The organism is Gemmatimonadota bacterium (assembly GCA_009692115.1).
In the GTDB taxonomy this organism is placed as follows: Bacteria; Gemmatimonadota; Gemmatimonadetes; order Gemmatimonadales; family GWC2-71-9; genus SHZU01.
Genome location: SHZU01000004.1, coordinates 57,672 through 115,342, shown reverse-complemented (window position 1 = coordinate 115,342; position 57,671 = coordinate 57,672). Strand labels below are relative to the sequence as shown.

At 65.2% G+C, this 57,671-nt stretch carries 55 protein-coding genes and 1 tRNA gene (2 of these 56 cut by a window edge); 19 read left to right on the top strand and 37 right to left on the bottom strand.

What is annotated here, in order from left to right:
* The 7 genes from EXR94_06390 to EXR94_06360 all read right to left on the bottom strand — a co-directional run.
* A protein-coding gene (locus tag EXR94_06390; GenBank protein ID MSR02353.1) for a hypothetical protein crosses the window boundary here: on the bottom strand, nt 1-734 show its 5' portion. Its footprint begins 127 nt before the window's first position; the window shows 734 of its 861 coding nt (coding positions 1-734); its start codon is at nt 732-734; its stop codon lies off the left edge, out of view.
* On the bottom strand, nt 686-1,402 hold the full coding sequence (locus tag EXR94_06385; GenBank protein MSR02352.1) for a hypothetical protein: 717 nt from the start codon (nt 1,400-1,402) through the stop codon (nt 686-688). The genes EXR94_06390 and EXR94_06385 overlap by 49 nt, the downstream gene beginning before the upstream one ends.
* A gap of 69 nt (nt 1,403-1,471) precedes the next feature.
* A tRNA-Cys gene (locus EXR94_06380) sits at nt 1,472-1,544 on the bottom strand.
* A gap of 123 nt (nt 1,545-1,667) precedes the next feature.
* Complete coding sequence (locus EXR94_06375; GenBank protein MSR02351.1) at nt 1,668-1,868, bottom strand: hypothetical protein; 201 nt, start codon at nt 1,866-1,868, stop codon at nt 1,668-1,670.
* Between the two features lie 5 nt (nt 1,869-1,873).
* Entirely contained in the window at nt 1,874-2,191 is a 318-nt protein-coding gene (locus EXR94_06370) for a hypothetical protein (GenBank protein MSR02350.1), read from the bottom strand.
* A gap of 117 nt (nt 2,192-2,308) precedes the next feature.
* Nucleotides 2,309-3,913, bottom strand: coding sequence for a hypothetical protein (locus EXR94_06365; protein ID MSR02349.1), 1,605 nt, complete (start codon nt 3,911-3,913; stop codon nt 2,309-2,311).
* A gap of 26 nt (nt 3,914-3,939) precedes the next feature.
* Nucleotides 3,940-4,206 (bottom strand): hypothetical protein, encoded by a 267-nt coding sequence (locus EXR94_06360; GenBank protein MSR02348.1) that lies wholly within the window; start codon nt 4,204-4,206, stop codon nt 3,940-3,942.
* 93 nt (nt 4,207-4,299) lie between these two features.
* On the opposite strand from EXR94_06360, the gene EXR94_06355 reads away from it, so the two are divergent.
* From EXR94_06355 to EXR94_06345, 3 genes are all read left to right on the top strand, one after another.
* Nucleotides 4,300-5,073, top strand: a complete 774-nt coding sequence (locus EXR94_06355) for a hypothetical protein (protein ID MSR02347.1) — start codon at nt 4,300-4,302, stop codon at nt 5,071-5,073.
* A gap of 8 nt (nt 5,074-5,081) precedes the next feature.
* Entirely contained in the window at nt 5,082-5,918 is an 837-nt protein-coding gene (locus EXR94_06350) for an ABC transporter substrate-binding protein (protein MSR02346.1), read from the top strand.
* A 107-nt stretch (nt 5,919-6,025) separates the two neighbouring features.
* Nucleotides 6,026-6,562 carry a response regulator gene (locus EXR94_06345; GenBank protein MSR02345.1) on the top strand — a complete coding sequence of 179 codons (537 nt, stop codon included), beginning with the start codon at nt 6,026-6,028 and terminating at the stop codon, nt 6,560-6,562.
* 64 nt (nt 6,563-6,626) lie between these two features.
* On the opposite strand, the gene EXR94_06340 is transcribed toward EXR94_06345, so the two are convergent.
* Complete coding sequence (locus EXR94_06340; protein MSR02344.1) at nt 6,627-7,187, bottom strand: LemA family protein; 561 nt, start codon at nt 7,185-7,187, stop codon at nt 6,627-6,629.
* Between the two features lie 180 nt (nt 7,188-7,367).
* Here EXR94_06340 and EXR94_06335 point away from each other — a divergent pair, with 180 nt between their 5' ends.
* On the top strand, nt 7,368-7,811 hold the full coding sequence (locus EXR94_06335; GenBank protein MSR02343.1) for a hypothetical protein: 444 nt from the start codon (nt 7,368-7,370) through the stop codon (nt 7,809-7,811).
* A gap of 6 nt (nt 7,812-7,817) precedes the next feature.
* Here the strand turns inward: EXR94_06335 and EXR94_06330 are convergent, their stop codons facing one another.
* From EXR94_06330 to EXR94_06320, 3 genes are all read right to left on the bottom strand, one after another.
* Nucleotides 7,818-8,222, bottom strand: a complete 405-nt coding sequence (locus EXR94_06330; protein MSR02342.1) for a hypothetical protein — start codon at nt 8,220-8,222, stop codon at nt 7,818-7,820.
* Nucleotides 8,223-8,637: 415 nt separating this feature from the next.
* Nucleotides 8,638-9,252, bottom strand: coding sequence for a hypothetical protein (locus EXR94_06325; protein ID MSR02341.1), 615 nt, complete (start codon nt 9,250-9,252; stop codon nt 8,638-8,640).
* 25 nt (nt 9,253-9,277) lie between these two features.
* A complete protein-coding gene (locus tag EXR94_06320; GenBank protein MSR02340.1) occupies nt 9,278-11,287 on the bottom strand; it encodes a hypothetical protein in 2,010 nt (669 codons plus the stop codon).
* 139 nt (nt 11,288-11,426) lie between these two features.
* Here EXR94_06320 and EXR94_06315 point away from each other — a divergent pair, with 139 nt between their 5' ends.
* Nucleotides 11,427-11,528, top strand: coding sequence for a hypothetical protein (locus EXR94_06315; GenBank protein ID MSR02339.1), 102 nt, complete (start codon nt 11,427-11,429; stop codon nt 11,526-11,528).
* A 54-nt stretch (nt 11,529-11,582) separates the two neighbouring features.
* Nucleotides 11,583-12,023, top strand: coding sequence for a hypothetical protein (locus EXR94_06310; protein MSR02338.1), 441 nt, complete (start codon nt 11,583-11,585; stop codon nt 12,021-12,023).
* A 74-nt stretch (nt 12,024-12,097) separates the two neighbouring features.
* Here the strand turns inward: EXR94_06310 and EXR94_06305 are convergent, their stop codons facing one another.
* From EXR94_06305 to EXR94_06270, 8 genes are all read right to left on the bottom strand, one after another.
* The gene (locus tag EXR94_06305; protein MSR02337.1) at nt 12,098-12,457 is read right to left on the bottom strand and encodes a hypothetical protein; all 360 of its coding nucleotides are present in this window, start codon (nt 12,455-12,457) and stop codon (nt 12,098-12,100) included.
* Between the two features lie 65 nt (nt 12,458-12,522).
* Nucleotides 12,523-13,221 carry a signal peptidase I gene (lepB, locus tag EXR94_06300; protein MSR02336.1) on the bottom strand — a complete coding sequence of 233 codons (699 nt, stop codon included), beginning with the start codon at nt 13,219-13,221 and terminating at the stop codon, nt 12,523-12,525.
* 6 nt (nt 13,222-13,227) lie between these two features.
* Complete coding sequence (locus EXR94_06295; protein MSR02335.1) at nt 13,228-14,298, bottom strand: hypothetical protein; 1,071 nt, start codon at nt 14,296-14,298, stop codon at nt 13,228-13,230.
* Nucleotides 14,299-14,324: 26 nt separating this feature from the next.
* Nucleotides 14,325-14,552, bottom strand: a complete 228-nt coding sequence (locus tag EXR94_06290; GenBank protein ID MSR02334.1) for a hypothetical protein — start codon at nt 14,550-14,552, stop codon at nt 14,325-14,327.
* Between the two features lie 208 nt (nt 14,553-14,760).
* Nucleotides 14,761-15,465 (bottom strand): hypothetical protein, encoded by a 705-nt coding sequence (locus EXR94_06285; protein ID MSR02333.1) that lies wholly within the window; start codon nt 15,463-15,465, stop codon nt 14,761-14,763.
* Nucleotides 15,462-16,682, bottom strand: a complete 1,221-nt coding sequence (locus tag EXR94_06280; GenBank protein ID MSR02332.1) for an amidohydrolase — start codon at nt 16,680-16,682, stop codon at nt 15,462-15,464. The genes EXR94_06285 and EXR94_06280 overlap by 4 nt, the downstream gene beginning before the upstream one ends.
* Nucleotides 16,676-18,160 carry an aminotransferase class V-fold PLP-dependent enzyme gene (locus EXR94_06275; protein ID MSR02331.1) on the bottom strand — a complete coding sequence of 495 codons (1,485 nt, stop codon included), beginning with the start codon at nt 18,158-18,160 and terminating at the stop codon, nt 16,676-16,678. Before EXR94_06275 ends, EXR94_06280 begins: the two co-directional genes overlap by 7 nt.
* Nucleotides 18,161-18,201: 41 nt before the next feature.
* Nucleotides 18,202-19,638, bottom strand: coding sequence for a glutamine synthetase (locus EXR94_06270; protein MSR02330.1), 1,437 nt, complete (start codon nt 19,636-19,638; stop codon nt 18,202-18,204).
* A 120-nt stretch (nt 19,639-19,758) separates the two neighbouring features.
* On the opposite strand from EXR94_06270, the gene EXR94_06265 reads away from it, so the two are divergent.
* A complete protein-coding gene (locus tag EXR94_06265) occupies nt 19,759-20,019 on the top strand; it encodes a hypothetical protein (protein MSR02329.1) in 261 nt (86 codons plus the stop codon).
* A gap of 136 nt (nt 20,020-20,155) precedes the next feature.
* Here EXR94_06265 and EXR94_06260 read toward each other — a convergent pair whose 3' ends face one another.
* Genes EXR94_06260 through EXR94_06250 form a run of 3 tightly spaced genes read right to left on the bottom strand, consistent with a single transcriptional unit; the run spans nt 20,156 to nt 25,594 of the window.
* Nucleotides 20,156-21,247 carry an efflux RND transporter periplasmic adaptor subunit gene (locus EXR94_06260; protein MSR02328.1) on the bottom strand — a complete coding sequence of 364 codons (1,092 nt, stop codon included), beginning with the start codon at nt 21,245-21,247 and terminating at the stop codon, nt 20,156-20,158.
* Nucleotides 21,231-22,505, bottom strand: a complete 1,275-nt coding sequence (locus EXR94_06255) for a TolC family protein (protein ID MSR02327.1) — start codon at nt 22,503-22,505, stop codon at nt 21,231-21,233. Before EXR94_06255 ends, EXR94_06260 begins: the two co-directional genes overlap by 17 nt.
* Nucleotides 22,502-25,594, bottom strand: a complete 3,093-nt coding sequence (locus tag EXR94_06250) for an efflux RND transporter permease subunit (protein MSR02326.1) — start codon at nt 25,592-25,594, stop codon at nt 22,502-22,504. Before EXR94_06250 ends, EXR94_06255 begins: the two co-directional genes overlap by 4 nt.
* Before the next feature lie 114 nt (nt 25,595-25,708).
* Between EXR94_06250 and EXR94_06245 the strand changes: the two genes are divergently transcribed.
* Nucleotides 25,709-26,083 (top strand): hypothetical protein, encoded by a 375-nt coding sequence (locus EXR94_06245; protein MSR02325.1) that lies wholly within the window; start codon nt 25,709-25,711, stop codon nt 26,081-26,083.
* 223 nt (nt 26,084-26,306) lie between these two features.
* Here the strand turns inward: EXR94_06245 and EXR94_06240 are convergent, their stop codons facing one another.
* The 5 genes from EXR94_06240 to gabT form a co-directional block, all read right to left on the bottom strand.
* A complete protein-coding gene (locus tag EXR94_06240) occupies nt 26,307-27,407 on the bottom strand; it encodes a spermidine/putrescine ABC transporter substrate-binding protein (protein ID MSR02324.1) in 1,101 nt (366 codons plus the stop codon).
* Between the two features lie 532 nt (nt 27,408-27,939).
* Nucleotides 27,940-28,737: an ABC transporter permease gene (locus EXR94_06235; GenBank protein MSR02323.1), complete on the bottom strand. Its 798-nt coding sequence runs from the start codon at nt 28,735-28,737 to the stop codon at nt 27,940-27,942.
* Nucleotides 28,738-29,616, bottom strand: a complete 879-nt coding sequence (locus tag EXR94_06230) for an ABC transporter permease (protein MSR02322.1) — start codon at nt 29,614-29,616, stop codon at nt 28,738-28,740.
* Nucleotides 29,613-30,728, bottom strand: a complete 1,116-nt coding sequence (locus EXR94_06225; GenBank protein ID MSR02321.1) for an ABC transporter ATP-binding protein — start codon at nt 30,726-30,728, stop codon at nt 29,613-29,615. Before EXR94_06225 ends, EXR94_06230 begins: the two co-directional genes overlap by 4 nt.
* The gene (gene gabT / locus EXR94_06220; GenBank protein ID MSR02320.1) at nt 30,728-32,059 is read right to left on the bottom strand and encodes a 4-aminobutyrate--2-oxoglutarate transaminase; all 1,332 of its coding nucleotides are present in this window, start codon (nt 32,057-32,059) and stop codon (nt 30,728-30,730) included. Before gabT ends, EXR94_06225 begins: the two co-directional genes overlap by 1 nt.
* A 97-nt stretch (nt 32,060-32,156) precedes the next feature.
* On the opposite strand from gabT, the gene EXR94_06215 reads away from it, so the two are divergent.
* Complete coding sequence (locus EXR94_06215; GenBank protein ID MSR02319.1) at nt 32,157-32,831, top strand: class I SAM-dependent methyltransferase; 675 nt, start codon at nt 32,157-32,159, stop codon at nt 32,829-32,831.
* Entirely contained in the window at nt 32,828-35,896 is a 3,069-nt protein-coding gene (locus EXR94_06210) for an aminotransferase class III-fold pyridoxal phosphate-dependent enzyme (protein ID MSR02318.1), read from the top strand. Before EXR94_06215 ends, EXR94_06210 begins: the two co-directional genes overlap by 4 nt.
* Here the strand turns inward: EXR94_06210 and EXR94_06205 are convergent.
* Nucleotides 35,848-36,996 (bottom strand): aminotransferase class V-fold PLP-dependent enzyme, encoded by a 1,149-nt coding sequence (locus EXR94_06205; GenBank protein ID MSR02317.1) that lies wholly within the window; start codon nt 36,994-36,996, stop codon nt 35,848-35,850. The genes EXR94_06210 and EXR94_06205 overlap by 49 nt on opposite strands.
* Nucleotides 36,997-37,010: 14 nt before the next feature.
* Here EXR94_06205 and EXR94_06200 point away from each other — a divergent pair, with 14 nt between their 5' ends.
* The 3 genes from EXR94_06200 to EXR94_06190 are packed head-to-tail and all read left to right on the top strand — an operon-like array spanning nt 37,011 to nt 41,022.
* Complete coding sequence (locus EXR94_06200) at nt 37,011-38,858, top strand: LTA synthase family protein (protein ID MSR02316.1); 1,848 nt, start codon at nt 37,011-37,013, stop codon at nt 38,856-38,858.
* Entirely contained in the window at nt 38,855-40,240 is a 1,386-nt protein-coding gene (locus EXR94_06195; GenBank protein MSR02315.1) for an amidase, read from the top strand. Before EXR94_06200 ends, EXR94_06195 begins: the two co-directional genes overlap by 4 nt.
* A 29-nt stretch (nt 40,241-40,269) precedes the next feature.
* Nucleotides 40,270-41,022, top strand: coding sequence for a Bax inhibitor-1/YccA family protein (locus EXR94_06190; protein ID MSR02314.1), 753 nt, complete (start codon nt 40,270-40,272; stop codon nt 41,020-41,022).
* Here the strand turns inward: EXR94_06190 and EXR94_06185 are convergent.
* Nucleotides 41,019-42,338 (bottom strand): galactokinase, encoded by a 1,320-nt coding sequence (locus tag EXR94_06185; GenBank protein MSR02313.1) that lies wholly within the window; start codon nt 42,336-42,338, stop codon nt 41,019-41,021. The two genes, EXR94_06190 and EXR94_06185, sit on opposite strands and share 4 nt — an antisense overlap.
* A complete protein-coding gene (locus EXR94_06180) occupies nt 42,338-43,150 on the bottom strand; it encodes a nucleotidyltransferase family protein (protein MSR02312.1) in 813 nt (270 codons plus the stop codon). Before EXR94_06180 ends, EXR94_06185 begins: the two co-directional genes overlap by 1 nt.
* A gap of 81 nt (nt 43,151-43,231) precedes the next feature.
* Here EXR94_06180 and EXR94_06175 point away from each other — a divergent pair, with 81 nt between their 5' ends.
* From EXR94_06175 to EXR94_06165, 3 genes are read left to right on the top strand one after another with little or no spacing between them, the layout of a single operon-like run.
* Nucleotides 43,232-43,609 (top strand): hypothetical protein, encoded by a 378-nt coding sequence (locus EXR94_06175; GenBank protein ID MSR02311.1) that lies wholly within the window; start codon nt 43,232-43,234, stop codon nt 43,607-43,609.
* Nucleotides 43,610-43,622: 13 nt separating this feature from the next.
* On the top strand, nt 43,623-44,543 hold the full coding sequence (locus EXR94_06170; GenBank protein MSR02310.1) for a hypothetical protein: 921 nt from the start codon (nt 43,623-43,625) through the stop codon (nt 44,541-44,543).
* Entirely contained in the window at nt 44,540-46,279 is a 1,740-nt protein-coding gene (locus EXR94_06165; GenBank protein MSR02309.1) for a hypothetical protein, read from the top strand. The genes EXR94_06170 and EXR94_06165 overlap by 4 nt, the downstream gene beginning before the upstream one ends.
* On the opposite strand, the gene EXR94_06160 is transcribed toward EXR94_06165, so the two are convergent.
* A complete protein-coding gene (locus EXR94_06160) occupies nt 46,173-46,682 on the bottom strand; it encodes a hypothetical protein (protein MSR02308.1) in 510 nt (169 codons plus the stop codon). The genes EXR94_06165 and EXR94_06160 overlap by 107 nt on opposite strands.
* Before the next feature lie 75 nt (nt 46,683-46,757).
* Between EXR94_06160 and EXR94_06155 the strand changes: the two genes are divergently transcribed.
* Nucleotides 46,758-47,534, top strand: a complete 777-nt coding sequence (locus EXR94_06155; protein ID MSR02307.1) for a creatininase family protein — start codon at nt 46,758-46,760, stop codon at nt 47,532-47,534.
* 3 nt (nt 47,535-47,537) lie between these two features.
* Nucleotides 47,538-48,017, top strand: coding sequence for a glutathione peroxidase (locus tag EXR94_06150; GenBank protein ID MSR02306.1), 480 nt, complete (start codon nt 47,538-47,540; stop codon nt 48,015-48,017).
* A 281-nt stretch (nt 48,018-48,298) separates the two neighbouring features.
* Here EXR94_06150 and EXR94_06145 read toward each other — a convergent pair whose 3' ends face one another.
* From EXR94_06145 to EXR94_06120, 6 genes are all read right to left on the bottom strand, one after another.
* The gene (locus tag EXR94_06145; protein ID MSR02305.1) at nt 48,299-48,586 is read right to left on the bottom strand and encodes a hypothetical protein; all 288 of its coding nucleotides are present in this window, start codon (nt 48,584-48,586) and stop codon (nt 48,299-48,301) included.
* Between the two features lie 26 nt (nt 48,587-48,612).
* Entirely contained in the window at nt 48,613-51,828 is a 3,216-nt protein-coding gene (locus tag EXR94_06140) for a glycosyl hydrolase (GenBank protein ID MSR02304.1), read from the bottom strand.
* Between the two features lie 7 nt (nt 51,829-51,835).
* Nucleotides 51,836-52,699, bottom strand: a complete 864-nt coding sequence (locus tag EXR94_06135; protein MSR02303.1) for an amidinotransferase — start codon at nt 52,697-52,699, stop codon at nt 51,836-51,838.
* Nucleotides 52,700-52,825: 126 nt separating this feature from the next.
* The gene (locus EXR94_06130; GenBank protein ID MSR02302.1) at nt 52,826-53,767 is read right to left on the bottom strand and encodes an amidohydrolase family protein; all 942 of its coding nucleotides are present in this window, start codon (nt 53,765-53,767) and stop codon (nt 52,826-52,828) included.
* A gap of 1 nt (nt 53,768) precedes the next feature.
* Nucleotides 53,769-55,232: a D-glutamate deacylase gene (locus EXR94_06125; protein MSR02301.1), complete on the bottom strand. Its 1,464-nt coding sequence runs from the start codon at nt 55,230-55,232 to the stop codon at nt 53,769-53,771.
* Complete coding sequence (locus EXR94_06120) at nt 55,232-56,431, bottom strand: amidohydrolase (GenBank protein MSR02300.1); 1,200 nt, start codon at nt 56,429-56,431, stop codon at nt 55,232-55,234. Before EXR94_06120 ends, EXR94_06125 begins: the two co-directional genes overlap by 1 nt.
* Nucleotides 56,432-56,518: 87 nt before the next feature.
* Between EXR94_06120 and EXR94_06115 the strand changes: the two genes are divergently transcribed.
* Nucleotides 56,519-57,671, top strand: partial view of a CoA transferase gene (locus tag EXR94_06115; GenBank protein MSR02299.1) — the 5' portion only. The gene runs 47 nt beyond the window's last position; only the first 1,153 of its 1,200 coding nucleotides appear in the window; the start codon lies at nt 56,519-56,521; its stop codon lies off the right edge, out of view.

Genomic DNA, 57,671 nt, shown 5'->3' with positions numbered 1-57,671 from the left:
ACGCCGCACCGGGCCTGGGCGCTTTCGAGCTCCGGCGGGGTCTCAGCCGGGCCCGAATAGACCTCGATGCCTTCGATTTCTCCGACCGGGGTCAGCCAAAGAACGGCCGGGTCCGTCGGAATCCCGTCCATGAAGAAGGCCGGGGAGCATCCCCGCGGGGCCCGGGCCATTCGGGCCACGCAGATCTGAGAGCCCCGGCATTCGATCCTGAGGCCGGGTACCATCCCGAGCGCATCCGGCACCGTCAAGGCCCGACGATCCTCGATGTACTTCCGGGTGATGTAACGACCCCGCCCTTCCGATTTCCGCCGGAGCCAATCCGCCGGCCCGTGGTTCGCTCGTTCCTCGACCGTCAACTCCGGCAGATTCACGGCTTCGGGATTGGCCTCGAACTCGACCTCGAGGGTCTCGGATTCTTTCAGCAACAACGGCGACGTCATCATGACATAACCGATGGCCGAGACCCGAATCACGTACTGCCCGGGATCGAGATCGATAAACCGAAACTGCCCCCGGGCATCGCTGGTGGCGGAATGAGGGGTTCCGACGAGACTGATCCGGGCGCCTTCGAGCGGCACCCCGACTTGGACGTTCTTGATGATGCCTCGAATGGCCGCCGAACGGGGCTGCGCCGACGCCGATGCCAGCGCGGCGAACGACAGCCAGAGCACCGTAGCACCCGTCCTCACGGTCGCCGGCCCCGGCGAGTCCAGATCGCGATGGCGCCACCACACCGAGCGGTTTGGTTGTTGAGTTCCGGCGGCGTTTCCGCGGCGCCGCGGTACACCTCCACGCCCTCGACGTCACCCGGCGGCGTGATATCCAACACCGCCATACTGGTCCGCTGGTCGTCCACGAAAATCGCGGGCGGACAGCCGCTTCGATCGTGGTTGAGCAGAATCTGGCAGATCGCCCCCCGGCAGTCGCTCCGAACTCCCGGAAGAAACCGAATCATGTCGATCAGCCGGATCGGATTCCGCTTGACAATGTCATCCCGGGTAATGAAACGTCCCTGCCCTACCGACATCCGCCGTTCGAAGGTCGACAGCACCCGCAACGGCACCGGTTCGGCCTCGCCCTCGACAAAGATGGTTGGCAACAGCTGACCCAAGGTATCGGCTCGAAACTCGATCTCCTTGTTCTCCCGGGCACCGAGGACCACCATGGCCGACAGCGGGCCAAAGCCGATCAGACTCGCCTCGATTCGATAGGCTCCCGGTTTGAGGTCCGCAAACCCAAACCGGCCGACCGAATCGGTGACGGCGCGTTTCCGGAGGTTGGTCAAGAATATTCTGGCCCCGGCAACCGGGGTGCCTTCCTTGGACATCACAACCCGCCCGGCGATGGAGCCGTTGGGCGACTGGACTTGGACGTGGGGCACACCAAAGGAAACCGGGACCACGGAGGGACCTACGACCGCAAGGGACAGCAACCAACTGAGCAGACCTCCCTCGTGGAGCGAGGGAACGAGAGGCGCCGGGCGGATTCGAACCGCCGCATGGAGGTTTTGCAGACCTCTGCCTTACCAACTTGGCTACGGCGCCAGGGTCGAGGAAACTGGCACCGTCCAGAGTTGACCGCAAGTGATCGAGCAGGGGGATCAAGTCCTGCTTCTTACTACGAAACCGCGACTGGAATCGGTTTCGCTGGTTCCAACCTGAACCCTCTTAGCGACCCCCACCCAGGAACACCGCATTGGCGAAAATCGGGAGCAATCCACGCCACAGATCGCGAGAGTTCGGATCACCGGCAAGCGAGATGACTCGCCCTCGACCCACCGATTCCGTCCACAGGAACGGCGTATCGCCCAATCGGGCCGGAATCTCCGGCCAAAGGTAGCCCGCCAGCACCAGCCAGATTTTTTTCACGGGACTTACGGGGTGGAGACGCGGGCCGCGTCGACGAAATAGTTGGTATCGCCGAAGCAGCTGGTCGGGAGCCCGTAGTGCTCGCTGTAGTGGAGCACCACCGGCTTACCGAGGGCGTCGTTGATCCGGCGGGCCACCTGATCGTCCCGGACGGTGAACTTCCAGATCGTCGGCGCGGCGGCTCCGGGCGTGATGTTGAGCTCACCCTCCCAGGTTTTGCAGAGCCAGCCCTTGTGGGAAAACTTGAAGAGTTGGCCGGCCCGGTCGCCGTCGGAATAACTCCACGTCAACGCCACCGAGATGTAAAGGACGAACAACGCCATCGGAAGGAGAATGGCGCCGGCGATGATCAACTTCCAACGGCGGCGGCGCGGCGGAGCCACGGGGTCCGGCGGGGTACCAAGGGGTTCAGTCATGCCTTGAAGCTAGGGTTGGATCGGTCAGCGGTCCAGGCGACCCGAGGTACTGAAGACGAACCCCTTGCCGAAAGCCAGCCGCCACGCCCCTTTGGTCAGCCCCGTGCCGTTGATATAGGCCAGGTCGACCCGGGCGGGCGCCAGGTCGCTCGCCACCGTAAGGCCGAACCGAAGCCCGAGCCCGACCGAATAGCCGGTTCGCTGGGGGCTGCCGGAGTACCAGGCCCCGCCGTAGTCGGCAAACGCCGCAAGTCCGAGGCCGGCGGTATTGAGGAAGTCACTGGTAACCGTGTACCGGTACTCGGCGCCCAGCAGAAACGCCCGGTCGCCGGTGAAGGCGTGCTGCGTAAATCCGCGGGGACCGAGACCCAGCCCAAGATCGAATTCCCCGGCCGGCATCGGGTTCTTCTGCCACCCTCGGGCGGCATGGAAGACCGCCATTTGCCTCGGCTTCGGCTTAAGGACGACGGTCCCCCCGACATGGACCGAACCCGAATCGACCGCACCCGCTTCACCGATCCGCGCGAGCGCCGCTCCGGTCAGGATCACAAACCCGTTCCGCCAACCCAAGCCGGTCCGGGCCGACAGGCCGGGCACAATTCCATGGTCGCGATAGCCGAACGATTTCGGCGTCAACCCCAATCCAACCCGGACCACCGTGCTCAGATCGACGTCTTCTTGGCGTCCAAACCCCTCGAAATTGCGGCTGACCAGGAACCGGGCCGCCCGCCATTCGAGGGAGCCCGTCACCGCGCCGGACACCGACCGGCCCAGGGTATCCACCCGGCTTTGTCTGGCAAAATCGTCCCGGCGAATCTGGCCCTCGAGCCCCAGGCGGAGGTAGCCGGTACTCGAGGTTCGGGTGGCCCACGACCCGCCCAGCTTGCCCATCCAGAACCGTCGCTGGAGGGTGTCGCGCGGGGTGGTGTTCCCGTCGACGAATTGAAACACTCGCTCCCGACGCTCCTCCCCGGAAACCCACCAGCTCGCTCGGGCGGCGTAAGACCAAAACGGGAGCCACGTCACGCCATAGACGGCCCGGCCATCGGAGCGGGCGTCGTAAAAGGCGCTGATCCCGATCCGGTTGTCGATCAACCGATTGCGCTGGAACGAGGTGGTCACCGCATCCCGATCGGGAGTCTTCCGGTACCGGACCCCGACCCGGGTCGCGGTCCCGAGAAGATTCAGCTCGTTGAGCGCCACCCACCAGGTGTTGCTCTTGACCGAACCGTCGATGCTGCCCTCGATCCGGGTCGTGAACGCGTCTTGCGTCGCCGCCCGCACCACCAGACCCGAGTCGGTTCGGATCGAGTCGACCTTGACTTGGCGAAAAATCCGCATCGCCCGGAGGGTTCGCTCCGATTCCGCGGCCTTCGCCGAGTCGTAGAGTTCCCCGGGGCGAATCAGGATCTCCCGCCGGACAACCCCGGGGCGGGTGGTGAAATGAAGGCCGTTGAAGGCCTTGGCAAGAAAGCCCCGGTCTTGGCCCGGCGGGTAGACGTCGGACGTTTGGATCACCACCGCCTTGACGCGCCGAATGGCGTCCAGGGAGTCCGGAACGGCCTGCGCCGCCAACCGGCTGGCGGATACCATCAAGCCGACGCCCACCAGCAGAGCACGTGATGTCATGAGGAACTACGAGACAAAACCCGCGGTCAGGCGAGGCTCTCGAGCAGCCTCCACCATTCGATCGCGCTGAAATCCTGAAAGCGCCGCATCAGGTCGGCTTCGGTCGGCTCGATGAAGATCCATCCGGTGGAACGCTGCCCCGACTCGGTCACGAAATGAACTCGGCCCTTTACCGGCCGGGTATCGAGTTTGGTTTCGAACAGGACCCGCCAACAAATCCCCCCGCGGGCCAGGTCTCCGAGATGCTGTGCTCCGGGAACTTGGGCAAGTTCGGGGGCCGAGGATTGACTCATAAGTCCTTGGCGGAAGTAGGCATAGGATGGTAGTTGGAGACCCCGCCGCACACCAGTACCCCAGAGTCCCACGCCCCCCTACTTTACCCCGCGATGACCGCCCCTCCGATCACCGCCTGCGTCACCTGCCAAACCCCGGTCTCCGGCCCGTATTGTAGCCAATGCGGCGCCCCAACCGGTCCCCGGAAGTGCCGGTCCTGCGCGGTCGACTTGTCGCCCGGGGCCCGGTTCTGCCACCACTGTGGTTCGGAGGCGGTACCGGGCGGAGGGGTCAAGAAGGAACGGACCGCCTGGATCGCCGTGGCCGTCGGCGTCATCGCCACGGTGGCCGTCGTGGCCTATTTCTTCGGACGCGGCCAACAGCCGGCTCCGACGGGTATCTCGATGGGGAACGCCGGAAACGCCAACCCGACGACGGCCGGCCGGGCACCGGATATCAGCCAGATGTCCCCGCGCGAACGGTTCGACCGGCTCTTCGGCCGGATCATGCGGGCCGCCGAGGCCAACGCCGCCGATACTGTGATGTTGTTCTCGCCGATGGCCCTGGAAGCTTACCGCCAGCTCTTGCCGGCCGAACTCGACGCCGATGCCCGGTATCACGCCGCCATGATCCACATGGTGGTCGGCGAATTCGCCGAAGCCCGGGCCAAGGCCGACACCATTTTGGCCAATCAGCCCAATCACTTGTTCGGACTCTTGGTTCAGGGCGAAGTGGCCCTGCAGGAGAACAACTCGGCGGCCGTGGCCAAAATCTATCGCCAGTTCCTGGCGGCGTACGACGCCGAGATCGCCGCCGGCCGCAAAGAATATTCCGAACACCAACCGGTGCTCACCGATTTCAAGAACCGCGCCCGCGCCGTCAAATAGAGACCGTCATGCGTATCCGTGTCGCCCACTCGCCCGACTCCGATGATGCCTTCATGTTCTACGCGTTGGCATCGGGCCAGATCGAAACCGGTGACCTCGAATACGTCCATGAACTCCAGGACATCGAGACCCTCAACCACCGCGCCCTAAAGGGCGAACTCGAGGTCACCGCCGTCTCGATTCACGCCTATGCCTACCTGGCCGATACCTACGCCTTGCTCTCGAGCGGGAGTTCGATGGGCGACGGCTACGGACCTCGCTTGGTGTCGAAGTCGCCGAAACCGGCCGATCCGCGAGCCGCCATCAAGGGCATGCGCATCGCCATCCCCGGCACCATGACCACCGCCTATTTGGCGCTCCGGCTCTACCAACCCGACTTCGAGCCGGTCGTCATGCCGTTTGACCAGATCGAAGACGCCGTGCTCCGCGGCGACGTACCGGTCGGTCTCCTGATCCACGAAGGCCAGCTGACCTATGCCGATATCGGCCTCGAGCTCTGGGACGACATGGGCGCCTGGTGGCTCGGCGAAACCGGACTCCCGCTCCCGCTCGGCGGCAATGTGGTCCGCCGGGACCTCGGCCCCACCGTCACCGCCCAAGTGGCCCGCGACCTCAAGGCCTCGATCGAGTTCTCCCTGGCCAACCGCGCCAACGCCTTGGCCCACGCCAAGCAATACAACCGCGGGATCTCCGATGAACGGACCGACACTTTCGTCGGCATGTACGTCAATCAGTGGACCGTCGACTACGGCCCCCGGGGACGCGCGGCCGTCCAACTCCTCCTCGACCGCGGCCACGCCGCCGGGATCATCCCCCACCCCGTCCAAGTCGAGTTCATCGGCTAACCCCCGAGCGCCGAGTGCCGAGTGCCGAGCCCTCAAGGCCTTACCCCGACTGCTCATCCTTCACAGATTCATTGACTTAAGACCGCCCCTTACGCCAAGGGAACTCCTTGGAAAACGCCGCGCCTTACCAGTTTAACAGCGCGTCAAAAGGCCCGACCTCCCTGCTCGTCGTCGATGACGACGAGCCGGTCCGGAGTGTCCTGAAACGGTTCTTGACCCAACAGGGCTTCGAAGTGGCCACCGCCGGCAACGGCGCCGAAGCGATCGACGCCCTCCAGCGGCAGAAGATTGCCTGCGTGCGCCTCGATGTCCGGATGCCCGACTCCAACGGCGTTGACCTGGTTCCCAAGATTCTCGAACTCGAGCCCAACGCCGCGGTGTTGATGCTCACCGCCGTCAACGACGCCGCCAGCGCCGCGCTGTGCATGCAGCGCGGCGCCATGGATTACCTCACCAAACCGGTCGACCTGACCGATTTGCTCCGGGCCATAGAGCGGGCCCGCCGGCAATGGCCAAAGCCGTCAGGCCGATGCAGGGTACCACGTGATGATACCCGCCGGCCGGCGCATCGCGGGTCAACAGATAAAAACCGCAGTCACCGCCAAATCCAACCCAGGCCGTACACACCACGAACCCGGCGGTGAGCCACACGGACCGCCGTTTGTTGGCAGCTTGCTGCTCGAACAGATTGCCTTCGCTCACTCGTGTCTATGACTTCTTGAACCCGAAATCGACCTTCGGTACCGCTCGCTCGGCCGGATCCTCGATTTCCCAAAGTTCCGCCGGCGTTGCCTTGGCGAGACCGGAGACCAAGTTGGTCGGGAACTGCATCTGCTTCGTGTTGTAGAGCGTCGCTTCATCGTTGTAGAGCTGCCGCGAGAACGCGATCTTGTTCTCGGTGCTGGTCAATTCTTCCTGCAGCTGGCCGATGTTGGCCGTGGCTTTGAGATCTGGATAATTCTCCGTCAAGGCGAAGAGCCTGCCTAACGCACTGGACAACTCCCCTTCCGCCTTGGCGGTCGCCGCCACGCCTTGGACCCCGACCGCCTTGTTGCGAGCGGCAATGACCGCCTCGAGGGTGTCCCGCTCGAAGCTCATCGCACCCTTGACCGCCTCGATCAGGTTGGGAATCAAATCATGCCGCCGCTTGAGCTGCACGTCGATCTGCTTCCAGGCATTGAGGACCCGGTTCTTCAGCGCGATCAGGCCGTTGTACGCGCCGATGACCCAGAGCGCTACCACCACCGCGATCGCGAGAAAGATCAGCATTCCCATTGGCCCCAACCTCCGTCGGAAGAAAAGCTCAGATTACCCCAGGGTGAACCCCGGAACCGGATGAAAGATGGGGCACTCCAGCCCCGGGGGGAGGATCCCCCCCCGGCTATTCGCGGTTCTTGGCCCCAAGTCCAGAAAAAACGATGATCGGAAACCCAACCGCTTCAATACGTTATGGCACTCTCTCAACCCGAAATCGCCCCAATGACCCTGCCCGAAACCGCGGTGGTGCTCTCCGTGATGTCGATTCTGACGCTAAGCGTCGTCCACGGGGCGTCCGCCACGGCGGACCGGGCCGCCGTTGCCGAGGTCCAGAGTGCCGTGGTGCAGGCCTATCGGGTAGCCCAATCAAGTGCCCGCGCTCTTGGCCAGCCCGTCGAACTCGTGCTCGCCCCTGATTCACTCGTCGTCCAGGCCCTCGGCCCCGATTCCCAGAGCATCCGGCGACGGCCCGGTCCCCGGGCCTCTGGGGTGGTGCTGACGCCCGCCGGATCCGCAACGACCTACGGCCCCAACGGCCTGGCCATGGGGGCCGGGAACATCACGATCGTTCTCGTCCGAGGGACCGTCACCCGCCAAATCGTCATCTCAAGACTCGGTCGGGTGAGATTGAACTGAGAAACCTCAGTCGTTGTCGAGGCTGTACTTTCTCAGCTTGGCCAGCAGCGTCGAGCGGGCAATCCCGAGCAACTGGGCCGCGTTCCGCCGATTGCCGTTGGTGTAGCGGAGGGTCGTTGCGATATGGCGGCGTTCCACCGCGTCGAGCGGTTCCGGAACGACTGGGCGACTCGGAATCAACGCCGAACGGAGCTGCTCCCAATCGACGCCCGGCAAGTCGGCATCAAGGACCACGGCATCAAGACCCGGCACCCCAAGCGCATCGGCCACGCCGGCCGCGTTCTCTTGGACCAACGCCTGGTGCCCTTGGGCCCGAACCGAATCCGCCAGGGTTCGGGCCAAGATCTCGCGTTCACTCGCAATCAGTAGGTTCATCTTCCGGTCGGTTGCAACTGCATAGGAAACCGGCATGGTGCCACCCTGGAGGCTAAGACGCTAAGACAAAGATAAGACGACTGAGCGGCGAAGACTTGGACGTGCAAACGGCCGCACCGGCTTTCGCCGGTCGCGGCCGTTCGCTAGGCAACTGAGGGACCCAGGCGCTGCGGATCTTCCTGCAAAGCACTCCGAGGCGCCAAATCGGAGCGGGTGGGCTACCATGTTTTGCCCCCCAATCAAACTCGGAACCCACCACCAATCGCTCCGAGCCTCAAACCAAGCTCGGAATCGTTGATCAAGCCCGCAAGTGCCTGATTTTATTCGGGTTACGAATTATCGACCGGGGGATTGTTGAAGCAGAAGCCTATTGTTGACAACCAATTGCGGCGGTTACCCACGAATGTGGAAACTGTGTATCCACATCACCAACACCGTACTGGCCTGGTTTTCAGGATTCCAGGCCAACCTCAATGTAACGAAAGTTCGGCTCGGGCTCCGAAGTACAGAACAGAGCGCCTGCCGCGCTCGACGCAAACCACCCCCCAACCCAGAGTTTCTGCCCGTCGAGTTCCTCGACGATCGAACGAAGCCAGCGCCGGATATGGCGGACCTCCGGAGCTCGGCGACCCAGAATGGCGAGGAGGGACCCGGTACCTGACGTTGCCCGGAGGAAGTGCGCGAGCGCGTGGCCACGCTGCGAAAACTCGACCGCCTTGACGCCGGGTTCATCGAACAGGACCCGGCCCTCGAAGACATCCATTGGCGGGGCATCGAGCCGAGGGCCCAGATAAACGAACTGCCGGTTGCCGCCGACCCGCCGCTCGACCACGGCGGCGGCGGTCTCGCTCGTCAGCCGAACCGCTTGGACCATGTCCTCTTCCTTGAGGATCCCGACCGCCCCGGTCCATTCGAGCGCGGCGAGCGCGGTCTCGACCGGACAGCCGGCGGCATCGTCGAACGCCAAGAGCCGTGGCGCCTCGCCCGCTCGAAGGAGGAAGTGCGACAGTCCCTCCGCCCGGTCGAGGAACGAGCGGATCACGAGACTCGGTGGCGGGGTCGACATACCGGCGAAGATACCTTCGTTAGGCTTATGGCGTAAGTTGCCGCTTGGGCTCGATTTGGAGGATCCAAAGCCCCGAATTCACATCCGGAACGTAAATCCGGCCGTTCTGGTAGACCGCGCCCCAGGCCCCCGGGATGTTGGGAATATGGCCGGCCTTGTCACCGGTTGAGACGTTCCCGATCACCCGGCCCTGTCGGAGCAGATCGCCTCGGAGCTCCCCGCTGACGTCGATGATCCGGAGCCCGCCCTGGTAGTCGCCCAAAAACAAGGTGTCCCCGGCAACCCAGATATTGTGGCTACCGCCGTCCTTCGATTCGTACCAGGCCACGCTCTTTGGCTTGGTGATATCCGACACATCGACGACTTGGAGCCGGCCATAGGCCCGGCCGAAACCCGGGACCCCCTGGCCCACGGCCTTGGCCGGAAACACTTCGTCGGCCACGTAGACGTACTTGCCGGCCCGCCATGCAGTGTGGGTGCCCCGGATGAACCCCGGCCCGCCGACCGCCTCGACCTCGCGGTAGAGCGCATTGAGGTCGTACTTGAACTGGGAGACGAACACCGGATTCTCCGGACTGCCGCCCTTCACGCCATTGCCGACATCCAGGATGATCAGGCCGTCGTTCCAGTAGCTCAGATACGCGAGGCCTTCCTTCACGTCGATATCATGCAGGGTCCGGCCCTCCACCGGCGGCGGCGTCTCCCATCGCGCCACCTGCTTGGGATGGAGCGGGTCGCGGATGTCGATGACCCGCATCGACCCGGTGGCGTCGTCGGTCAGGTACACGTATCCGCGATAGACGTAGGTGCTGTGGACCCCGCCGCTCACCGTTTCGGTAAACTCGGCAATCGGTTTGGGATGGGCCGGGTCCTCGAGGCTCAGGATCACGATCCCGTTCTTCCGACTCGAGGCCTGTTCCCGTGTCATGACGGCGTACTTCCCATCCTCGGTGGCCATCACGTCATTGATGATCCGGGCGTCTACCGTTACCGAGTCGGTGATCCGGGGCTTGGCCGGGTCACTCACATCCACGGCATACAGTTTGTCGCCGCCGACGCCGGTCAGCCCGGCCGTAGCGAGATACCCGTTCTTGCCGTTCGGGTGAAGCCAGAACTCGGTCGTCATCATGCCGAGCGGCAGCCGCCCCAAGACTGTGATGGGACGAATCGCGTCCCGGGGCGCCACGTCGACCAACGCTTCCACCGTCTGGCCGGCGTACGAGGCAAACACTTGGTAGGTACCCGGTAGATCGGCGACGAACACTCCGTCCGGGTCGATCTGGGCGTTGCCGGGCGTGAGGGACCATTCCGGTGCCAGCTTGCCGCTCGCCGTTCCCGCCGCGCTCCGGCCGGTCACGGTGAATCGAATCACATCGCCGGTGCGGGCCGGGGTCCGAGCCGGCGCGATCACCAGGGACCGGACCGGATTGGCACTCACGGTTATCCGAAGGGCCCGTTCGATTCTGCCGACCCGGGCCACCACCGTGCCTTGCCCAACCTGATGGGCCGTTACCCGGCCGGAAGGGGACACCGTCAGCACCTTGGGGCTCTCGCTCGTCCACACCACCGGATCGGAACGTTGGTCGTCGTTGGCGGCAAATGAGGTGGCCCGGATCGTAAGGCTCTGTCCAACCACCATCGATGACGGCTCCGGTTCAAGCGCGACTCGGCGGGCCGGGAGCGGCAACACCGTTATTTCGGTCACCGCGATGATCGGGCGAGCCGACCCCGCGTGCCGCACCATCGCGGTCGCAACGATGGTCCCGGTAGCCCCGCCAGTGACCAGACCCGTGGAGTCAACCTGCCCCTCGAAGTTCCCACCGGATTGGAGCCAGCGAACGGCGACTGCCGTCACGACCTGACCGGATCCGTCGTACGCCGTGGCCCGGAGCCGGACCGTATCGCCGATCGAGATCTTGGGATTGGCCGGTTCAACGGCCACCCGGGTAACGACCGGAGCCGGTTGCTGAACCAAGGTGAGCAAGAAAAGCATGGGGAGCATGTTCGGACTCCGGGATAGGGGTTCGGCGGTCATATTGACAAAATCGGGACCGGACCTGAGAATATCGCTGGTCAGCCTGGCTGCGGTTTCGAGCCGGGCGATTCCCCGAGCCGATCAGGCTCCCAGCGTACGAGGTTACCAGCGATGGCGAAAGGTACCGTCAAGTGGTTCGATGAACGGGTTCCGGTCGCTGGCCGAAGGCGACCACGTCGAGTTTGAAATCGCGGACGGACCGAAGGGATTGCAGGCCTCGAACGTCCGAAAAGCGAGCTGAACCAGCCCGAGGCATCGGGGGGGCGCGCCGAGCGGCGCGCCCTATTTCTTCTTCTTGGCCGGCTTGGTGGCTTTGGCCGGTGCTTTCTTGGCAAGAACCGGCTTGGGCTTGGGCTTGGGCTTGGGCTTGGGCTTGGGCTTGGGCTTGGGCTTGGGCTTCGGTGCGACGGCCGCGGCTTTCTTGGCGGCTTTGCCCTTCTCGCGCTCCAAGGCCCGCTCCGCCCGGCGCTCATTGGCTTCTTTGACGTCGGCGAGGATCCGGTCGGTCTCGTCCTGGGTCATCAGCGTCCGGCGAACCGCATACCGGAGGATCTCCTCGGCATCCGCCACGTTGAACTCGCTGAGCCGGGCGCCGGCCCGGATCAAGCCAACGAAGGCGTCCGCCACCGGGTTCCGCAACACCGCGGCGATGCCCGGCAACGCCTCCAGCAACGATGTGACCTGCATCCCACCTAGTTCGGTTGCCACGCCAGCTCCTCGTCAATCCGACCGTTAGGGTCAGAACGGCGTCAACGTACCCGAACCGGGCTCCTCCGTCAAGAAACAGCGTTAGGCGCTTTAGTAGTACTATTATTTACTCCGAACAAAAACCGTCATCGAAAAACCCCGGATGTCCCGCTGGTTCACACCCTCGTCCAAACTCCCGATGTCATAGCGGACCGATGGGAATAGCCGCGCCCGGCGACCGAGCGAAAGCCCCAACCCGGCCTCCGCCCCAACCGCCCGGCCGGGTGCCGGACCCATTTTCGCCATCCGGCCATCCAAGCCCAGATTGAGGTCGACCCCGGCCCGGAGCGGGACACCGAGCCGGGTGCCGATCGACGTGATCCGTTCCCGATTGACGGCCACAACCCGGCTGGAATCGCCGTTGACCCGGAGATAGTGCCACCCGTGGATCGAGAGCTCGCCCGAACGGCCAACCGGCGTCACCCCGCCAACCTCGGCGATAATCCGATTGCCGGGGCGGTCTTGGCCGCTACTCGAGGCGCCGCACGTTAGTGGGGCAACGTGAGGAGACGGCCCCACCGGACGTTGGTGACGAAGGGAATCGGTTTGTAGGTGTCCGGATTGTAGCTGAAGTAGACGACGACCGGGGTGCCCCGAACGTTCAACCGGGGGAGAAAGCCCCAATAGCGGCCGTCGTACGAACCATCGCGATTATCGCCCATCATGAAGAACGAATCAACCGGCACCACGATCGGGCCCCAGTTATTGAGGTCGGGGGCATAGCGGTCGGCGTCGCCCCCGACGTAGTGCTTGACCTGCCACCGCCGCATCTGGGCCCGGCCCGCCGGATCGGCGTTGGCCGTGGGGTCGGTCCGAATGGCCCAGGGTTCATCGACCTTGGCCCCGTTGCGAAACAGGGCGCCGCTTTCCATCGACAGGGTGTCTCCCGGAACGCCGATCAGCCGCTTAACGACCTTGAGGCCCTCCTCTTCGACGGAATCGAAGACGAGAATCTCGCCACGCTTCGGTTCCCGAACCGCCGGCAACCGCTTCTTGATCAGGGGAACCTCGGCGCCGTACATCAGTTTGTTCACAAAGAGAAAGTCGCCGATCAGCAGGGTGTTCTCCATGCTGCCGGAGGGGATCCGAAAGGCCTCGACCAGAAACGTCCGCAGGAAGAACCACACCACCAGTGCCACGGCGATCGACTTGGTCCAATCCCACAACCACCGGAGCATCGATTTCATGCGGCCTCAGTCTACCCAGTCGGCAATGAACAGGTTGGTGTCACGCTCGCGCTTGCCGTTACGGTTCGAAGCCCAGGCGAGTTTCTTCCCGTCAGGGCTCCACATCGGAAAGCTGTCGAAATCCTCGTACGTGGTGATCTGTTCGAGGCCGGTCCCATCAATGTTCACGAGGTAGAGGTCGAACTTCCCGCTTCGGGGGCTCGGATGATTGGAGCTGAAAATGATCCGTTTCCCGTCGGGGTGAAAAAACGGGGCGAAATTCGCGCCGCCGAGCCGAGTGACTTGCCGGGGGTTCGACCCGTCGGCGTTGGCAACCCAGACTTCCACTCGGCTCGGCCGGACCGCTCGTTGCGCCAGAAGGTTCCGATAGTCCGCTGTATCCTTGGCGGTGGCGGGATAACCGGCCCGCCAGACGATCATCGTCCCGTCGGGCGAATAGAACGCCCCGCCGTCATAGCCGACTCGATTGGTGATCCGCCGCACGTTGGTGCCGTCGACATTCATGGCGTAGAGCTCGATATCACCGTCTTTCGTCGACGTGAAAATGAGGCTTTTCCCATCGGGCGATACGGTTGATTCGGCATTGTAGACCCCGTTGTTGGTGAGTTGCTGGAGATCGCTGCCGTCGCGTTTCGAGGTGTAGATCTCGAGTTGCCCCAGCGGCCAGACATAGCCCATCGATTGGTCGAGTGGGGCCGGACACGCCTTGTCGTGTTTGAACGTCGAACTGTAGAGTACCCGTTGGTCGTTGGCGTAGAAGAACCCGCAGGTGGTTCGGCCCCACCCGTTCGAAACCCGCCGCATGCCCGACCCATCGACGTTCATGACGTACTGCTGATCGCACCCGCTGTCGGCTTTTTCCTGACGCTGAAAAATCAGCATCTTTCCATTCCGGGAAAAATACGACTCGGCGTTGTTGCCGCCGAAGGTCAGTTGCCGCACGTTCTTGAGGTGGCGCTCGCCGTTTTCCGGTTGAAGTACGACCCGGCTGGCCCCTGAACCACCGCGGGCGCTGCACGCCCCGGCCAGGACTACTCCCGCCATCCCGATGACCCACGTCCTCCAATCCATGTCCATCCTTAAACATACGCCGAGCGGACGATTCAAGCCGCCGGCTCGCCCTCGAGCGAGCCGACCTGCCGGGCCTGTTCGATCCAGCGGTCCCGCCGAATCCGGTGGGAGAAAGGGCCGAGTTCTTTCGAAATCCGCTCAATGTCGATTTCGCTCCAGCTGGCGATCTGCTGGAAGGTCGTAATACCAGGCTGCTTCAGCCTCCGTTCGAGGCTCGGTCCGATCCCGGTGATCCGCTGGAGATCGTCGCCACCGGCCAACCGAGCCCGGACTATGTCCTCCCGGAGCCGGGCGATCTAGTCCTGGTTTTGCTCGGCGAAATGCCGCCGGTCGTTGAGCAGCGTCCGGAACCGGAGGTCCCGATCCTTGAGCTCGGACCGGAAGCTTTCGACCTCGGCCCGGGTCTGCCGGGCCTGAGCCAGGGAATCCGTCGCGGCGGCCTGCAGCCGCGCCACCTCTCGCTCCAAATCAGCCCGCAGCGTGACCGACGCCCGCTCCTGTCGAATAGAGCTCCGGGTGGCCTCGTCGCGCTCTCCGGCGAGTGATCGGATCAGGCCCTCGCGATCCTCCAGTTGCCGGCGAAGCGGCTCGACCCGCTCGGCCAGCGCGTGGACCGCTCCCGAGTTCGGCTTGGAGGGCGGCGAGTTCGCGCCGGAACTGATCGGCCTCGGCGACGGCTCCCGCGAGGTGTCGTTTCACGTCGAGGAGTTCGGTGGCCTGGAGCGACCGCGAGGCTTGGGCCGATTCAGCCAACTGCTTGAGCTGACTCTCCACGGCATCCGCCATCAACACCGAGCGAGTCCGCTCGCTTTCGAGCCGATGGTATTGAAGGGTCAGCTGCTCCAACCGTTCCGCCAGACGGGCCCGCTCTGCCGACAACGCGCGGCCCTCCCGCCGGCGGTCTTCGATTTCCGCGACCACCGACTCGAGTTCCACCACCCGATCGGCCAGAGCCGAGCTCTCGGCGACGGCAAGGTTTCTTCGGACCGCCGACCGGTCCCCGTTGGCCCGGGCCTCCTCGAGGGCCCGAAGATGGGCTTCAGATTCGATCCGCAGCAACTCGATGGTCTGCGTCGCCGCGCCCACGTCGCGGGCCCGAGCGGCCACCAAGGCGCGACCCAGCCACCCAAGGATCAACCCACCCAGGGCCGCCAACCACACTTCACCATTCACCGGAGACTCCCGAGAGAGGCCAGGGTCGGGTCGTGCCGAACCACGATGCCGGCTTTCATGACGAACACGACCCGTCCTACCGCACCAATATCATCGAGGGGATTGCCGGCGACGGCAATCAGGTCAGCCGCCAGCCCTGGAACGAGGGACCCCGTCTCCTTCTCGATTCCGAGCGCCTCGGCATTCCGGGATGTGGCGGCGATGATGACATCCATCGGTCGTTGCCCGGCCTGGCGGACCCGGCAGACCAGGTCCTCCGCGTTCCGTCCGTGTGTGCCTTCCATTGCATCAGTGCCGTACACCAGCTTGAGTCCTGGCGTCAGCGATGCGTTCCGGACCGTAGCCACGGCCAACGGGATGGCCTGCTCCATCGCCGCGAATCCCTCGGCGGTGAAATTGCCGATGCCTTGGAACCAACGCCGATTGTCCAGGTAGTTCCGGAAAATGAGGCCGCATTGGGGGTCGAAATATGTCCCCAGCTTTGCCATCAGATCGAGCACCTCTTGGGTCGCAAAGACCCCGTGTTCGACTTGGTGACATCCGGCCAGGGCGGCCGCGCGAATGCTCTCGGGGCTATGGGCATGCACGATCGAGGGCACTCCGCCGCGACGGGCCGCGTCGCAGGCCGCCTTGAGCTGGGCCTCCGACATCGTCTGGGTTCCGCCTTCGCGGATGCTCCGGGACGCAAACAGTTTGATCAGGTTGGCACCAGCCGCCAGTCGCTGCTCCACGAGGGCCTTCAACTGATCGGGCGAGAGCGTGGCGTCGGTAATCGGGTCAAGGCTCGTCAGAATCCGGGGACCGGACACCTCACCCCGGGCAATCCAATCGCGGAGATCGAGGTCATCGGCCCTACCAATGCTCGCAACCGTGGTGAAGCCGGCCTGAATCGTCCGACCGGCGTTGGCCGCGGCCGACAACGCCACTTGGGTCGGGGTGTCGCCGTCCGCGGTGGTGTGCATCCGCCCCTGCCGATTCACATAGGCGGTGGCGTGGACGTGGACGTCGATCAGCCCCGGCATCAGGGTCCCGTTCGGAAACTCGAACGTGGGCCGGGCGACTTTCCGGGGTTCGATCCGGAGGATCCGGCCGCGGTCGATCACCACGGTGGCATTCCGAAACTGGCCACCTTTGCCATCGAGCACTCGGCCGGCATACACCGAGATCGGTTGGTCCAGGGTCTGCAGCGCGATCGCGGTCACCAGCGTCATCAACATGGCTTGAGCGCCTCGACCTGCTCACGCAGCACTCGGAGAGCCAGATCAATCGTCTTTCGATGGGTTCGGAACGACAGGGCCACCAGGCGAAGGGTGAACCGGCCATCGATCATGGTCGAGGAAAGGAACACCCGGCCGTCCTTTCGCACCCCTTCGACGATCTGTTGGTTCTGCCGATTGGCGGTTTCCAGACTAGCCCCCGCCGGCGCCCACCGAAAGGTGACAATGGAAAGGTCGGGCTCGGGTCCGACCTCGAACCCGAGGGCTGCCGCTTTCTGCCGGAAATACCGGGCGAGCAACAGCTTTTCCTCGAGGGCGGCCCGAAACGGCGCCACGCCGATCAATTTGAGCGGCAGCCACATCCGGAGCGCCCGGAAGTGCTTGGTGAGTTCCGGCGACACATCGGCCGGCGATACCTCACCCGGGGCCCGCATCGCATCCTGCATGTAGTTGCCGAAGTAGTGGTGGGTGGCCAGCATCGGGGCTGGATCCTTGACGAGCACCAGGCCAATCCCATACGGCAGGAACAAGCTCTTGTGCGGATCGAGGACGACCGAATCTGATCGCTCGATCCCGGCCAGTTTGGCCCGGCCCTCGTCGGTCAGCAAGAAGAACCCGCCATAGGCCGCGTCGACGTGAAACCAGCACCCTGCCTCCTTGGCCACCTGCCCGATCTGATCGAGCGGATCGACGGCCCCGGTGTCGGTGGTGCCGGCGGCCGCGACCACCAACCACGGTTTGAGCCCGGCGGCCCGATCGGCCGCGATCGCCGTGGCCAGCCCATCCGGCCGCATCCGCCAGCGGTCATCGATCGGGACATGGCGAACCACGACCTCGCCGAGGCCGGCGATCCGGAGCGCCTTCTCGATGCAATGGTGGGCTTGGCTGGTCAGGTACACGACGGCCCGGTGAAAATCGGCGCCCTTCAGTCCATGGGCCTCACGGGCGGTGGCGATGGCCACGAGGTTGGCGATACTCCCGCCCGAGGCCAAGTTCCCGACCGCCCCGGCCGGGTAGCCCACCAAATCGGCCACCCAGCGGAGCAGTTGGTTTTCCATCCGGACCGGGCCCGGGCCCGTAAAGAAAATGCCGGCGTATTTGTTGGAGACCGCCGCGAGGTAGTCGCCTAACGCGGAATAGTAGATCCCGCCGCCCGGAACGTAGGCCAAGTGGCCCCCGGAGGCCGGATTGAGACCGGGCCGCACGACTTCTTCCTCGAGCAGGCCGATCACGTCGGCGATCGGGAGGCCGCGTTCGGCAATCGGCGAGTCCAGGAGACCCTCGCCCTGACCACCGGTGTCGTCGTAGGCCTTGAGGTTCTCGACCTGGCGAAGAAACCGTTCGGCCGAGGCCATGACCGGGCCCCGAACCGCTTTCCGCCGGGAGGTGCCGGGGTCGAGGGCCCGGGCTTGCCGCTCGAGCGCCGCCAGCCGCTCGAGCAATTCTGACGGTTCTGACCCACTAGTCGAGAGAGGCATCGGTGACGGCAAACTACAGCCGCCACCGATCGGTTACTAGTCTAGAACTTGGACCAGAGATACTGGTTCGTCACTTCGTGGTGGAACTGAATTTCCGGAATCTTGATGAGGCTGCCGAGCGCCTTGGGGCATCGTTCGGCCTGAATCAATTTCAGGTCGGCGTACTTCTTGTGGACGGTTTCGCCGAGCAGATCGGTGGCCACCTTGGAGCCTTTGAACAACCGGATGGCATCATAGATGTTATCAGGCAGGAACTTGGTTCGGTCGCGCTTCTTGTCGCTGTTGGCCGCTTCGATCGGGCCTTCGAGGCCGACCTTGAACATGGAGTAGATCGCCATGTACGGGTTGGCGTCGGGACCCACCGAGCGAACTTCAACGCGGGCGGACTTCGCGTTGCCGAGCGGAATCCGGACCATCGAGCCGCGATCGACCGCCGAAGCCTTGATCTGGTTCGGCGCCTCGAAATGCGGGTCGAGCCGCCGGTAGGCATTGACGGACGGATTGAAGATCAGACAGAGGTCCTGCCCGCTGGTCAGGATCCGGTCAATGAACTTCCACCCCATCTTCGACAATTGATCCTGTCCCTTGGCATCGAAGAAGAGATTCTTGCCCTTTTGACTGATCGACAGATTGGTGTGCATGCCGGAGCCATTGACCCCGGTCACCGGCTTCGGAAGAAAGCTCGCCGTCATCTCGAGCTTGGCCGCGACCTGCCGGCAGATCAGCTTGTAGAGTTGGACCTGATCGGCCGCGATGCTCGCTTCGGTGTAGCTGTAGTTCATCTCGAACTGAGAGGGCGCCACTTCCGGGTGGTCCTTCTCGTTGGCGAAGCCCATGGCCCGCTGGACCTCGGCGGCCGTATCGATGAAGATCCGCAGCGGATCGGTCGGGAGCGCGTGGTAGTAGCCGCCGGTTGAGATAAACTCAAACTGGCCGGTTTCGTGGTAATGGCGCTCGGCCTCCCGCCCTTGGAACAGGAAGCCTTCGACCTCGTTGGCCGCGTTGCAGACGAAGCCTTCCTTGGCGTAGAGCTTGGCGAGGTACGCCTTGAGCTTGGCGCGCAAGTCGGCCACGTAGGGGGTGCCGTCCTTCTCGAGTACTTCGCCGAAGACCAGAACTTTGCCGGGGCCGAAGATATCACTCGGCAACCAGTAAAAGGCCGGCCAATCGATGAGCAAGCGGAGATCGGATTCAGCCTGAGCCGAGAACCCGCGGATCGAAGAGCCATCAAAGGTCAGGTTGTCGGCCGACTTGAGCAGGAACTTCTTGTCGTAGTCGAGCATGTGCATCCGGCCCTCGAGGTCGGTGAAGCACACGGTCACGGCCTTGATTCGCTTTTCCTCGGCCAGGTACTTCATCCGCTTGTCGCGGATCTTGTCCGGGCTGACCCGGTTCAGCCGCTCGGCCTTGGCTTCGAGGTTCATGGCCTCGAGTTCGTCGTACGGGATTTCGAGAAAATCGCGAAGGACGGCGGTCATGGGGGCTATCTCCAATCAGGACATGGCGTTACTGTTACGTCGTATAATAGCGATGAATTAATATAAAATCATCGAATATTATTGTACAGGCGCAGATAATTATACCTAAAAGACCTGCAATTGCATTACGACTATGAAGCCATAACCGCGGCATTCCGGGACGTCCGCCTCCCCAAAGCGGCCCGGACCCATCAAGCCCACGTGGCGGCGGGCCTGTGGTTTGTGTGGCACCACGGGATTGACGCAGCCCGGATCTTGGTTCCCGCCGCTATTCGGCACCACAACGCGGCCGTCGGAACCGTGGACACCCCGACCAGCGGGTATCACGAAACCCTGACGCAGTTGTATCTGAGTTTGATCGATGAACTGGTGCGGGAATAGACCGGACCGACCGACGACCCGACGATGGCGGTCGCGGTGGTGGCGGCGCTGGACGACCGGCGGATTCCCCTGCGGTACTACAGCGAGGCCCGGCTCCGCTCGGCGGCGGCCCGGGCCAAGTGGGTCGAACCGGATCTCATTTCGGACCCGGCGGCGGCCCGGCGGCCGGGGCGGGCTGATTCCCCGCCACCCGAACCTTCGACTGGGGATTGAGTCGTTCGGCCCCGCCGGTGACGATGAGATCGCCGGCGACCACGCCGCTCAGCACTTCGACCGACCCAGGCTTCCGGACCCCGAGTGCGACCTTCCGGCGTTCCGGCTTATCCCCGACGACCACCCAAACGAAGTTTCCCGCCGGCAGCTGGAGGATTCCCTCCTCCGGCACCACGACGGCCGTGAGCCGGCGGGTGGTTTCCAGCCGAGCCTCGATGAACATCCCGGCCTGAAGCAGATGGGCCGGGTTCGGCACCACAGCTTTGACGGTGATGGTTCGAGCCGGCAACTGAACCCGGGGATCCACGAAATCGACGCGCCCGATGAAATCACGCCCTTCCAGCGCGGCGACCCGAAGGCTCACGGTCTGACCTACCTTAAGGCGCTCGGCATACCGCTCCGGGACCTGGAACGAGGCGCGTTGCGGATTCACCGTCTGCAGGGTGATCAGGCGGGTGTTCTGGGTGACATAGTCGCCCAAGCTTACGAATCGGGCCCCGGCGACCCCGGTCCATGGGGACCGCACCACGGTCCGGTCGAGCCGTACCACCAGCAAGGCCAGGCCCGCCCGGGTGCTTCGGGCACTGGCCTCGGCCCGTTCCACATCGGCTTGGGCGGCGGCTTTTTCGGCCAGCAGCTGTTGAGTCCGGGTCAACGCCTGCTCCGAGAGATCGCGATCGGCTTCGGCCCGAGCCACTTGGGCCTTGAGTTCGGCGTCGTCGACCTTGAAAAGCGGGGCGCCCTTTTCGACTCGAGCCCCCTCCCGGACATAGATCTCGACCAGCCGGCCGTCGACGTCGGGGCGGAGCTCGATCGATTGGAGCGATTCGATCTGGCCGGTGGCCGTGATCGCGTCGATCACGGTATCGATGGTCGCGGCTCGAACCTCCACCGAGACCGGCCCGCTCGGGCGGGCCCCGCCTGCTTGGGGTGAGGGGGCGTCAGACTTGGCACAACCGGCGGCGAGCACCGCCAAGGCAAGCAACGCTGATTTCACGCTAGTCCTCGAGATCATGGAAACGCCGTCCGATCAGTGCCTCGAGCCCGGCCAAGGCCAGTCGGGTGGCGTAGCGGGCCTGGACCAAATCAGCCTGGGCCACGGTGAGTTGCGATTGGGCATCGAGGAGATCGAGAATCGTGCTCGCGCCGGCCCGATACCGGGCCTGCTGGACCCGAAAGTTTTCCTGGGCCACCCGAACCCCGATTTCGGAGTACCGGGCCGCGATCAACGAGTTGGCGTGGGCCTGATACGCCTCGGTTACGTCAGCTTCGGCGGCAAGTTCCAGATCCTGGCGGACCGCGACGGCCACGTCTCGAGCCACCCGGGCCCGGCTCAGATTGAGCTCGCGATTGAAGTTGTCCCAAAGCGGAAACGCCACACCCAAGCTGACGGACGACCGGCTGAGGCCCTGGGGGAAGAACCGGTCGCCAAACTTGGAGACGTTGGCGCTCAGCGTGGCCTGGGGGAAATAGGCGCCGGTTCGGGATTTGACCGTGGCCGCGGCCGCTCGCTCATTGCCCCGGGCGATTCGATACTCCGGCCCTTGTTCGAGCGCCAAGGCCACCGCCGCGGGCAACGTGATCGGCGGATCGGGCGGCACGGTCGTGTCGAGCGGGAACGCATCGACCGGCCCCCGGGTGCCGACCCGGCGACCCAACTGAAGCCGGGCCACGGAAAGTCGGGTTTCCTCCCGGAGCAAGGACACCCGGGCCCGATTGACTTCGAGCAACAACTGGAGCGAATCGGTCTGGACCACCGCGCCGCTCACCACCCGAGCCCGAGCGACCACCAGCTGCTCCTCGGCCCGGCGGAGGCGGTCTCGGGCCACGTCGGCAAGTTCGCGGCTCCCCAACACTGCGTAGTAGTCGACCTCGGTGCCGAGCGCGGCTAAGAATTGGGCCTGGGCTTGGGTGGCCCGGGCGGTCTCGAGCTCGGCCTTGACCCGGTTTATCTCGGCCAGCTTCCGGCCGCCGGTAAACAACTCGTAGCGCACATCGGCTCGGGCGTTGACGATGGTTTTCGCCCGCTGACCGGTGCCGGTATTGAAGATCTCAACGGAGTAGTTGGCGAGATCGGTACTGACGCTCAACGAGGGAAGCACGAAGGTGGACAGGGCCGCTTTTCGGGCCCACTCCGCGCTGCCGACTTGGCCAAGCGCGCGGACATAATTCGGATCGAGCCGGGTGGCGCGCTCGATGGCCTGGGTCAGGGTGACTTGCGGAAGCGAATCGGCGGCCACCAACGAGAGCCAGAACAGAGCTCCGCCGATCATGGAGCGTCTCCCGTCATGGCGACCGCCGACTCGGCGACTTTCGGTTTGCGAACCCGGCCGAGCACCTGGTCGAGCAGCGAGTAGACGACCGGCACGAGAAACAGCGTCATGGCGGTCGAGAGAATCACTCCGCCGACGATCGCGTAGCCAAGCGGGCGGCGGCTCGAGGAGCCGGCACCGAGACCCAGCGCGATCGGCACCGCCCCAACCACCGTGGCCACCGAGGTCATCAAGATCGGGCGAAGCCGGATCCGGCCGGCTTCAAGGAGCGCGCTCAAGGTGTCCTGACCCCGCTCCTTCAGCTGATTGGCATACTCAACCAGCAGGATCGAGTTCTTGGTGACCAGTCCGATCAAGAGGATCATCCCGATCTGACTGTAGAGATTGATGGTCGACTTGGCGATAAATAGCGTAAAAACAGCGCCGGTAACCGCCGGCGGCACCGCGAGCAATACCGTGAACGGGTGGACGATAGACTCGAACTGGGCCGCGAGCACCATGAACACGACGATAAGGGCCAAGACGAAGGCGAAGTAGAGGGCACCGCCGCTTTCTTCAAGCTCGCGCGACTCGCCGGAAAGCGCCACCGTGGCGCCCGCGGGCAAGACCTCCGTGGCCAAGGCCCGGAGCGAATCGACGGCTTCGCCGAGGGTAAAGCCCGGCGCCAAGCTGGCATTCAGGGTGGCCGCGCGAATCCGATTGAAGTGGTTGAGCTGGCGGGGACCAACGTTCTCGGTGACCCGGGCCAGCTGGTCGAGTTTGATCAACTGACCGCCCCGGCCCTTGACCGTTAGATCACTCATGTCGGACGGGGTGGCTCGGGCCGCGGGATCGAGTTGGACCACCACATCGTAGAGTTCGTTGTCACGGGTGAACGTGCTGACCCGTTGACCACCGAGCAGGGTTTGCATCGTGGTGGCCACATCCCGGACCGGCACGCCGAGGTCCTCCATCCGGTCGCGCTCGTAGCGCACGGTCAGTTCCGGCTTATTGACCCGAAGGTCGGTGTCGATGTTGATGAGGCCCTTGATCTGCCGAGCCCGGCGAATCAGGGTGTCCATCGACGTCACCAGCGAGTCAAAATCCGGGTGCCGGACGACAAATTGGACCGGTTGGCCAAAGCCGCCGAACGCGGGGGGATTGCTGCCGAAGGCCAGGACGCCAGGCACGGCCGACAGTTTGGGCTGTAGTTCAGCGAGTACGTCCTGGACCGACCGCTCCCGGTCGGACCAGTCGATCATCCGAATGAACAACATCCCGGTATTGACTCGCCCGCCGCCACCGCCGCCGCCGCCGAAGGCGACCATGCTGTTCATGGTGTAGATCTCGGGCACGTCGGACAGGATCTTCTCGACCTGTTTCTGATACTCGTCGGTGTACCCGATCGAGGCGCCTTCCGGGGCCACGACGTTGACCATGATCATGCCGCGGTCTTCCGGCGGGACGAACTCGGTCTTCAGGGCCTTGAAGGTGAACCAGGCCAGCACCAGCATGGCCCCGGTGCCAGCCATGGCCATGCCCCGGTGGCGGAGGGTGGCGGCGAGGAGGAACTGGTACCCGCCAGTCAACCCATCGAAGCCGCGTTCGAGGAATCCGAACAAGGCGCCGTGCCGCTCCGGCACCCGGAGGATCTTGGCGCACAGCATCGGGGTCAGCGTCAGGGCCACGAAACCGGAAATCGCCACGGCGGCGGCGACCGAAATCCCGAACTCGTTGAAGAGCCGTCCGGTCGAGCCTTTGAGGAAGGCGAGGGGCACGAACACCGCGACCAGCGAGATGGTCGTGGCAATCACGGCGAAGGCGATTTCTCGGGTGCCGTTGATGGCGGCCGTTTCGGGGTCTTCGTGCAGTTCTTCTTGCCGCCGGTAGGCGTTCTCGAGCACGATGATGGCGTCATCGACCACGATCCCGATGGCCAGAATCAGGGCCAGCAGGGTCAAGTTGTTGATCGAGAAATCGAGGAAATACATGACCGCGAAGGTCGCGATAATGGAGGTCGGAATCGCGAGGCCCGGAATGATGGTGGCCCGGAGGTTTCGGAGAAATACGAAGATGATGAGGATGACGAGACCGCCGGCCAGCACCAGCGTCTCCTGGGCTTCCTTGATCGACCGTTTGACGTAGATCGAGTTGTCATATCCGATGGTCAGCTCGATGCCGGGAGGCACCTGGAGCTTGGGGACCAGGGCGTGGATGGCGTCGGCTACCTCGACGAGGTTGGCCTTGGACTGCCGGGTCAGGGAGACGCCGATGGCCTGCTGGCGATTGAATCGGAACCGGCTCCGGTCGTCTTCGGGGCCCAGCTCGACGCGGGCCACGTCGCCGAGCTTGACGAGCTGGCCGTCCATATTGGCGACGACGAGGCCGGAGAACTCTTCGGGGGTCTTGAGTTCGCCCAGAGACCGGACCGTGAACTCGCGTTGGTTCGATTCGATCCGGCCGGCGGGAATCTCGACGTTCCGGCTCCGGATGGCGCTAATCACTTCGGTGGTCGTGAGTCCCCGTGACGCCAACTCCGGGGCCTTGAGCCACACTCGCATGGCATAGCGACGTTCCCCGCGGATATCGGCCCGGCCGATCCCGGCCACGGTCTGGAGCGGGGTCTTCACGTACCGGTCGGCGATCTCGGTCAACTGGAGAAGGTTGTAGTTGTCGCCGGTCAGCGAGATGAACATGAAAGGGCGGGCGTCGGCATCCTGCTTGGAGACCACCGGCTCTTCGACCTCCTCGGGGAGGCGGCGACGGACCCGGGACACCAAGTCCCGAACGTCCTGGGCGGCCACTTCGACGTCCCGATCAAGATTGAACTCGAGGGTGACGTTGGCCGATTGCTCCGAGCTGACGCTCGTCATGGTGCGGAGCCCCTCGGCCGCGGACAGCTCTTCTTCGAGGACGTCGGTGACGGCGGATTCCATGACCCGCGGGTTGGCGCCCCGGAGGAAGACGCTGACCGACACGATCGGCGGATCGACGTCCGGGTATTCGCGAATGGTCAGTTGGCGGTAGCCAATGACGCCGAACAGCACCAATGCCAAACTGAGCATGGTGGCCAGGACGGGCCGCCGGATCGAGAGATCGGAGAGAATCATTGAAGACGCCTTTGGGGAGCGACGATCGCTCGGGAAGCCAGTCCCTACGGTACGCTTACCCTCGTGGGGACGTTACAGGGTAGCTTTTGGTACTCATTCACTCGGGAAATCTCGATGGCAGTCAAGCTCAGTGCCCGGCAACAGGCCATGCTGGCGGCGTTGGAGACCTTTCCGGCCAAGTTCGCCATGATCCACCGACTCATCGAGGAGATGGCGTCGCCGCACGTCGACGTATCGGTGCAACGGCGGCTGACCCGGACGCTCGACGAAATGAAGATCGGGGCCCAGTCGGTGGGGCAAGTTGGACTGGCAGACGCCCTGGGCGCGTTGGCCACCCTGGGGCGGCGGACCGGTGGGATCCAGACCAGGGCTCGGGGGCTTCGCGAAGGGTTTACCGGGTTGAAGATCAACTTCGAAGGCGCGGTCAAGGCAGCGAGCAAGCCGGAGGCGGTGGCGGAGGTTGTCGGCGACCTCCCGGCAGTGCTTTAGTCTTTGTCCTTGACGAACTTGTCGATGATCGGACCGGTCATCAGGGCCGCCATGGCGTTGACGAGCACCCCGATGAGCAAGGTCACGAAGGTCAGGGCCGCGAGGATCCCAGCGGCGCCAAGGAAAGCGAAGAACCGACCGACGTTGTCGAGCATGGGGGGTCCCGGGTCAAAAGGCGAAGGCAATGTAAGACTCGGGCCTCGAGGCGGCAACCGGCGGGCGATCAGGCCGACTTGATCTCGGTCCAGAGCCGGTCCCAGGCCTCGGCCGCCGGCCCCAAATCCACCTGGTATTCGAGGCGGGCCAACTCCAGAGTCGTGGGATAGGGGATCTGGGCCCGGGTCAGCGGCACGGCGGCCTGGTTCGGGGTCCCATAGCCGGTCTTGTCGGCAATGGCGGCGGCGACCTCGGGGCGGAGCACGTAGTTCATGAATTCATGGGCCGCCCGCCGATGCCGGGCGGTCTTCGGAATGGCGAGCCCATCGGTGAAGATCATGCTGCCTTCCTGCGGGATGACGAATCCGATGCCGGGTTGTTCCGCCATGGCTTGGGCCGCGTCGCCGCTCCACAACTGCGCCACCCAGACATCACCGGCAATCAGCTGGGCTTTGACCGGGGCCGAGACATAGGCCTTGAGATTGGCCTTGGCGGCCAGCGCATCGACTTTGGCCGCGGCCAGATCGGCCGGGGCACTCGAGTTGAGGGACTTTCCGCGGTACTTGAGGAAGGTCCCGATCACATCCCGACTGTCGTCCAGCATCGTCATCTTGCCCCGATAGGCCGGATCGAAGAACACCGACCAGCTCTCAGGCGGACGGGCGATTTTGTCTTTGCGATAGGCGAGGCCGGTCGTACCCCAGGCCCATGGCACCGAGTGGGCATTCCCGGGGTCCCAGGGCGGATCGACGAACAACGGCGACAGGTTCCCCCAATTGGTCAGGTAGCGTTTGGTGAGGGGGGCAATCAAGTCGTTGGCGAACAGGGCCGCGAAGATGTTGCTGGTGGGAAGGATGAGATCGTATCCGCTCGCCCCGGCCATGAGCTTGGCGATCATCTCTTCGTTGCTCTCGAAGGTGTCGAGGGTCACCTTGACCCTGAACTCCGTTTCAAAATCCGGGATCGTCCGGTCCGCGACGTAGTCCGACCAGAGGTACAGATTGAGCTCGGGCTCGACCGGCCCGAGATCGCCGTCGACGGCGCCCGATTGGTCGGGCGGTGTTTTTCCGCAGGCGGCAAGGTTCAGGGCCGCCAGTCCGGTGCCGGTGGCCAGGGTCCGGCGGAGGAATTCGCGGCGGGGCCAGGGGTTCGAGGGGGTGAAGGTCACGGGGTAAAGGTATTTGGGCTCGGCACTCGGCGCTCGGCACTCGGCACTCGGCGGGTGGAACGAAAAGCGGGGGGCTCGTCAGGAACCGAATGCCAAGAGGGCCAAGGCAACCAGGAGCGGCCAGGCCGCGACAAATGTGATACCGCCAACAACGACTTGAACGTGGACCTACGTGAGCGTCGTGTTGCCAGGTCTGTGCGCCTAACTTTATTGTATGCGGCGGGCGGTGCTTTCGACTCCCCAAACACCGCGTCTCAAGCAAAATAACGCTTTATCCCCGCCTCGGTGCCCTCCGCCTATCGAGGAGGAGCCCCCCGGGCAACCCCAGGCCCCGCCCGCCTCGTTTGGCTCCCTCAGCAAGAACGGACCCCGGTCCAGTCCCACCAAAACTGCGCCGCCCTCTCGCAAGCGGCGGGGTCCCCACTTCAGCGTGCTTACACCCGCGCGGCGCGCCAGTTTTCCACCCTAGCGTCCGATCGCGCTGCCGGCGCTTGCAGGCGTACCGATGTCGGCAGCCTTACCCGGTTGCGGCTCAGGCCGGCGGCGCTTGCGACACCGGCTTTCGGTCGGCCTGGAGCCGGTCCGCCAGATAGAGCAACAACGAGGTCACCACAATAATGATGGTGCTGATGGCGTTGATCGAGGGTTCGATGTTCCGCCTGACCATCCCGTACACCACTACCGGCAAGGTGGCCGCCCCGGTCCCCGAAACAAACGAGGTAATGACGTAGTCGTCGAACGACATCGTGAAGGCCAACAACGCCCCCGCCACGATGCCGGGAAGTAGCTGCGGCACGGTGACTTTCCAAAACGCGGCCCATTCATCGGCGCCCAACATCATGGCCGCCTCCTCGAGGTGGCGGTCCATACCCCGAAGCCGGGCCCCGACGACCACCGTCACGAAGGAAATACAGAACGCGATGTGCGCCACCGTGACCGACCCAATACCAAGGGGGAAGCCGACCAATCCGAACAGGATCAGCAGCGAAATCCCCATAATGATTTCGGGCGTGACCAACGGAAGGTAAAGCACGCTTTCGACCGCACGGCGGCCCCGAAACCGGTGGCGGGAAAGCGCCAGGGCGATCAGGGTACCGAACACGGTGGCGACGGCCGTCGCGACCAGGCCGACCACGAGGCTCCGCCGAAGCCCCTCGAGGATATCTTCTCGCTCGAATAGCCGCCGATACCACTCCAGCGTGAACCCAGTCCACGTGGCGGCGAACTTGGAATCATTGAACGAGAACACCATCAAGGCCACCAGCGGGGCGTGGAGAAAGACGTAGACCAGTCCCGCCGCCACCATGACCCCACGAGGTACCCGTCGCATTCAGCGAACCAACTCCCCAGCATCCCGCCGGCGGAGATACCCCAGCACCGCCAGCAACACGAGGCCCATGACGACGAACGCCGCCGCCGACCCAAACGGCCAGTTCCGGGCCGCGGTAAACTGATTCTGGATCAGGTTGCCGATCATGACCTGCTTGGCCCCGCCGAGCAGGTCGGAGGTGAGGAACGACCCCAGGGCCGGGATAAAGGTCAGCAGACAGCCGGCGACGACGCCGGGCAGCGACAGCGGGAAGATGACCTGGAAGAACCGAGCCCTCGGCCGGGCGCCGAGAGCTTCGGCCGCTTCGAGGAGTGAGTTGTCGAGCTTCTCGAGGGACGCGTAGATCGGGAGGATCATCAGCGGCAAGAAGCCGTAGACCAGCCCAAGAGTGACCGCCAGCGGCGTATACAGCAGGGCGAGCGGCTCATCGATGAGGCCAAGTCGAAGTAATATCCCGTTGACCAGCCCGCTGTCACGGAGGAGGAAGATCATCGCGAAGGTCCGGACCAGAAAGCTGGTCCAGAACGGCAGCACCACCAGGAAGAGGAGCAACTGTCGCCATCGCCCGGCCCGGGCGATCACATAGGCCACCGGGTAGCCCACGATTAAGCACGCCACCGTGCACCCAAGCGACCACCCGACGGTCCGGCGGAGGATGTCCAGATACAACGGATCAAAGAACCGCCGGTAGTGGTCGAGCGTGAATCCTGGTATGACGCCGCCGTAGGTCCCGCGCCGCATGGTGCTGTAGGCCAGCATCAGGCCGATCGGCACCAGGAAGAAGAGCAATAGCCAGGCGAGCCCCGGGGCCAAGAAGGCCGCGGCGGTTGCGGTTGGCCGCCGGGCAAACCAGACCAAGAGGCGGCGGCGACCGATCATCGATCGTCCTCGAGAATCTGGGCGTCCTCGGGAAGCCACGCCGCCGCGACCCGGGCGCCCCGGGTCCAGGGCAGCGGCTTGATCAGCTGTCCCTCGTTCCGGAGGGCCACGGTGACCTTCAGGCCCGCGTCGAGGGCTACGATGACGTGGATCGTCTCGCCGAGATAGATCACTTCATCGACCGCCCCAGGCAGCGCGTTCTCGCCGGCGGGCACCGCGCCGACCGGATACAGGTCCATCCACTCGGGCCGGACGGCGATCCTGACGACTTGGCCGGCGGCAACAGCCTGCTCTGGCCGGATTCGGAATCTGACATTGGCGCCGACCACGTCGACCAAGCCACTATCGGTCGCCACGGCGCGCCCCTCGAGAAAGTTCGACTCGCCAATGAAGGATGCGACGAACCCGGTCCGGGGATTCTCGTAGACATCGGCCGGGGTCCCGAGCTGGGCCACCCGAGCCAAGTCCATGACGGCGATCCGGTCCGACATGGTGAGCGCTTCTTCTTGGTCGTGAGTGACGTAGATGAAGGTGATCCCGAGCGACCGGTTGAGGGCCTTCAGCTCGAGTTGCATTTCCTTCCGGAGTTTCAGATCGAGGGCCCCTAACGGCTCATCGAGGAGCAATATCTTGGGTTCGAGGACCAAGGCCCGGGCCAGCGCAACCCGCTGCCGCTGGCCTCCCGAAAGTTCCGCCGGCATCCGAGCGGCGTAGGTGCCGGGATCGAGCCGGACCAACTCCAGCGCCCGATCGACCCGGCCGGCCATGTCGGCCCGGGCCGTGCCGCGCTGCTGGAGGCCGAACCCGACATTTCGGCGGACATCGAGGTGGGGAAACAGGGCGTAACTCTGGAACACCATCCCGACACCGCGATCGTAGGGACGTTTTTCGTTGACGCGAACACCGCCGATCCGGACCTCGCCACCCGCAGGATCGGGGGTCTCGAAGCCGGCGATGAGCCGAAGCGTGGTCGTCTTGCCGCAACCCGACGGGCCGAGGAGGGAGAAGAACTCGCCCTCGTGAATGGCGAGCGAGACTCGATCGACCGCCTTGGCCGCTCCGAAGCTCTTGGTGACGGCATCGAGTTCGACGACCGCCCGGCCAGCTCCCACTACTGGGTAGCCTCGAATGCCTGTTCGAGCACGGCCAGGCCTTCGGCCAGCGCCGCATCATCGATGGTTAATGGCACGAGCACCCGAACCACGTTGCCGTAGGTTCCCGCGGTCAGCAACAACAGCCCGCGTTTGAGTGCCTCGGCCTGGACCCGAGCGGTTCGTTCTTTGTCCGGCTCTTTGGTGGTCCGGTCTTTGACCAGTTCGAGGGCCATCATGGCCCCGAGTCCACGAACGTCGCCGATGACCGGGAAGCGGGTGGCCATTTGGTGGAACCGGGATCGCACGGCGTCGCCGACCACCACGCCTCGCTCGGAGAGATGCTCCCGAGCCATCACGTCCATGACCGCCAAGGCGGCGGCACAGGCCAGGGGGTTCCCGCCGTAGGTACCGCCGAGCCCGCCGGGATGGACCGAATCCATGATCTCGGCCCGGCCGGTCACGGCGGCCAGGGGCAGCCCTCCGGCCAGGGATTTGGCCGTGGCGATCAGGTCGGGCACGATGCCGTAGTGTTCACACGCGAACATCTTGCCGGTCCGGCCGAACCCGGTCTGGATTTCATCGATGATCAACAGGATGCCATGGTGCTTGGCGAACGCGGCCAACGCGGTCACCGCGTCGGGGGCCGCCGGAATGAAGCCGCCTTCGCCGGACTGCAGCTCCATGACAATCGCGGCCACGTGCGTCGGCTCGACGAGTCCCGTGAAGATCCGGTCCCAATACCCTGGCGCCGCCTGGCAGCAACCGGAACCCGCGCCCCGGTCGCAGCGATAGCAATAGGAGTACGGAATCCGGTAGACCTCAGGCGCGAAGGGGCCGAAGCCTTTTTTATAGGGCATCGGCTTGGCGGTGAGGGCCATGGTGAGATTGGTGCGGCCGTGGAAGGCATGCTCGAGCGCCACCACCGCGCCCCGCCCGGTCGCGTATCGGGCAATCTTGACGGCGTTCTCGATGGCCTCCGCGCCGGTATTGACGAGCAGGGTCCGCTTGGCATGGGAGCCTGGCGTCAGCGCGTTGAGCCGTTCGGCCACTTCGACATATCCCTGGTAACTGGACACCGCGAAGCAGGCGTGGGTCAGTTGGTCGAGCTGGGCTCGGACCGCGTCGACCATCGCCGGGTGACGGTGGCCCGCATTCATGACCCCGATGCCGCCGGCAAAGTCGATGAGCCGGTTGCCGTCGGCATCTTCGATCATGGCGTTTTCGGCCCGAACCACGGCCAGGCCGCTCGAGATCGCGACCCCTTTGGGAACAGCGGCGGCCCGACGGGCGCCCAACGCCAGGCTCTTCGGGCCCGGCAGCGGGGTGGTTAACCGAATGACGGAATTCATGGTCGGGCTCTGGGTTACGGGTTGAGGGGTGCCGGGAATCCGATCCGAAGTGTACGTTCTTCGCTTCCTTCTGCAAGCGGCAATCGCCCACTTCGCAATGACCCATTCAGTCCAACAGCACCTCCGGCTCGAAATCGGGGCCTACGACGAGACGATCCGCCGGTTCCTGCCCCGGTACGACGAGATGCTCGACCAAGCGGCCGCCGCCGTGGCCCTCGCCCAACCGGATCGGGTCATTGATCTGGGCGCCGGCACCGGGAGCTTGGCCGAGCGGGTGCTCGACCGGACCAACGCCGCGGTGGTGGAGCTCTGGGACGTGGATGATGCGATGCTGGCCGTGGCTCGAACCAGGCTGGCCCGGTTCGGCGCCAGGGCAGCGCCGGTTCACCGGTCGTTCGACGAGCCGTTTCCGCCGGCTGACGCCATCATGGGCTCGCTGTCGCTGCACCACATCCGGAACCTCGAAGCAAAGTCCGGGCTGTATACGCGGGCGGCAGCGGCGCTCCGGCGGGGTGGCGTGTTGGTCACCGCCGACATCACGATTCCGCGGGAAGCCCCGCGTAATGCCGCCACCTACCGGTTCTGGGCCGACCAATTGGTGGCCGCGGGGATCGAGGAGCGCCGGGCCTGGCAGCACTTTGAGGAGTGGTCCGGCGAAGACCGCTATTTCTCACTCGACGAGGAGATCGGAGCCATGGAAGCAGCCGGACTCGAGGCCCGCTGCCAGTGGAGTTTTGGCCCGTCCACCGTGCTGGTGGGGACCCGGCAATGAACCGGACCCTGAGTTTCGAAGTTCCCGAGGTGGCGCTGGAGACCGTGCGAGCGGGTGTCGCGAAGGCGTTTGGCCTGACGGGAGAGTTTTCAGCGTTGCCGGGTGAGCGGGATCGGAACTACCGGCTCGACGCCACCGACGGCGGGCGATACGTCGTCAAGGTTGCCAACCGACTCGAGGACCCCGGGGTCCTCGACCTCCAGAACGCGGCGTTGATTCGGATTGCCGATCACGAACCCGGGTTGGCGTTGCCGACCGTGGTGCCGTCGCTCGAAGGGCGGTCATTGGTCACCCTGGAGGCCGAGGGTGGGCCTTACCTGATGCGGGTGTTGACGTGGGTGACGGGAGCTCCCTTGGCCGAGGTTCGGCCCCGAACCCGAGAGCAGCTTCGCGGACTCGGTGAGCTCCTGGCGCGGATGCATCGCGGGCTCGAAGGGTTCGACCATCCCTCGGCCCGACGGGCCCTCAAGTGGGACCTTGGCGGGGCGCACTGGATCGCAGGCCATTTCGGCCTGCTGGACCAGACCAATCGGCGGGGGCTCGCCGAGCGGCTCTACCGGCCGTTCAAGGAGCAGGTCCTGCCGCACTGGGACACCTTGCCCAGCCGAGTCATCTTCGGTGACGCCAACGACCACAACGTCTTGATCGACGGCCGGTCAGTCGGGCTCATCGATTTTGGCGATATGGTGTGGTCGGCCACGGTGGCGGACGTCGCGATCGCGGCCGCGTACGGGATGCTCGACATTGACGATCCGCTGGCCGGTGCGGCCGCTTTGGTCGAAGGCTATACCGCGGTCCGTCCTCTCACCGACCGGGAACTCGACGCCCTCTATCCTTCGATCCTGGCCCGGCTGGTGGTGAGCGTCGTGAACTCGGCGCTCCAGCGGGCCACGACGCCGGACCACGACTACCTCTTCGTCAGCGAAGCCCCGATTTGGCGGCTCCTCGACCGGCTCGGGGCCACCCATCCCCGTCTGGCCACCTACCGGTTGCGCGCCGCGGCCGGCCGGGAGCCGTGTCCAGGCAGCCACCGGGTGAGCCGGTGGATCACCGATCACGAGGCCGGGTTCATTCCGATCATCGGGACCGACCCCGGCATCCTGCCACCCCGCGTCGATCTCTCGATCGGCAGTGAATTCCTCGACGACTTCCGCCTGATCGACGACGATGCCGCGCTGGAGCGGCGGATCAACTGGCTCCGACAATCGGTGGGCGCCCGGGTCGCGATCGGCGAGTACGACGAGGCCCGGCTGCTCTACACCAGCGAATTGTTCCGGACCGAGGGATTCGACGGACCGGAATGGCGGACGGTCCACATTGGCCTCGATCTCTTCGCGGAGGCCGGCTGTCCGGTGCGAACTCCGATCGCGGGGCGGGTCAAGAGCGTCCGGCACAACGCGGGGCCCCGGGACTACGGCCCGACGGTGGTGGTGGAACACCACGTCACCGACCATGAGGGGTTGCCACTCACCTTCTACACGCTCTACGGTCACCTCGATCTCGAGACGCTGGCCAGTCTTCATCCCGGCCAACCGCTCCAGGCCGGAGCGACCGTGGGCCGGTTAGGCGCCGCCTCGATCAACGGCGGCTGGCCCCCGCACGTTCATTTTCAAGTCGTGGTCGATCTCCTCGACCGTTCTGGGGAGTTCCCCGGGGTGGCCCGGCCAAGCGAGCGGGAGGTTTGGACCAGCCTGTCACCCGCGCCGCATCGGCTGGCCGGGGTGCCCAACACCCGGACGAAACCCCTCCTCGACGGGGTCGCCATCCTCGACCGGCGGGCACGCGTGTTGGGGGGCAACCTCAGTGTTTCGTACCGGCGGCCGCTGCACATCGTCCGCGGCTGGATGCAGCACCTCTACGATACCGAGGGCCGGCGCTATCTCGATGCCGTCAACAACGTGCCCCATGTCGGGCATTCCCACCCGCGGGTGGTCCGGGCCGGACAGCGGCAGATGGCAGTGCTCAACACCAACACCCGGTATCTCCACGAAACGGTGGTCCGCTACGCGGAGCGACTCGGTCAGTTGTTGCCGGACCCCCTGCGGGTGTGCTTCTTCGTGAACTCGGGTACCGAGGCCAATGAACTGGCTCTTCGGCTGGCCTCAACCCACACCGGCCGGCGCGGCACGATCGTGGTCGACAGCGCCTATCACGGCAACACCGCGACCCTGGTAGGCCTGAGCCCGTACAAATGCGAGGGCGCCGGCGGTCATGGCTTGGCACCCTTTGCCCGCAAAGTGGCCCTGCCGGATCGCTACCGGGGCCGCTTCCGCGGCGAGGATCCCGGATTGGGCGAGCGATATGCCGCGTTGGTCGAGGCCGAGATCGCCGACCTCGAGCGATCGGGGCATCCGATAGCGGCCTTTATGGCCGAATCGATTCTCAGCTGCGGCGGGCAGATCGTGCTGCCGCCCGGCTATTTGGCCGGCGTCTACCGGCGGGTGCGGCGGGCCGGCGGGGTCGCGATTGCCGACGAGGTCCAAGTTGGGTTTGGGCGGGTCGGCAGTCACTTCTGGGGATTCGAAACCCAGAACGTGGTGCCGGACATCGTCGTCATGGGGAAGCCGGCCGGCAACGGGCACCCGTTAGGCATCGTCGTCACCACCCCGGAGATCGCCCGTTCGTTCGCTAACGGGATGGAGTTCTTCAGCACCTTCGGCGGGAACCCGGTGTCGGCCGCCATTGGGCTGGCGGTCCTCGACGTCATTTTCGATGAAGACCTCCAGGCCCGGGCGCTCGCCACCGGTCATCGGCTCCTGACCGGACTCAAGGGGCTGGTCGACCGGCACCCCGCCGCGGGAGACGCCCGGGGTCTCGGTCTCTTCGTCGGCCTCGAATTGGTCACCGACCGGGAGACCAGAACCCCCGACCCGGAGGCCGCGACCTACCTGTCCAACCGGATGCGCGATCGCGGGTTTCTGATCAGCACCGATGGTCCGGACCACAACGTCCTCAAGATCAAGCCGCCGCTCTGCTTCTCGGCCGAGGATGCCGACGCCCTGGTCGACGGACTCGATCAAGTCCTCGGTGAAGACGCGATCGCCTCGAGGAGTCGGTCGATGTGACCGGCCGTGTTGTAACAATGAGGCGACACCCGGATCCCGTCGCCCCGACGGGCGACGATAATTTCTCGGGCGGCAAGGTCGCCGACTAAGGACGCATCTCGGGAGGGGTTCCCGGTCGTGATGGAAACGATCGACGATCGGTGCGCGGGGTCGGTGCTGGAACGGACGACCACACCGGCCGCCCCGGCCCCGGCGATCAGGCGGTCGATCAACCGGCCGGTGTGGCCCGCGATGGTACCGACCCCCAATTCGAGCAGGAGGTCGACCGACTGTTCGAGCGCGATCAAGATTGGATCGGGCCGGCCTCCAACCAAGAACCGCCCCGCCCCCGCGGCCCATTCAAGTTTCGGTTCGTCGTGCACCGACGTGGCCATGCTGGTCCAGCCGGCCCGGTCGGGGACCAGGGTGGCGAGCGCCGCCGGGCCGACATAGAGCACCGCCGCGCCCGGAATTCCCATCAGCCATTTGTAGGTGCCGGCGACGAGGACATCCACACCGCCGGCGGTGGCATCGATCGGCACCGCGCCGGCGCTCTGAATCGCATCGACGATTGAGAGGGCACCAACCGCCCGGCATTCCTCGGCCAGGCGGGCCAAGTCGATCCGGTGGCCGGATTGCCAATGGACATGACTCACGACGACGGCCCGGGTCCGGCGGTCGGCGTGGGCAAACAACGAACCTAACGCTAGGTGACCTCCGACCGGCGCCTGCCGGACCTCGACTCCCCGGCGGGCCAGGTTCTGGCACGCATAGAGAACCCCGGGAAACTCGTTGGCCGGGACCAGCACGTTGTCGCCGGGCGCCCAGGTGATGCTGTTGAGGATGCCCGACACGCCGTCGGTGGTGGTCGGGGCAAACCCGACCGATCCAGTCGGAGCACCGAGGAGCCGGCCGAGTTTGGCCTCGAGCGGCCGGCAATCGTAGTCTTGCCGCCCGGTCTGATAGAGGTGGACGAGCCGTTCGCGGTCCTCGACATATCGCCTGAGGGCGTCGGCGGACCGACGGGGTAACGGCGAGGAGGCCGCATGGTTCAGGTAGGCGGCGGAACCGACGATCGGGAATTCCCCGTCAAGGCCGAGCAAAGTTGTCGTCACCCCCATAGTTTAGCTCCAGAATGCTCCACCGCGTCAGGGTTTGCCTCAAGATCTTCGGGTTCTGGCTGCTCTACTCCTGGGTGGCCAGAGCGCTCTTTCTCGGGTATCACGCCGACCGGGCGGCAACCCTCTCACTCACCGACCTGCTGGGCACCTTCGGATCCGGGCTCCGGCTCGACCTCTCCGCGGCGGCCTATCTGACGGCGGTCCCGGCAACCCTCCTGGTTGCCTCGCCGATTCGGGTGCTGCTCCCCTGGACCCGAAGGGCGATCGTCGCCTGGATCGTGGTCGCGGTGGTGGCGTTGTCGGTGCTGGTGGCGGCCGATCTCGGGCTCTTTGGTCAGTGGGACAAGCGAATCGACGCTTCCGTGCTCTGGTATCTGGCCACACCAGCGGAGGCGTGGGCCTCGACCGGGGGCGCCCCGCGCCTGTTGCTCGTGACGATTGCCGTTGTCTTGGCCACCGCCGCGGTCGTGGCCTGCCGTCGGTTCGTGGGCCGTGACCTCGACCGCCTCGCACCGGCTTCGGTCTGGCTGGCCGGCCCGCTGGTGCTGTTGCTCGGCGTCTTGGTCATTCCAGCGCGCGGCGGAATCCAGACCTGGCCGTTGACGGGCAGCAGCGCGTACCGGTCCGCCGACCCGTTCGTCAATCGATCCGCGGAAAACGCACCGTGGGGCTTCTTCGACTCGGTGTACCGGGGGCTTTACGACCGGACCAATCCGTTCGTGACCATCGACCCGACAGAGGCCGCCCGGGTCGCGGCCCGGCCGACGGGTGGCGGCCCGACCGGGCTCCTGACGACCCCGCGGCCGAACGTGCTGATCATTCTCTGGGAGAGCGCGAGCGCCAGCGCGTTTGAGTCGTTAGGTGGACAGCCCGGTATCACGCCCCGCACCGACAGCCTGACCCGGCAGGGGTTGTTGTTCCGCCGGATGTATGCGGCCGGCGATCGCACCGACAAGGGCGTCGCCGCGGTGCTGAGCGGCTTTCCCGGCCTGCCCCGCGGTTCGATCCTCGAAGTGAAAGACAAGACGCGAGCGTTGCCGTTCCTCAATGCAGACTTCGAGGCGGTCGGGTACCGATCGTCGTTCTATTATGGCGGGGAACTCGAGTTCGCCTCGCTCAAGGCCTATTTGGTGAACGCCGGATACCAGCGGGTCGTCGGCAAAGACGATTTTGCGCCCGCCAGCTGGCTCTCCAAATGGGGCGCCCACGACGGGGCGGTCGCCGACCGGGTCTTGGCTGACCTCAACCACGAGAGGAAGCCGTTTTTTTCCGTCTGGCTCACCTTGTCAAGCCACGAGCCGTTCGAGACGCCCGACCCCCCTCGCATCGCCGGCACCGACTGGCAAAGCCGGTATTTCAACTCGATGGCCTATACCGACCAAGTGATCGGCCGTTTCATCGATCAGGCGCGGGCCAGCCCGTGGTGGAGCCGGACCTTGGTGGTCATCGTCGCCGACCACGGGCGGCGAGTCGTTCCGCTCGAGGATGCGCGACCCGAGCGTGACGACCACGCCAAGTTCAGGATTCCCATGCTCTGGCTCGGCGGCGCCCTGGCGGTCGCCGACTCGGTGTCCGATCGAGTCGGGTCGCAAACCGATATCGCCCCGACGTTGATCGGCGCGGCCGGGCTCACGCCGCGGCGTCCCTATCCGTACGGCGGTTCGCTGATCGACCCCAATCCGGCACCCTTTGCTTACTACGGCTTCGAAACCGGTTTTGGCCTCGTAACCGACAGGGGAGCTCTGATGTACGACCATTTGGCCCGCCGACTGATCTCGACCCGGGGCTCGACAACCGATCGCGATCTCGCGCTCGGCCGGGCGTTGTCGCAATTGACCTATCAGGAGTATCTCGACCGATGACCGAGCCGCTCTGTGATCTAACCGCGATTGAGCTTCGCAACCGGATCGCCCGCCGCGAACTCTCAGCGCGAGACGTGATGGCCGCTCACCTCGCCCGGATCGAACGGACCAATCCGGACCTGAATGCGATCGTGACCCTCGTGGCCGAGTCGGCGATGACGGCGGCCGCCTTGGCGGACGAACGGCAAGCTCGGGACGAGCCCCTGGGGTTGTTGCACGGACTGCCGGTGGCTCACAAGGACTTGTTCGACACCCGCGGGATCCGCACGACCTATGGCTCGCCACTCTACGCGACCCAGATCCCGGCGGCGGACGCGTTGATCGTCGAGCGTTTGAAGGCGGCCGGCGCCATTTCGGTCGGCAAGACCAACACGCCGGAATGGGGAGCCGGGTCTCACACCTTCAATCCGGTGTTCGGCGCCACCCGGAATCCGTACGATCGGACCAAGACCTGCGGCGGTTCAAGCGGCGGCTCAGCCGTCGCGCTCGCGGCGGGCATGGTCCCGATCGCCGATGGCAGCGACATGGGGGGATCGCTCCGGAACCCGGCCGCGTTCTGCAACGTGGTGGGGCTCCGGCCATCGCCGGGGCGGGTGCCGAGTTGGCCCGACCGCCTGGCCGGTTTGGGGCTCGGCGTTCCCGGGCCGATGGCCCGAACTGCGGCCGACACGGCCTTGATGCTGGCGGCCATTGCAGGCCCGGACCCCCGGTCGCCGATTGCGCTGGAGGCACCGGGATCGCGGTTCGCGGAGCCGTTAGGCAGGGATTGGCACGGGGTCCGAATTGCCTGGGCGCCCCGGTTTGGGGGATTGCCCTACGAACCGGAGATTCCCGCCCAGATCGAGGCCCAACGACCCCGATTCGAGGCCTTGGGATGCGTGGTCGAGGAGGCCGAGCCGAATGTCGACGAGGCCGACGACGTGTTCAAGACCCTGCGGGCGTGGCACTTCGCCACCACCCATCACGACGCCTGGGCCCGGCACAAGGCCGAGTTGAAGGACACCGTGGCCTGGAACATCGAGCGGGGCCTGGCCTTATCGGGGCCGGACCTCGGCCGGGCTGAGCTCCAGCGAACGACCCTCTACCACCGGGTTCGGAAGTTTTTCGAACGGTACGATTTCCTGGTCTTGCCGGTCACCCAGGTCATGCCGTTCGACATCGAGACCGAGTACCCCCGGGAGATCGCCGGGGTTCCGATGACCACGTATATCGACTGGATGAAGTCCTGTTACTTGATTTCGGCCACCGGATGTCCGGCAATTTCGGTCCCGGCGGGTTTCGGGCCGGGCGGGCACCCGATCGGCCTCCAGATCGTCGGCCGGCACCGGGATGATTTCGGGGTATTGCAACTGGCCCATGCCTTTGGGGAAGCGCGGACTTAGTTTTCACCATTCTCTAGCTGGGTGGTTCAATGTCGAGCACCACAGCATCCCACAACCCGATGCTCCGCCGCATCGAGGCCTCGGCCGGGGCCGTCGCATCCGCCGTTCCCATGACCGTGGCCGGTACGGTCCGGAAGACCGCGATCCTCCTTGGATTGGTGGTGGCAACCGGCGCCGCGGCGTGGTGGTCGTTGGGCACCGGCCGTTTCCCGGTCGAGATGCTCATGCCGGCGATGATCGGTTCGGTGGTGGTGGGCTTGGGTTTGAGCCTGCTGGTAGCCTTTCGGCCACTGACGGCGAGCTGGGCCGGGCCGCTCTATGCGGTGTGCCAAGGGACCGCCCTCGGCCTGATTTCGGCCGCCATCAACACTCAGTACAAGGGACTGCCGATGCTGGCGGTGGGGCTCACGACCGGAACGTTCTGGGTCATGCTGGGTGCCTACCGAACCGGCCTGATCAAGGTCACCGACCGGTTCAAGGCTATCGTCGTCGGACTGACCGGCGGCGTCTTCGTGTTCTACCTGATTTCGCTCGGGGTCCAGTTCTTCGGGGGTTACACCATTCCGTTCCTGGTCGAGAGTGGTCCCCTCGGCATCGGGTTCAGTCTGTTCGTCACCGGCCTGGCGGCCGTGAACTTGCTGCTCGACTTCCGTTCGATTGAAGACGGGGTCGCCGCCGGGGCTCCGGCGGCGTATGAGTGGGCGTTTGCAACGGCGGTCACGGTCACGCTGGTCTGGCTCTATCTCGAGATCCTCCGCCTGCTCCGCAAGCTGCGACGTTAGGCAGGACTCGAGGCTTCCCCCGCGAGCCGCCCGGCCGCGGGGGCCGGCCTGGTATTGATGAAGCGGGCCAGCTCCCGGTCCGGAAACGCCCGCCGGTACTCGGCGTTCCATCCTTCGGTAAACCGCTCGACCCCGCTCACCGGAACCATGGCCCAGACGCTCCCGCCGAACCCGGCGCCAAAGGCCGAGGCGGCCACCGCGCCCAGCCGCCGGGCTGACTCGACCAACTCGATCGTTTCCGGAATCTGGTTTTCGAGCCCGAGTTCCGCGCCGTGCTGCGACGCGGCCACCAGTTCACCGAGCCGGCCGAACTGCCCCTTGGCGAGCGCGTCGACCACGCCGGGAATCAGCCACCGGCACTCGGTGGTGAGTTGGGTCAGTCGCCGGGCGAGGCGGAGGGCGTCGGCCGGATCGGCGCCGGCCCCGGCCGGCAAGCCCGCGACAGAGCCCTCGATGATGGCCCGTCCCAACGTCGAGTGAGAGTCGGGCCCCACCACCAGCACCCGGAGCCGCTCCGTCATCCGGGCCAAGTCGTTGTAGTGCTCCAACGCGGGCCCGGTCTTTTCCGCCGCGACCCCGCTCGAGGCGATCACGAACCGGAAACTGTCAGGCCAGGCCACCCGCTTCTCGACCATGACCGGATCAAAGCGAACCTGAGTCAGGGCATTCTCTGTGGAGCAAAGAATCGACGTGTGGTCCTGGTTCCCGCCCACCGTCCCAACGCCGGCGGTGGCACCAAACGCTCGAAAGGGGCGGCCGTTTTCAACCGCCCCGAGATAGCCGGCCAGGTCCTCTAGTGAGGCAATGTTGGCCCGGTATGCTTCAGTCGCTTCCAACTGAAAAAGGTCGATGGCGGCCAACGCGACGGCGACCACGAGGGCCGAGGAACTGCTGACCCCCGCGGCGATAGGGATGTCACCGGCAAAGGCGAGATCAAACCCGCTGACTCTCGGGCCAAAATCCCGGACCAGACGGGACACGACCGTCATCGGATAGTTGGCCCAATCGCCTCGGGGAGGAACCAGTGCGGGTGCAGCCGGAAATTCCCGGACTTCCTGGGCCACGGCATCAATGATCCGAACGGTACCATCGGCGCGGGGGGCCGCTCCAACCGCGAAGCCTTGCTCGGTGGCGCAGACCAAACTCCGGCCGCCGGCATAGTCGGTGTGCTTGCCCAGGACCTCGATCCGGCCCGGCACATGATACCAATTGCGGCCCTGGAACCCGGCCGACCGGGTCATCGTGAACAGCGGGAGGCGCCGCGCCACCTCGGCGGCATCGAATCCGTGGCAGGTGAGGGACGCCCGGAGAGACATCAGAGGTGAACCTCTCGGTCCCGGAGCCGATCCGTGACCGCGGCAATGTCGGCGCGGCTCGACAGGTCGAGCACGCCCCCGGCAAACGGAACCACTTGGAATCGTTCCCCGAACCGGGCCATCGCGATCATGACGGCGTCCTGCAGTTCCAATTCACCGCGGGGCGACGGGGTAACGAGCTGGCAGGCATCGAAGATCTTGGGGCCGAAACGCCAGGAGTTCATTGAGACTCGGCACTCGGCACTCGGCGCTCGGCGCTCGGCGGGTGGTTTTTCGAGGATGTCGGAGAGGAAGGTGTCGGGGGTAGTTTGGATTTGGGCGAATTGGGCGATTCGCCGGGGGTCGATGTTGCTCTCGGCGATCAAGGCTTCGGCGGCATAGCCGATGAGGCCTGGGGCACCTAATGATACGAGGGCGGACAGGGCGGCGACCGGGTAGATGTTGTCCGAGTTGACGACCAGGAACGGGTCTTGACCGACAAAAGCGGCGGCGGCGAGGACGGCGTCGGCGGTGCCTTGGGGCTTGGCCTGAATGGCGAAGGTGAGGGTCAGGCGGATGGGACGGATGGTGTCGCGGTAGCGATGGACGATGGGGTCGTGCTCGGGGCCAACCACTAGGCAGACCTGTTCGATCCCGGCGTCGGCCAGGCTCGACAGGGCGTAGTCGAGCAGCGGGCGCCCGACCGACACCAGGCCTTTGAGGCCTTGGTTTGCGATGAGGTCCTGGTCCGGTGTCAGGACGACGTCAGGGGTCGGGCGGCGCATCCGACTGCCGAGTCCGCGGGCCAAGACGACCGCCTTCGTTGCCCTCATGCGGGGATTGTCCAATCGACGAGAAGCAGTGGCAACTGAGAACCGGGGAGAGCCGATCAGAAGCTAGATAGCCGACTAGATTTGAGCCATGGGTTCTTCCCCCGTCACCGTAACGGTCATCGACTCCACCGTCGGCCCGTTGACCGCCGGCGTGACGGACGCGGGGCTGGTGTTGCTCGAATTCAGCGACCCCGCGCGGCTCGATCCCCAACTGGCCGCCCTGCGGCGATTATTCGGAGCGACCGAGTTCGGCCGCCATTCGATGCTCGACCGGATCACCGCCGAACTGGCGGAGTACTTCGCGGGAACCCGGCGCCGGTTCGAGATCCCCTTGGTGATCCGGGGGACCCCCTCATGATTCCCTGCCACCGGGTCATCGAACGGGCGGGCGGGCTCCGGGGATACGGAGGCGGGCTCGAGCGAAAGAAGGTTCTCCTCGATCTCGAGCTCGGACGTTAGGCGGATCGGAGCCATGGAAGTCCATGTCCTGCTCAACCCCGCGAGCGGCGATGGCCGGGGCCGGAGGCGGTGGCGGGAGCTCGGGCCGGCGGTCCGGGAGATCTTCCCCGCGCTCCAGGTTCACGAAAGCCGAGCCGCGGGCGACCTCCGGCGAATCGCGGCCGAGCTCCGCCGTCACGACGGGCTGGTCTTGGCGGCCGGCGGGGACGGAACCTCGCACGAGGTCTTGAACGGCCTACTGGAGGACGGACCCGCCGTGGCGACGATGGGGTGGATTCCGATCGGATCGGGCAACGACTTGGCGCGAACGATGGGCGTTCCGCGGACCGGAACGGGTCCGGTTGCCGCCTACCGGAGCTATCGGCCGGTCGCGATCGATGTCGGCCGCCTCGAATATCGCGATGCGGACGGACGAGCGCGGAGCGTCTGGTTCGGCAACTCGTTCACCCTCGGGGTCAGCGCCGACGTCCTCGGGATCGTGGTCCGGGAAGGGAAACGGCTCGGCGGCCCCCTCAGCTATTGCCTTGGCGCCCTTCGCGCCATGGCTCGCCACCACGCAATCGGGGCCCGGTTCACGATTGATAATGACACCGTCGATCCGGGGCCGTGCCGACTGATCTCGGTCACCAACGGCCCGACCTTCGGTGCCGGGATGCGGATTTCGCCGGCGGCCAAGGTCGACGACGGGCACCTCGATCTGGTGTGGTTCAGCCGGGTGTCCCGGCTGGGGATGCTCGGAGTCTTCCCGAAGATCTACTGGGGCGGGCACCTCAACCACCCGGCGGTGACCAGCCGGCCGGTCCAGCGGCTCGAGATTCAGACCGACGGCCCGCAGCATTTCGAGATCGACGGCGAGCTCGGCTTTGGGTTTCCGCCGTTTCGAATCGGGATCGCGCCGCAGGGCCTTCGGGTGGCTAGATTCGGAACGCCATGAACCCCGCAATCGTTCGAGCCGCCCGAGTCGCCTTTGCCGTTCTCGGGGGCGCCGGCTGGTTATCAGCCCAAGAAATCCGGGTCCGGGTTTCTGAGCCCGGCGGGCCGAACCTGGCCGTCGGGGTCCTGGTGTCGCTCGAACGGGCCGATGGGTCCAACGCCGCCCGCGGAGTCACCAGCGATTTCGGCCGGGTCCGGCTGATGGCGCCAGCGGGGTCCTACCTCCTTCGGGTCGAACGGCCCGGTTTTGCCGACACGACCGCCACGGTTGCCGTCACTCCGGTTCTCGACAGCCTAACGATCGGCCACGCGGCCCGCCGGGCCGGATTCCCGACCCGGCTGGTGCCGGTGCCCGCGTCGTGCCGGACTCCCGGCATCACCGAGGCCGTCGCCCTTCACTGGGCCCAGGCCAGGGTGATGCTCCGGACCGTGGAGGCGACCGAAGACCGGGCCGTGACGACCCAAAGCCTGGCCGCCTTCGAACGGGTGGTGTCCGGTTCGCTCAAAATCGAGTCGGAGGAACTCAACACCCTCCTCGACTCAGCCAACCGGCCGGCCCAGACGGCATCACCTGCCGAGCGAGCCCGGGTTGGTTACCTGGTCCGGGCTGAGAACCTCTGGTCCACGCCGGACCTCACGGTATTCCTGTCGCCCGAGTTCACGACCTCTCATTGTTTTGGCATCGTCAGCGGGATCGACAACCGGTCCGGATTCGTCGGCCTCCGCTTCGAGCCGGCGGCATCCGACCGGGTCGACGTGGCCGGGACGATGTGGCTCGATCCGCTCTCTCGAGAGCTCAAGGTCATCGACTATCGGTTCACCGGCGCCCCGGCCGAGTGGCGCCCGGATCGTCTGGGCGGCTCGGCGGAGTTCCATCGGTCGGAAGCCGGATTCTGGGTCACCCGGTTCTGGTACCAACGAACGCCGGTCGTCGATCCGGCCCGCGGGAGGTTTCGCCACTTTCGCGAGGTTGGCGCGGAGGTCGTCGGGGTCACACCCACCGTCGACACGACGGACCGGGTGGCCACCGCCCAGGCGATCGTCGTCCAAGAACGGGCGATCCGCGAACGAGTCGCCCGGATCGAAGGGCAGGTCACCGACACCCTGGGCTATCCGGTGCCGGAGGCCGAAGTCCTGATCATGGGCACGGAGTTCCAGACCCAAAGCGACCGCACCGGCCGGTTCTTCATGGACGGCCTGCCGCCGGGGCTTCAGATCGCACGGGTCCGGAAGGTGGGATACAAGGCCCAGTACTTCACGATCCGGCTGGCGGGGGGCCAGCAGTGGGACGGCAAGATCGCGATTCGCCGGTTGCCTCAGTTCCTCGGGGATATCCTGGTCATCGGGAAGTACGGCAAGCCGCCCCAGTACGCCAACACGGCCAAGTACGATGAGTTCTACCGGAGGCGGTCCAAACGGGTCGGCAAGTTCCTGACCCGCGAAGAGATCGACAAGCTCGCGGCCGGGAGGATTTCCGAACTGCTGCGGGGAATTCCCGGCGTCCGGTCGAGCTTTATCGCGCCGGGAGAGCCCGAGAACGTGTCGTTCCTCAACTGCCCGTCGTTCAACGTGAGTGTCTGGATCGACGGGCAGAAGATGACCGGCAACGTCGGCGAGGTGCTGCCGCTGATCACGCCATCGGACATCGAAGCCATCGAAGTGTACCAGCGGCAGACGTTGATTCCCCCGGAGTACCGGGACAACAGCTGCGGTGCGATCGTGATGTGGACCCGCTAGCGCGACGCGGTCGGGGGTGACGGGGCCCGGTCCAAGCGGCGGCGGACGGCGTCCGCCAGGTCGGCTCTCGTAAAGGGCTTGGCCAACGTCGGGCCGAGGAGCGCATCCTCACCGGCCCCCGGCGGGTGCCGAGCCAGAGGTAGCCGTCGGCGGTTTGGGCCACCGCATTGATCTGGGTTTCCGGTAAACCGGCGTCCCGATCAATGACGCGATGGAAGTATGACTCGAACGAGCTGGCCTGGCCGGACAGGGCCGATGCCGAGCCGACGCTTAGCAGCGCAATCCCAACAAGAACAGCAACTTTCAGCCGCGCACCTCGACGTCGCAAACGGAGTTGTCCTCCTCGTTCGCACTGGATCTTGGGGCCGCATGCCCCTAGACTAGCCTGGTTTTGACCGGCCATTATGCAACTTTCGGGCCCCCCGTCCAATTTGGTCCGAGTTGCCCGAGCAGCCCCAAGCGGCGATCTTGGCGGGCCATGAGCCGACCGTACCTCCTCGCCGATTCCACTTGGGCAACCGTCAAAACCACCCGGTATCAGGTGGCAGTGCTACCGTGGGGAGCCACCGAGGCTCATAACCGGCACCTTCCCTACGCCACCGACACCATCCAATGCGAGGCCATTGCCGCGCTCGCCGCGGGCCGGGCGTCCGAGGCCGGCGCCAAGGTCCTGGTACTCCCGACCGTCCCGTTCGGGGTCCAGTCCGGTCAGCGTGATATTCCGTTCTGTTTGAACCTCAATCCCAGCACGCAAGCCGCGATCCTCCGGGACCTCTTGCCAAGTCTCGAGCAGCACGGGATCGAGAAGCTGGTGATCTTGAACGGGCACGGGGGCAACGATTTTCGGCAGATCATTCGGGAGCTTTCGGCGGGCACTTCGGTCCTGCTGTGTCAGGTCAATTGGTATGCGGTCGTCGATCCCCGACCGTTCTTCGTCGAGCCGGGCGATCACGCCGGTGAACTCGAGACCAGCGTCATGCTGCACCTGGCGCCCGGGTTGGTGCAGCCGCTCAAGACGGCCGGCCCCGGCATCGCCCGGCCATCGGCGATTCAGGCGTTTCGGGAGGGGTGGGCGTGGACCCCGCGGCAATGGACAGCCGTGACCGACGACACCGGGACCGGTAACCCCGCGGCGGCAACCGCACCGAAAGGGGTCCGGTTTGTGGAGGCCGTGACGGAACGATTGGCCGCGTTTCTGGTGGAGCTTGCCGGAACCGCCCGAACGGATTTGTATCTCACCACTCGAGAAGGATGACCGATGTCAGTGTACGACTATACCGCCACGACGATCGATGGGAAGGAACGCTCCATGGCCGACTTCAAGGGCCGGGTGCTGCTGATCGTGAATGTGGCCAGCAAGTGCGGCTTCACACCCCAATACAAGGGACTCGAAGCCCTCTACCGCCGGTACAAGGGCCAGAACTTTTCCGTCCTCGGCTTCCCGTCGGACCAGTTTGCCAATCAAGAGCCGGGAACCGATGCGGAGATCATGCAGTTCTGCGGGACCAAATACGACGTGACGTTCCCGATGTTCGCCAAGATCGACGTCAACGGCGACCAGGCCCATCCGCTCTTTCAGTATCTCAAGTCGGCCCAGAAGGGGATTCTGGGCACCGAATCGATCAAGTGGAACTTCACCAAGTTCCTCGTCGACGCGGACGGCACGGTGCTCGAGCGTTACGCCTCGAAGCAGACGCCCGAGGAGATCGAAGCGGATATCACGCCCCTCCTCGGCTAGTCTCGTCCCAAGCCGAGGGCATCCGCCACCCGGTTGATGTAGTTGAACCAGGACGCGATCAGGGTGATTTGAAGAATGCCTCGGTCATCGAATCCAGCCGCCCGAAGCTGCTCGTGGTGCGAGGGCGTCACCTTGGTGGCGTCCTTGGTGATCTGCACGACGTAATCGACCATCACCCGCTCGGCATCGGTGAGCGGCGCCGTCGTGTAGTCGGCGGTGACCGCGGCGATCAGGCTCTCATCCAGGGTAACCCGACGCAGAAACTCTGCGTGCGAGTCAATTCAATACCGGCACCGATTGGTGACCGACACCATGGTGGCGATCAGTTCGTGGTGACGCCGGCTGAGCGGCAGCTCGGGATCCATCAGCGCCCCGAACGTTGAGAACGCGTGTTTCAACGCCCCCGGAATCAGGCTATGCGACGCGACGATGCCGGAGGTGCCGCCGCCGGTCGGGTGGACCGGGCGGTTGTATTCGGCAGGGTAGAGGCCCATCTGGTCTTCGACGGCGCGTTGGAGTTCGGCGCTCGCTTCGGTCATCGGGACGGTGGTGATCCACATACTTGGCACTCGGCTCTCGGCGCTCGGCGCTCGGCTTAGGGGACGGGGGTGGGAGTGGGGGTGGGGGGGATGATGTGGGTGATGCCGAGTTGGGCGGCGCGGGCGTTGACGGCGGCTAGGTCGCGGTCGATCAGGACGCGGAGCTCGGCGAGGTAGCCGTCGAGTTCCTGGCGCTGGCCGGCGTAGACGTCCTTCATGCCTTGGGTTGGGGCGCCGTCGCCGTCGACGGCCCACATGTAGAGGGGCACGAGCCTCGAGTAGAGGCGGGCTCCGCCTCGGAAGGCTAGGATGTCGTAGGTCACTTCGGCGGCGGGGTTGTGGATCCGGGCCTCGAGGGAGTCGAACTTGGTGATCAGCGCACCGGCCAGACCGACCAGATCTTTCGCGGCGTTGTTGCCGGCGAGCGCAGCGTTCCGATCCCCGAGCTGGGTTCGAAGGTCCTTGAGCTGATTGACCGCGTCAGCCATTCGGTTGAGGGCATCGCGGAGCTCATTGCCGAAGGCCAACTGCGCGTTCCGATCGGCGTCTTTTACCTTGACCCGGGGGTCGGGCCGGAACGTGATCGACGTGGTCTCGGTCACTCCATTGGCGGTCAGGCGGGCCGTGTAGGTTCCCGGTGGCGCCTGCGGAGGAATCGCCGGATCGCCGGTGTCGATCTTCCCGCCTTTGATCCGGCGGGCCCCTTCCATCGAGAAGTCCCACGCCACCCGGTGGAAACCAGCGCCGGTTTCGAGTTCGCCTTTGGGTGCTGACTCGTACTCGCTGTGGTCGTCCTTCAGCTTCGGGACGCTGCTCATCGACCGAACCACGGTCCCCCGGCTATCGAGAATCTGCAGGGTGACGGGAAGCTTGGCCTCGTCCTTCTGGTAGTACGTCAGGACCACGCCGGCCGGGGGATTCTGGCCGGCTTGTCGCTCACCGGTGCCGCCCCGTCGCCGCCAGGCGGTCCCGGCAACCGGAGGGAACAGGTAAAGCGACTTGGCCGCAATGGCATCGGTCCACTGCCGGATCGGGGTCAGGTCATCGAGGATCCAGATCCCCCGGCCGTGGGTCCCGAGCACCAGGTCGTTGTCCTTGACCACGAGGTCGGCGACTTGAACGGTCGGGAGGTTGAGCCGGAGGGGGCGCCAGGTGGCCCCGTCGTCCCACGAGAACATCACGCCCTTTTCGGTACCGAGATAGAGCAATCCTCGCTTGGCGGGGTCCTCCCGGACGGAATGGAGGAAGATGTCGCGGGCGAGCGAGCCGTCGAGTCGGTTCCAGGTGGTGCCGTAGTCGGAGGTCTTGTAGAGGTAGGGCGCGTTGTCGCCCAAGCGGTACTTCTTCACGACCACGTAGGCCGTCGCGGCGTCATGCGGCGAGGGTTCGATGATGCTGACGGTGCCCCACTCGGGGAATCCGGACATGGCGGCGGTCACGTTTTTCCAAGTTTTCCCGCCATCCCGCGTCACCTGGACCAAGCCATCGTCGCTGCCGGTCCAAATCAGTCCCTTTTCCTTGGGCGACTCGGCCACCGCGAAAATGGTCGAGTAGAATTCGACGCCGGTATTGTCTCCGGTAATCGGGCCGCCGGCCCATTGTTGCTTCGACTTGTCGTTCCGGGTCAGGTCGCCGCTGATGGCGGTCCACGATTGGCCGCCGTCGGCGGTCTTGAACAAGACCTGCGCGGCATGATAGATCACGTTCGGATCGTTGGGCGACGGGGCGATCGGCGCCGTCCATTGGAACCGGTACTGGAAATCGGCGGGGCCGTGTCCGCTCGGGTTCTCGGGGTAGGCCGAGACGTTTCGCGATTGGCCGGTCTTGTGATCGTAGTAGGTGATGATGCCGAGGTATTCTCCGGCAAACACGACGTCCGGATCGTCCGCCTTCGACACGATATGACCGGCTTCGCCACCCCCGACGTCATGCCAGAGGCTGGCGCCGATGCCGCCCCGGCTCAGACTATTGCTGGGTCCTTGGGCCGTGCCAAGATCTTGTTGAGCACAAGCGACGTGATATGGGTCGCGGTTATCGGCGGCAATGTGGTAGCACTGGCCAATGGCCGGCCGGACGCCCAACCATGAATCGCCTCCGTTGACACTGATGGCGACGCCGCCGTCGTTGGCCACGATCATCCGCTTGGGGTTGGTCGGGTCGAACCAGAGATCGTGATTGTCTCCGTGGGGAATCCCGTCCACCAACGTGAGGGTCTTGCCGCCGTCAATGGTCTTGACCATCGGAACCTGGGGAAACCAGACCTCGTCGGGGTTCGTCGGGTTCACGGTCAAGGTGGAGTAGTACCAGGCCCGCTGCCGGACCAGACGAGAGGCGCTGATCCGGGTCCAGGAGTCGCCCCCGTTGTCGGACCGGAACAGGCCGCCGCTATCGGCCTCGATCAGGGCATAGACCCGGCGGCCGTCCGACGGCGCCACAGCCACCCCGACTTTGCCCCAGGTTCCGTTAGGCAGTCCGGATCCGGTGAGTTGTTTCCAGGTATCGCCGCCGTCCCGGGACTGGTAGAGCCCGCTCCCGGGACCGCCGCTGGTCATGTCCCACGGATACCGGCGCATTTCCCAGAACCCGGCGTAGAGGATATTGGGATTGCTCGGATCGATCGCGACGTCGGATGCGCCGGCCCGGTCGTCTTTCTTGAGGACCTGCTGCCAGGTGACGCCGCCGTCCCGGGTCCGGTAGACGCCGCGTTCCGGATTGGCCACAAACGCCCGCCCGAGCACCGCGGCATAGGCAATATCAGGATTCCGCGGATGGACGGCCATGGTCCCGATCTGGCCCTCCTGCTTCCACACGTGGCTCCAAGTCTTGCCGGCATCCGTCGACTTGTAGATCCCGTTACCCGGGGTGGTGTTGCCCCGAACATTGGCCTCACCCGACCCGACATAGACGACGTTCCGATCGCTCGGCGCCACGGAGATCGACCCGATCGACGCCGTCGATTGATCGTCGAAGATCGGCGCCCAGCTGATGCCGCCATCGACCGACTTCCACACGCCGCCCGACGCGGTGGCCATGTAGTACGTCGTCGGATCGTCCGGGACACCGACGGCCCGCGATGCCCGCCCGCCGTCGAAGGGGCCCACCGACCGAAACTTGAGGGCCTTGAACGCCGCCGGTTGCTCGAGCGGTGCCGGTACTGGCGGCGGCACGGGAGCCCGGCGGGCTTGGGCCGACACGGTCAGGGGAGCGAGGGCAACCAACAGGACTGGGATCGTGCGGATGAGGTCCATCGAATTACCCTGGAGGAGGTTCATCGGGCAACTAGAGCCGCAACAACGGCCGGGTAAGACAGGTAGCGCCTCCCTCGGCCTTCAGAGACAACTCACGGCCGCGATAGGTCGACACCGTGCACCCTGCGGCTTCGAGCCGGTTCTTAGTGACCGGATTGTCTTCGAGCATCAGGCACTGGCGAGGGGCCAGCGCCAGCACATTGGTGCCCATGGTCCGAAACTCGGAGTCGGGCACTTCGACCAGCCGGATGTTCCGGCGTTCGAGTATTTGAACAAACGAGACCGGCAAGAGACCCGGATAGGCCACTGCCAAGTCGCGGTCGACCATGCTGATCATCGACATCAAGTGGAGGCAGGCATCCGGCCCGGTGTAGTAGGGCAGCTCGACGTTTATGATGGCGACCCCAGCACCGAGCGCGTGCCGGAGCGCGGCCACTCCGGCGTAGTTGGTCCGGTATCCGATGCCGACCGCCAGGGTTTTCTCGTCGATCCACATCAAATCGCCCGACTCGGCCAGGGCATCGCCCTCGAGCCGGGCCACCGTCGGAACGCCGGCTTTCTTGAGGGTCAGCCCGAGGGCCGCTTCTTCGCCGCGGCGGAGCGGCTTGCCCATCCGGAGCTGGATGGCGCCCACATCCGCCACCAGCACCGGGTCGTGGCAGAAGATGGCATCGGCGTGATCGGCCAGCGGTTCATCGTGCCAGATGATCTCGGCGCCGCTTCGCATCAGCGTCTCAACGAACGCCTGATGTTCGGCGCAGGCCGCCACCATCTCCGGGCGGGCGGTGTAATGCCATCGGGCCGGATCGGCGTTGCCGAACGCCTGATCCGGCCGTCTGACGACGACTCGCTTGAGGGGGCCCCACATGGTCTGGCCCCCAAACGACTTGGGCATTGCTACCGGCCGAGCAGCACTTCGGCGCGGACGTCCGAGATGATCACGCCGCTCACGCTGGCGCCGACCGAGTCGACCACCTTGCCGCGAATCAGACCCGCCTGCGCCACCGCACCCGACGCCAAGCTAAGCCACAACCCCGCCGCCAGACCGAATACTCGCCGTGCACTGCTCATCGCTTGTTTCCCCGTTTCGAGGGATTGACCGACCCTTGATGACGATATCGACCTGCTCGAGAGTCGAAATGTCTTGAATCGAAATGTCTTGAATAGGATGCCCGCGGACTGCAACAAGATCGGCCCACTTGCCGACGGCCATCGACCCGACCCGTTCCTCCCACCCCATCGGTCGCGCGGCCTCGATGGTCGCGGACTGGATGGCCTGCATTGGAGTCATGCCGTAGCGTACCATGTACTGGAATTGTTTGGCGTTCTCCCCGTGAGGATATCCGCCGACGTCGGCATCATACCCGATTCTGACGCCCGCCGCTACCGCTTTCCGGGAGGTGGCCCGCTGGGTCTCCGTGGTTTCGTCGTTCTTCCGGAGGGTTTCCTCGGGCCAATGGTCCCGCCGGCCGATGACCTTGATATAGTCACCGTTGTAAATGTCGGCCACCAACCAGGTGCCCCGCTCGGCCATCAGGGCAATGCCCTCGTCATCGAGCAGCGATCCATGCTCGATCGAGCGGACCCCGGCTCGGAGCGCGGCTTCGGAGCACTCCATGGCGCCGACATCGGTGCCCACCGTCAGGACGGCTCCGGTGGCGATCACCTTGATAAAATTGGCTCCCCGACCCAGAATCTCGGCCACCGGAGCCCGAACCTCTTCGGGGCTTGCCGCCGCGCCGAGCCGGAACTCCGGCGGGGCAAAAGCCCCGTTCGGAGGTCCGGTCACCTCCCCGCCGCCGCCGGGCTTGGTCACGCAGGGGCCGGCCACCGCCATGCGCGGCCCCGGCACCTGCCCCTGGTCGATGGCATTCCAGAGTGAGACGTCGATGCCGCCCCGGTAGGTCCCGACATCGCGAACGGTCGTGAAGCCAGCCCGGAGCGTGGCCCCGGCATTGGCCACCTTAGGGCTTGAGTGGCGCTCGGACCGGCCGTCCCGGAATGGCCTTCGCTACGAGCTGGCCGTCGCGAACCACGAAAGTACCGTTGACCAGGACATGCGGAATCCCGGCGGAACGGAGGGTCGGCTCGGCGAAGGTGGCCCGGTCGGCGACGGTGGCGGGGTCGAAGATCGTGATGTCGGCATCGGCGCCGACCGCCAGCCGGCCTTTCCGCGCCATGGCGGGCACCCGGACCTCGAGCCGGCGGGCGGGAAGGATGGTCATCCGGGCCAGCGCATCCATCAAGGTGAGCGCTTGGTTTTCCCGGACGTACCGGCCGAGGATCCTGGCATAGGTCCCGGCCCCGCGGGGATGGCCGGTTTCGTTCACGAACGGCACCCCGTCACTCGCGATCATGATTCCCGGATGGGCGATGGCCTTCGCGACGTTTGCTTCCTTCATCATGTGGATCACGACCCAGCCGCCTTGGCGGCGGTACCGTTCGAAGCTCGCGGCGGTCAGCCGTTCCCCGGTCAGCGGCCAGGCCAGATCGCCGTAGTCGAGCCGGAGGTTGCTCTGCCAGCCGGGATTGAACATCGCGGACTCGAGCCGCGTCGACCCGGCGGTGTAGGGATAAACCTCGGTGGTCACATCCTGGCCGGCGACGCGGACCGAGTCGAGCAGCGCGAGAGCCTCGGAGATATCGCCGAGCGAACTGCTGCCGATGTGAGCCAGGTGGAGACCGGCGCCCGCGGCCCGGGCGGCCCCGATGGCCTCGCGGATGGCCCCGATGCCAAAGGCCCGGGTGTGAACGAAGACCGCCGCCCCCCGATCCGCGGCCACTTTGAACGATCGCTCGATTTCCTCGGCGGTGGCACCCGGCGAGTAATTGACCCCAAAGCCGACACCTAACGCTCCCTCGTCAAGGCCCCGGCCGAGGGCGGCTTCGAGGGCCACGATCTCTGCGTCGGTGGCCGGCTGGTTGGCGCCGGCGGGGAGCGGGCCGAGGCCGGCGGTGGCGCCGGGATTCGTGGGGCCGTGGCCCACTTCGAGGCCGTTGTGAAAGACGAAGACCCGCACGGCCCGGTGCCCGACCGTCGCTCCGTAGTTGAGGGGCGACTTGCCCTCCCGGGAGGCATACCACTTGGCCACCGGAAAGACCCCCGCTTCCATGTCGAGCGCCGTGGTGACGCCGTCCCGGGCCTGGATCTCCATGTCGCCCTGGGTCTGGCCGTGGGCGTGGAGGTCGATGAACCCGGGGGCGACGACCAAGCCGGCCACATCGACAACCTGGGTGCCCCGAAGCGGGTTCGCTGAGATGGCGGCGATGCTGTCGCCGAGGATTCCAACGTGGCGCACCGAGTCGAGGCCGGACGCGGGATCCATGACCCGGCCCCCGGCGAGCACCAAGTCATAGGTGGGCTCCGGGACGCAGCCGCTGAGCCCGAGCACCGCCAGTAATAGGCCGACCGGACTCGGGGCCCGCATTACTTCGGCCAACCCGACTGTGGCAACCGGGAGGTGATCCGGAGCGCGTTGGCAAAGTACACTTTCTTCAAGACGGCGTCCGGCAGATCGATGCCGTAGAGTTTCCAAGTCGCGTGGTACGGCCGATAGTAGTCGAAGTAGTCGTCCCGGGTTTCGAAGACGCGCCAGTAGTACGGATACTCCTCGGGTTGGAAACTGTCCTTGCCGAACAAGATCCGATCCTGGAACTTGACGAAGAAGTCGTGGGCCGCCCGGGGCTGTCGGCCGATGTCGTAGAGCACCGCACCGACCTCGGTGTGCACGTTCGGGAGCTCCTCCATCAGTTTCCCGAGCCGGCCAAGGTCGTTGGCATGCCAGCCCATATGGGCGATGACGAAGGTCGTCTTCGGATGCCGCCGGAGCAGATTGTCGCGTTCCGTCATCAGTTGCTCGAACGCCGGAAACTCGTCCGGCGAATAGCGACGGCTCGAGAACAACGCGAGCTCGAGCCAGCGCTCGTTCTGGTAATCGATGGGCTGCCAGAACTCCTCTGGGTCGGCGGTGTGAATGAACACCGGCAGCTTGAGCCGGGCCGCGGTCTCAAAGATCGGATCGAGCGCCGAGTCGTTGAGGGCAAGACGGGACCCGTCGGCCTTCTTGGACGAGAGGCCGAAGCCCTTGCCAACCTCACCGATGCCCACCGCACCCGCGGCCACGTCCGCTTCGAGCTGCCCCACCGCCCGCTCGGCCCACCCCGGCCCAACATTCCTGAGGTCGATTCCAGTCAGAAAACGAACCCGGTCTTTCATCGCCGCCGACGCCTGAACCAGTGCGACCTGTTTCTTGAGACTCTCGCCGGTCACGTTATTGGCCGCCACGATCAGCCGGACGTTGATCTCATCGAGCGCCGCCCCCAGCTGAACGAGCTCCTCGGCGCTGCCGAGCTGGCTGGTGGGGTGGCCGTGGAAGTCGATGGCCGGATACTTGGCCTTCGGAACCGAGTGCGCCGGCGCTTTCAACGTCGACCGGGGCCGGTAGTCCAAGATGCTCGGCAACGGGAGGGTCGGAGCCTGACAATTGCGCGGCCTGATCTCCGTCATGCCCGGCGGGCAGGATTCACCCGGCTGAATCGTCACGCTCCGGTTCCCGGACCCCGGCTGGGCGGCGAGCGCCGAGCCGGCCAGAACGAAGGTGGCAATCGAAACACCGGGACGGATCATGGCAACTCCGAATAATAAGGACCGGGTAATCTACCATCCCCGGCGGGGATTCCCCGGCTGAAGCGACGAACGGTATCTTAGGTGATCATGCCACCGCTTCCCCTCGACGGGCTGCTCGTCCTCGACCTGAGTCACGCTCTGGCCGGCCCGTATTGCACCATGCTGATGGCCACCTACGGCGCCCGGGTCATCAAGGTCGAAGGCACCGACACCACCGACATGGGACGGACCTGGGGCCCTCCGTTCAGCGGCGCCGACGCGTCGTTTTTTCTGGGCATCAACACCGGGAAAGAGGCCATTGCGATCGACCTCAAAGATCCCCGGGGCGTCGAGCTCTGCCGCGAGTTGATCGCTAAGGCCGACATCCTGATCGAGAACTTCCGGCCCGGCACGATGGACCGCTTCGGGCTCGGCTACGATACGGCCCGGATCATCAATCCGCGGCTGATCTACTGTTCGATCTCGGGTTACGGCCAGACCGGGCCCCGGCGGGACGGACCGGCCATGGACCTGATCCTCCAAGCCGCCTCGGGGCTGATCAGCATGACCGGAACCGAAGCCGGCGATTTGGTACGCTGCGGGCATTCGGTGGCTGACGTGACGGCTGGGATGTTCGCGTTGATCGGGGTTCTGATGGCGCTTCGAACCCGGGACCAGACCGGGCGGGGACAACAGGTGGACGTCGCGATGCTCGACGGGATGATCTCCGCGATGGCGTCGTCATTCGCGAATCTGTTCGGGTCAGGAGTCTCGCCAATCCCCAGGGGCACCGCCTTCGGCACCATTGTTCCCTACGCCTGCTTTCCGACTCAGGACCGCTCCATCGGCATCGCGGTCGCGAGCGAGAAACTCTGGCAGGCATTCGGTCCGGCGCTCGGACGCCCCGATCTCACGGACGATCCCCGGTTTCGCACCAACGCGCTCCGGATCGAGAACCGGTCGGTCCTGGAGTCTCTGATCACCGAGATTTTTCGGCGCCGGCCGGCCGCCGAGTGGCTCGAGATCCTCGACCGCCACGGCGTACCATGCACGTTGGTCAACACCTTGGCGGAGGTGGCGGCTGATCCCCAGCCGGCCGAGCGGGACATGTTTCCCACGGTCGACCATCCGGTCGCCGGCCCAACCAAAGTGACCGGCGCGCCGATCAAGTTCAGCGAAACCAGCGGACGGGTGGGTTCCCCCGCCCCACTCCACCGGCAACACACCCGCGACATCCTTCATGAACTCCTCGGCCGGTCCA

Coding starts and splice junctions, on each gene's coding strand:
- EXR94_06370 (MSR02350.1), bottom strand. CDS start 2,191: ATGGCGTTGTTCGTCCTTTACATCTCGGTGGCGTTGACGTGGAGTTAT.
- EXR94_06365 (MSR02349.1), bottom strand. CDS start 3,913: ATGACATCACGTGCTCTGCTGGTGGGCGTCGGCTTGATGGTATCCGCC.
- EXR94_06360 (MSR02348.1), bottom strand. CDS start 4,206: ATGAGTCAATCCTCGGCCCCCGAACTTGCCCAAGTTCCCGGAGCACAG.
- EXR94_06355 (MSR02347.1), top strand. CDS start 4,300: ATGACCGCCCCTCCGATCACCGCCTGCGTCACCTGCCAAACCCCGGTC.
- EXR94_06350 (MSR02346.1), top strand. CDS start 5,082: ATGCGTATCCGTGTCGCCCACTCGCCCGACTCCGATGATGCCTTCATG.
- EXR94_06340 (MSR02344.1), bottom strand. CDS start 7,187: ATGCTGATCTTTCTCGCGATCGCGGTGGTGGTAGCGCTCTGGGTCATC.
- EXR94_06335 (MSR02343.1), top strand. CDS start 7,368: ATGGCACTCTCTCAACCCGAAATCGCCCCAATGACCCTGCCCGAAACC.
- EXR94_06330 (MSR02342.1), bottom strand. CDS start 8,222: ATGCCGGTTTCCTATGCAGTTGCAACCGACCGGAAGATGAACCTACTG.
- EXR94_06325 (MSR02341.1), bottom strand. CDS start 9,252: ATGTCGACCCCGCCACCGAGTCTCGTGATCCGCTCGTTCCTCGACCGG.
- EXR94_06320 (MSR02340.1), bottom strand. CDS start 11,287: ATGACCGCCGAACCCCTATCCCGGAGTCCGAACATGCTCCCCATGCTT.
- EXR94_06315 (MSR02339.1), top strand. CDS start 11,427: ATGAACGGGTTCCGGTCGCTGGCCGAAGGCGACCACGTCGAGTTTGAA.
- lepB (MSR02336.1), bottom strand. CDS start 13,221: ATGAAATCGATGCTCCGGTGGTTGTGGGATTGGACCAAGTCGATCGCC.
- EXR94_06295 (MSR02335.1), bottom strand. CDS start 14,298: ATGGACATGGATTGGAGGACGTGGGTCATCGGGATGGCGGGAGTAGTC.
- EXR94_06280 (MSR02332.1), bottom strand. CDS start 16,682: ATGTTGATGACGCTGGTGACCGCGATCGCGCTGCAGACCCTGGACCAA.
- EXR94_06275 (MSR02331.1), bottom strand. CDS start 18,160: ATGCCTCTCTCGACTAGTGGGTCAGAACCGTCAGAATTGCTCGAGCGG.
- EXR94_06270 (MSR02330.1), bottom strand. CDS start 19,638: ATGACCGCCGTCCTTCGCGATTTTCTCGAAATCCCGTACGACGAACTC.
- EXR94_06260 (MSR02328.1), bottom strand. CDS start 21,247: ATGATCTCGAGGACTAGCGTGAAATCAGCGTTGCTTGCCTTGGCGGTG.
- EXR94_06255 (MSR02327.1), bottom strand. CDS start 22,505: ATGATCGGCGGAGCTCTGTTCTGGCTCTCGTTGGTGGCCGCCGATTCG.
- EXR94_06250 (MSR02326.1), bottom strand. CDS start 25,594: ATGATTCTCTCCGATCTCTCGATCCGGCGGCCCGTCCTGGCCACCATG.
- EXR94_06245 (MSR02325.1), top strand. CDS start 25,709: ATGGCAGTCAAGCTCAGTGCCCGGCAACAGGCCATGCTGGCGGCGTTG.
- EXR94_06235 (MSR02323.1), bottom strand. CDS start 28,737: ATGCGACGGGTACCTCGTGGGGTCATGGTGGCGGCGGGACTGGTCTAC.
- EXR94_06230 (MSR02322.1), bottom strand. CDS start 29,616: ATGATCGGTCGCCGCCGCCTCTTGGTCTGGTTTGCCCGGCGGCCAACC.
- gabT (MSR02320.1), bottom strand. CDS start 32,059: ATGAATTCCGTCATTCGGTTAACCACCCCGCTGCCGGGCCCGAAGAGC.
- EXR94_06215 (MSR02319.1), top strand. CDS start 32,157: ATGACCCATTCAGTCCAACAGCACCTCCGGCTCGAAATCGGGGCCTAC.
- EXR94_06210 (MSR02318.1), top strand. CDS start 32,828: ATGAACCGGACCCTGAGTTTCGAAGTTCCCGAGGTGGCGCTGGAGACC.
- EXR94_06205 (MSR02317.1), bottom strand. CDS start 36,996: ATGGGGGTGACGACAACTTTGCTCGGCCTTGACGGGGAATTCCCGATC.
- EXR94_06200 (MSR02316.1), top strand. CDS start 37,011: ATGCTCCACCGCGTCAGGGTTTGCCTCAAGATCTTCGGGTTCTGGCTG.
- EXR94_06195 (MSR02315.1), top strand. CDS start 38,855: ATGACCGAGCCGCTCTGTGATCTAACCGCGATTGAGCTTCGCAACCGG.
- EXR94_06190 (MSR02314.1), top strand. CDS start 40,270: ATGTCGAGCACCACAGCATCCCACAACCCGATGCTCCGCCGCATCGAG.
- EXR94_06185 (MSR02313.1), bottom strand. CDS start 42,338: ATGTCTCTCCGGGCGTCCCTCACCTGCCACGGATTCGATGCCGCCGAG.
- EXR94_06180 (MSR02312.1), bottom strand. CDS start 43,150: ATGAGGGCAACGAAGGCGGTCGTCTTGGCCCGCGGACTCGGCAGTCGG.
- EXR94_06170 (MSR02310.1), top strand. CDS start 43,623: ATGGAAGTCCATGTCCTGCTCAACCCCGCGAGCGGCGATGGCCGGGGC.
- EXR94_06165 (MSR02309.1), top strand. CDS start 44,540: ATGAACCCCGCAATCGTTCGAGCCGCCCGAGTCGCCTTTGCCGTTCTC.
- EXR94_06160 (MSR02308.1), bottom strand. CDS start 46,682: ATGGCCGGTCAAAACCAGGCTAGTCTAGGGGCATGCGGCCCCAAGATC.
- EXR94_06155 (MSR02307.1), top strand. CDS start 46,758: ATGAGCCGACCGTACCTCCTCGCCGATTCCACTTGGGCAACCGTCAAA.
- EXR94_06150 (MSR02306.1), top strand. CDS start 47,538: ATGTCAGTGTACGACTATACCGCCACGACGATCGATGGGAAGGAACGC.
- EXR94_06140 (MSR02304.1), bottom strand. CDS start 51,828: ATGAACCTCCTCCAGGGTAATTCGATGGACCTCATCCGCACGATCCCA.
- EXR94_06135 (MSR02303.1), bottom strand. CDS start 52,699: ATGCCCAAGTCGTTTGGGGGCCAGACCATGTGGGGCCCCCTCAAGCGA.
- EXR94_06125 (MSR02301.1), bottom strand. CDS start 55,232: ATGCGGGCCCCGAGTCCGGTCGGCCTATTACTGGCGGTGCTCGGGCTC.
- EXR94_06120 (MSR02300.1), bottom strand. CDS start 56,431: ATGATCCGTCCCGGTGTTTCGATTGCCACCTTCGTTCTGGCCGGCTCG.